Raw genomic sequence first — 57,671 nt, forward strand, 5'->3', positions numbered from 1 at the left:
GGGGCCTCGGGGGCGTTCGGCTAGCTGTGGGAATGGCCTATTTGCTCAATGTGTTCGGCTGAGATCGGAAATCAACCTTTGGGTCCCTCCGGGAGGGTCTCCGGGGCTGAGGGCGGGGGTTAAGTTTGTCGCGAGTTCCGCACGCAAAGGAAAGCACTTAATGTGCTTTCCGTCTTGCGCAGGACTGGAGAGCAGCAAACTTAACCCCCGCCCTCAGCCCCGGAGACCCTCCCTGCCGTCACATTATTCAACCAGTTTTGCGGGCGTGCGCCGCTGCGCGGCTAGCCCGCGTGCTCTTCGGCGGGGTTGGTCTGATGGATCTTGTTGAACTTCGGCCTTTGGCTTAAAGAAAAACGGGGGACGCATTGTGCATCCCCCGTTTTTGTTGCGGTTAGTCTAGGTCAATAAACTTGGTACTTATGATCTTGCCGTCTTTTACTAGCATTCTGGCCATGGTGGGGCCTCGGGTGCCTCTGGGGTAGCTGGCGCTGCCCGGGTTGAGGACTAAGCAACGGCCCACTTGGGCTTCTTTGGTTACGTGGGTGTGGCCGTTGATGGCTACGTCTACGGATCCCACCGGAAGGTCTTCGCGGTAGTGGGCTACGGCGAATTTAAGGCCTTCGTAGGTAAAGAGTGCAAGACGGTCTACATCGGGGCCGTAGTCGCGGTAGTAATCGTTGTTACCCAGTACGGCCCGCACGGGGGCGATGGTGCATAGGTGCTCGTAGTCCATCTCTGACGTGAGGTCGCCGGCGTGGATAATCAGGTCTGCGCCCTCAAGCTCATCCAAGAGCGCAGGCGATAAATAGCCGTGGGTGTCCGAGATGATGTCGATGCGCTTGGCGCTTGCACTGTTCATGGGATCCCTTCCGCAAAAAACGATTCGGCAGATACATACAAAAAGGCCCCACGGCTCCGCAGACGATGGGTCTACAGGGCTGCGGGGCCAGTGTGCTAGAGACTCAGGGCCTTCTTAAGCGGCACGACGCGGCGGCGCGAAACCGGCACGCGTTCGTCGACGCCCGTAATGCCCAGCTGGATGGCGCCCGAGGGCACCGTCTCGACGTCCGTAACGCACGCCAAGTTGACGATATAGCGGCGGTGAACACGGAAGAAGCCAAAGTCGCAGAGCTTGGCCTCAAACTGCGCCAGCGAGGTCGTCGACAAAAAGCGATCATCGACGGTATAGATGCAGGAGTAATCGTCCTTGGCCATGATAAAGCGAATGTCGTCCACGGGAATGAGCACCTTGCGGCCGCCCTTTTCCACCGGGATACGCTCGATGGTCACCTTGCTGTCCGTAACCGGCTTGGTGCGTTGCATGACCTTCTCGATCGCGCGATCCAAGCGAGCTTCCTCGACCGGCTTCATCAGATAATCGACGGCATCCACGTCGAATGCCTCGACCGCATGGTCACTATACGCAGTCACAAACACGATCGCCGGCGGATTTTTGAGCTTATGCAGCGCCTCGGCAAGTTGCAGGCCCGAGGCACCGGGCATCGAGATATCGAGAAACACGACATCCACGCGACTTTCCATAAGCATCTCGATGGCGGAGCGGACGCTCGACGCCTCCGTGATCGTGCCGATCTTGCCCGTTTGCTCGAGCAGGAAGCGAAGCTCCGAGCGAGCCGGCGCCTCATCATCCACAATCATCGCACGCAGCATAGGGATAAAACCTTTCGTCAACTAACTACGCCGGGCATCCGTCGCATGACGTTGAGCCCGTAGCCTTTTATTTTACTCTTGAATGTCAAAGATGCTCTCTGACAAATCAAGATGAAGGAGCACTTTGGTGCCCTTGCCCGGCGCCGATTCGACACGCGTATAGGAGTGCGGCCCATAAAAGCGATGGATGCGCTCCGAAATATTGTGCATGGCCACACCGGCGCCGCCACCCTGGGGAGAGCTGGCGTCGGGACGGGCAGAGCGCTCGTCAAACAGTCTGGCGGCGGTACCCTCATCCATGCCCACGCCATTATCGGCCACGGCAATCAAGATTGCATCCTCGCCGTCTTGGTGAACGGTCACGTCGATCCTCAGGGCGTCGTCATCGCCCATACCATGACGTACGGCGTTCTCGACAATCGGCTGGATCACGAACGCCGGCACCAGCGTATCTTCCACGTCCTCGGACACATCGAACGTCGCGAGCACGCGGTCCTCGCCAAAGCGGGCCTTCTCAAAGGTAAGGTAGCGCTTGGTCTGTGCAACCTCGCGCGAGGCCGGAATAAGCGATCCCGAGTTGTCGAGCGTGGCACGATAGAACGATGAGAACTCACGAAGCAGTTCGCGGGCCCGCAGCGGGTCGGTGCGCGTAAACGATGCAATGGTGTTCAGCGTGTTGAACAGGAAGTGCGGGTTAATCTGCGCCTGCAGCGCACGCACCTCGGCGCGCGCCGTGAGCTCCTTTTGTACCTCGAGCTCGTGGATGGCGAGCTGCGTGGACAAAATCTCGGCAAAGCCCGAGGCAAGCGCGTACTGGGTACGGTCGACGGCGCGCGGGGTCTTGTAGTAGAACTTGAGCGTGCCGACGGTACGATCGCCCACCTTGATGGGGGCGATAATGCCGGCGGGGACTTGGTTGTGCGAGCCATCCGAGCCCACGACATCCACCATACGGTTGAACGACTGCACGATGCCATGTTCGATAACGTAGCGTGTGGCAAGCGTGTGGATGGGAGAATCTGGCAGTAGTTTTTCCTCAAACTCGCCCGCGCAGGCCAACACGTTGCCCTCGTCGGTGATGGCCACCGTCATGGCGCGCGTCTCGGGCAAAATGCGCCGGCACACCAAACGCGCCGACTCCTGCGTCAGACCGCCCTTAATGTCCTCGAGCATGGCCGAGGCCACCGAGAGCGTCTCCTCGGTGTACTGGGAGCGCACCGAATCGGGATTGAGCGTCAAAAAGATAAAGATGCACAGAAAGATGCACAGCAGCGCGCAGGCAATCACCGTGGCGATCGGCTCGATACCGGTCACCAAGGCAAAAATAAAGTACACCAGCACGCAAATGGCGCAGGCAACGGCAATGATGCGAAAGATTGAAATTGAATTATCGCGCTGGGCGCGGCGGTCGATCATTCAGCCCCCTCCAGGATGCTAATCAGTTGTGCGTCGCGCCAAAGTTCGTCCATGATCTTGGGCCAGAAACTCTGAAAACGCAGGTAGCTTGCGGCGTTTTGGCGGGCATAGGTCTTGGCCTCGTCAATACCATGACGCCAGATGCGCAGATACCCCTCGTGCTCGCGGGTAAACATGCTGCGGACCATGGCAGTCTTGCGCACGCGGTCGTCGAGCTCGCGCGAGATCCACGGGCCCGGATAGGGCATGAGTGATGCGGCCGTAACCGGAATGAGCTCCTTTTGGTGCGCAGCGAACGTCAGCTTGGCCCGCTCGTAGTACCAACGGTACACGTCCTGCATAAAACGCGGCGAGCGCTTCTCGGACTCGGGCGGAAGGTGGCGCACGGTCCACTCGTTGTCGAACCACACGTCGTAGCCAAACATGCGCATGTTAAAGAGATAGTCCAGATCCTCGCCGCGGGTGATAAACGGGTCGAATGCCACGCGGGTAAACGCACGGGCATGCAGGGCCATCAGGCCGCCGCACACGTAATTGGAGCGCGAGATGCGGGTGCCCGAGAGCGCCTTTTTCATCCAGCGATTGAACTCGATACGCTTGGTCCACCAGCGATGGCAAATGCCCGCTTTGTCCGTGGGAGCCAGCGGCGACCCGTCGCGATCGTAAAAGTATCCGCTCTTGACTAAAATCGGCAGGCCCTGACGCGTCTGTTGGCCCAGTGCATAGGTCGCACGCTTCATAAAGTCGGCATCGATGACGGTCTCGTCGTCATCCAAAAACACAACCGCGTCGTGCCCCAACACGGCCGCGCAGGCAAGACCCATGTTGCGGATGGCGCCGTAGCCGCGCAGGCTCACGCACTCGCCCGAGCCTTTGGGCGCAATCTGCGCCACGCGGTCGGCAACACGCGAAGCCTGAGTATTGGTAACGATGGTGACCTTAAGTGTGGGATGCGCATTAACGATTTCGTGCACGCGATGGGATACGTCGGCCGTGGCAGAAACCGGACAGACCACCAAGAGAATGATGCGCGGAATGTCGCGTACCTGTTCGAGCGAAGTCAGGCAGCGATCGAGTTCCGGGTTGGCGGCATTGAGCGACGTCGAGTGATCGTAGGTGCCGGGAGCGTTTGCTTGGGTATCATCGCCTGCCCAATATGTTGGGATCACAACCGTGGCGTTCATACCTTTACCCTCCTTGCAACACAAAAACGGGGCGCCGCCAAACACAGGCGACGCCCCGCGACCTAGCTGGTTCCATCATACCCACTTGGGCTAAACATTGTTCGGAAGTCAGAATGATTTATGCGGCTACTTCCAAAAGAGTGCTGCGGATAGGCACAATTGCCGTACTGAGCCCAGTTGTCTTACGCCGCCGTCTGAGCCATGCGGGACAGACGGACCAGCAGCACAAAGCCAAGCACCAGCAGCACGCCGATGGAAAGGACGCCCAGCGACGGGTTGCCGGTCAGCGAGGTGACGACCGACACCAGGAAGGTGCCCATCACGCTTGCGTAGCGGCCAAAGATATCAAAGAAGCCGTAGTACTCGTTGGACTTTTCCTTGGGGATGATGCGGCCAAAATAGCTGCGGCTGAGCGCCTGCACGCCACCTTGGAACAAGCCGACCAAAATGGCGAGCACCCAAAACTCAAAGGCGGTCTTTAAGAAAAACGCGGCAAAGAGCACGATGCCCATGTAGGCGGCGACGGCCACCATGATCATGTTGAGCGTGCCCACGCGACCGGCGAGCTTGCCGTAGATGATGGCGGACGGGAAAGCGACGAACTGCGTAACGAGCAGTGCCAGTACCAGCTGGGTCGAGTCGATGCCCAGAGCCGATCCGTAGCTGGTTGCCATGGAGATGACCGTATGGACACCATCGATGTAGAAGAAGAACGCGATCATGTAGACCAGCACGGGCTTGTTGTGGGCGATCTCGCGCATGGTGTGTCCGACCTCGGAGAACACGCCGCCCACGATGTGGCCGATGGTGTCCTGGGGACCGCGCTCGCGACCGTACTTTTGCTTATAGGTGCGAATGAGCGGCAGGGTAAAGATGAGCCACCAGGCACCGGTGATGACAAACGACAGACGCGTTGCCAGCATGGTGGGGACGCCAAGAGCGGGGCCACCCATGATAAGCGCCAGGCAGATGATGAACGGCACGGTGGAACCGATGTAGCCCCAGGCATAGCCCGAGCTGGACACGGCGTCCATGCGCTCGTCGGTGGTAATGTCGGGCAGCATGGCGTCGTAGAACGTCATGGAAGAGTTAAGGCCGATGGTACACAGCACGTACACGGTCAAAAATGCCATGGCGGACATGGGGATAGCCTGCGCCAGGCAAAGAACCAGGCCCGTGAGGAAGAAGCCCAAGAAGAACTTGATCTTGTTGCCGGCGTAATCGGCAAGCGCGCCCAGAATGGGCATGAGCATGGCAATGACCAGCGAGGCGATCGTCTGCGCGTTGCCCCAGGCGACCACCAGGTCTGCCGAGGAAGCACCGGTATTGATGGCGTTAAAGTAGATGGGCACCACCGAGGTATTGAGCAGCACGAGGGCCGAGTTGCCCACATCGTACATAACCCAGTTACGCTCGAGCTTGGTGTATTTCATGGACAGGGCCCCTTCGTATTCGCCCGATATGCAGTTAGTTCATCGTACCCCAATTGTCCAGAAGCGCCGGTAAGGATTCGGCAAAGGGACAGGAGCGGTCATACGGACACGCAGGGCGAAACGCCATCCCATCAACGCAGTTGCGGTGAAATAGTTCCCGCTTAGCCCTCCGGGGGCTTCATTCAGGAACTATTCCACCGCAACTTATTGGAGAGTATGGGCGAGGCAGCTTGCTACTCCTCGCGGTCGAACTCTTCGTCGGCGCCGAGCACGCGACCGCTGTAATTGACGTGGTTGGTCACGGCTTCCATATCGCCGGTCTCGATAAAGCGGGCAACCGTGCACTCGTAATCGAGCAGCGCGCGGTCAAAGACCTCGGGGAAGCTCTCGGTCGAGACTTCATCGGTAAAGGGGTTCTTCCATGCCAAGTGGCCCAGGTTGCCGGTACGCTCGGGCAGCTCGGTCGTCACGCGGTGCGCAAGGCCGTCGAGCAGCGAATAATCGTGCACCAAGCCCTCGAGCAGGGCAATCGCGCGCGTCTTGGCCGAACCGGCCGGCTCGATAGTGCGGTAGAGCAGCTGCATGTCGGCTACGGCGCCGCCGTACTCCCCCGCCGGGACATCGATGCCGTACACGCGCCCGGCGACGTAGCTCATCAGCACGCCGGCAACGCGATTGATGCGGTCGGTAGTGACGATCTCGCCCGCCGGAGGATAATCCTCGACCGTGGCACCGTCACGTTTGAGCTGCAGCATCAGCACGTCCAGGTCGCTTTCGAGCACGGCGTGAACTTGACTGCCCGAAGCCTCGAGCTCGGGGTCGGAATCAACAATGCCAAACTGCTGCTCGTAGACAAAGGGGTGGGCATTGCGGTCGAGCACATAGTGAGACAGCAGGCCCAGCGCAAAGGCGCGACCCAGATTGGCATCGCGCGGCTGCAGGCGCGACACGCCGTCGCGCAGGCACGAAAACTGGCGCGACATGCGCGAGCGGTGCATGACCTGAGCAAGCGACATACAGTCGGAGATGCGCGGCGTGAGCATGTGGAAGAAAAACGGGTCGGGACCTTGGTTTCCCAGGATAAAGGCGATGCGCTCCTCGTCGGACGTAATAACGCCCTGCGGAAGACGGTCGATGCTTTCCTCGCCAAACAGATGATGCGTAATGAGCGCGGGCATAATAATCCTTTCGATTTCATTCGATGCAATCCATTATGCCCACCGCACAGTCATGCCAAACCTGTAACGGCAAACGATGGCACACCGACCCTTACGCAAGCCCCAAGTGCGATTTGACCTCGGCAGCGCGACGGCGGGACACGGGCACCATCGAGGTTACGCGATCGAGCCTGAGCTCCATAAGGCCCGTGGAGCCGATCTCGACATTGTGCACGTCTTCCAAATTGACCAGATAGCTGCGGTGGACGCGGATAAAGCCCTCGGAGGCCAAGCGGCGCTCGAGCGAGGAAATCGACTCATTGATCAGGTACGTCCCCTCGGCGCAGACGGCGTTGCAAAAATCGGCGCGCGCCTCAAAGTAGCAGACATCCGCCACGGGAATGAACACCTTTTTGCCCCCGCGATCCACCGTCAGGCGCAAAGGCTGGCGCGGAGCATGGACGACACGGCGAGCGCCCAGGGCAGTCTCGATCTTGTCGAGTGCCTTTGACAGGCGGGCATCCTCGACCGGTTTGACGATGTAATCGACAGCATCGAGGTTATAGGCATCGGCCGCATACTCGGCAAATGCCGTCACAAACACCACAACCGGCGGCGTCTTTAGGTTCTGCAGCGTCTCGGCAAGCTCAATTCCCGAGCGACCGGGCATGGTAATGTCTAAAAACAGCACGTCGGGCTTGTTCGACAGAATCGACTCCACGGCTTCGGTGACATTGCCCGCCTCGGCAATCTGACCCACACGCGTATCCTTTTCCAACAGATAGCGTAGCTCAGCCCTAATTGGAGGCTCGTCATCAACCACCAAGATGTTCCAGCCTTCGGACATATGCGCTTCCCCTCTTTTTCTCTCAATCCAACCGCGTGCTACACCGTTAGCGGCGCCGGCTCATGCGGCTCGCCGTTCAACTCAACGATGACCTGCGTTCCCACGCCCTCCTGGGACTTCACGCGCATGCCAGAATCTTCTCCGTAAAAGAAATGGATGCGTTGAAGCACGTTGAAGAGCGCCAGGCCGCAACCTCGCTTGACGGAGCCGTCGGCGGTAATGCTCTCGGGCCCCTCTCGGCGATGCTGCTCAAACAGATGCGCGCAGACTTCTTCGCTCATTCCGATGCCGTCATCTTCGACGATGATCTCCAAGCCGTCATCGGTCTCAAAAGCCCTAACACGAATAGAAAGCGGCTCGATCTCGCGCTGCGCATGCTTGATGCAGTTTTCGAGCAGCGGCTGCAAGATAAACGGCGGTACCAGGCTGTCGCGCACCTCAAAGTCGATGTCGACCGAAACGCGCAGACGGCCGTCGCCATACCGGGCCTGCATAAGATTGATATAACGAGCGCCCTGTTCCACCTCGTGCTCGAGCGTGGTGAGCGTATCGGAGTCAGAAAGCGTTTGACGATAGTAGTTGGAAAAGTCGATCAGCAGCGATCGCGCCTTGTCGGGCTCGGTTCGAACGAGCGACACGATCGTGCTAATGGTATTGAATAGAAAATGCGGGTCGACCTGCGACTGCAGGGCGCGGAGCTCAACGCGGGCCGTGAGCTCGTCCTGGCGCTCGAGCTCAAAGCTGGCGAGCTGCGTGGAAATTAGATCGGCAAAACCCGAGGCAAGGGCCGTCTGGCGCATATCAATGCTGCTCAGGCGGGGATAGTACAGCTCGAGTGTGCCCACGCAATGCCCGCGCACGGTAAGCGGCGCGACAATGCCGGCGCGCAGGCGGGGAAAATAACCGCCCGTCTCATTGGAGGTGTCGCGCGAAAACACGCTCTGCTCGCCCGTCTCAATCACACTGAGCGTGGTCTTGAGCACGACCGGGGTGCCGGCGGGGCACTTTGCCGAGTCCTCGCCCCAGCTTGCCAACACCTGTTTGCCATCGGTAAAGCAGATGGCAGAGGCGATGGTCTCGGACAGGATAATTTTAGAGGCGCCCAGGGCCGCTTCGGGCGTAAGGCCGCGCGACGTGTAGGCGAATATTTTTGATGCGATGGCGAGCGTACGGTCGGTTGCGCTCGATGTGAGGTCGTCGGGGACCACAAAGACATACGAGAAAAAGAAGCACAGCATGACCATGCCGGCAATAACGACAACGCCCGGAACGGGATTGGGGTTATCGGTTAAATCCCAGATAAGCAGCAGGATAAGCGCCGGAACGACAACGCCGAGCAGGATGGCCTGGACCACATGCTGGGCCGTACGAAAGACCTTGGTAGAGTTGTAGCTCTTGCCCAGAATCAGCCTGTTTAAATCCACCGTCATCCCCTTTTATCTATCGCACCCATAGCAATAAAGAGGGCCGCAAGCGACCCTCTCCATTGCATTATGCAATCAAATGCTGTGTTTTACATCCAGTCGTCGATGAACGGTAGTTTAGGCGCTGTATTTGTTGGCCTCGCCAAAGGTGCCAGCCTCGACGATCCAGCCGTCCTTCATGATGACGTCCATGTTGTCGGTGTTGAGCACGTGGATGTCGGCGGCGACGTCACCGTTGACGACCAGCAGGTCGGCGCACTTGCCGGCCTCGATGGAACCGGTCTCGTCCTCGATGTGGCACATCTTGGCACCGTTGAGGGTGGCGCAGGTGATGGTCTCGACCGGGGTGAAGCCGATCTTGTCGACGAACTCGTACATCTCCTCGATGGAGCAGGTGCCGTACGGGGTGACGAAGGAGAAGGAGTCAGAGCCGATCGTCATGACGACGCCGCGCTTCTTGGCCTCGCGCAGGCAGTCGTAGTTGCGCTGCAGCTCCTTCTCGACCAGGGTGCCCTCGTACTTGTCGTGCAGCTCGGGGACGTAGACGGGCGGATAGGTGGCGTACCAGGTGGGCAGGAAGGCGATCGTCGGGGTGAAGAAGGTGCCCTGCTCGGCCATGAGGTCCATGGTGCGCTCATCGATATCGAAACCGTGAATCAGCTGCTCGCAGCCAAAGCGAACGGAATCGTAGGCAGCGGCGTGGTTGTTGTAGCAGTGGCTCCACACGGGGATGCCGACCATCTTTGCCTCTTCGACTACGGCCTGGATCTCCTCGGAGCAATAGTGCTGGTCGCGACCGGAGTCCCAGCGCCAGATGCCGCCACCGGTAGCCCAGATCTTGATGGCATCGGGGTTCTCGCGCAGGCGACGACGGACGGCCTTGCGCAGATCCCAAGGACCGTCGACCTGGTCGCCCCAGGGATGGGATTCCTTGTTGAGCTCCTGGGTGCAGTGGTGGGAGTCACCGTGGCCGGCAACGCGGCAGAAGCCGAGGCCGGTGGCCAGAACGCGCGGGCCCTTAAAGACGCCCTTGTCGATGCAGTCACGGATCTGGATACCAAAGCGGCCGATTTCGCAGACGGTGGTGAGGCCGTGGGTGAGGCAGTCGTAGGCCTGCTTGACGGCGACGGCCTGCTTCTCGAGGAGCGGCTGCATGACCCAATCGGTGTCATCGTCGGTCAGATTGCCCGAGAAGTGCAGGTGGGTGTCGATCAGGCCGGGAAGGACGGTCTTGCCGGCGGCATCGATAACCTCAACGCCCTCGGGAAGGTCCTGCATAGTGCCGGCGTACTCGATCTTGCCGTTGTCGTCGACGAGAACGAGGGAGTTCTCGACCGGCTCGGCACCGGTACCGTCGATGAGCTTGCCGCCAACGATTGCATACTTAGTGGACATGGTTCCTCCTTATGGATCCATATAGTGGGCGAGGCCGTGTTGGGTTAAGGCCTCACAAAGCTACCCAAGTGGTGCCGGGTTCGGCGCGCGGGAGAGAGGGCCCCGCGCACCCGATCCGCCCCGGCTAGGCGTTACTTTTTGCGGGAATTGGTGAAAGCCATGAGGGCCAGGCCAATAGCCAACCAGCCGATTACGATGCTCCACTCCACCATGTTGAGGGAGGCGGGAGAGAACGGGATCACGAGCAGGCCGATGATGATGGCGCAGGCAGCGATAGCGAGGCCGATGCCAAACTTGCCGCCGGGTACCTCGTAGGGACGAGGCAGGTCGGGCTCGGTGAAGCGCATGCGCAGGCAGGCGAGGGCGACCATACCGCAGGAGAAGATGAAGGCGAGAGCCGACACGTTGGTCAGAGGGATGAGCATGTTCTTGCCCAGGAACGGACCGATGACGGTGATAACGCCCAGAACGACGCAGGCGAGCTTGGGAGCGCCGGACTTGGGGTCGACCTCGGCGAACTTCTCGGGCAGTTGGCCCTTGCGGCCCATGGCGAGCATGATGCGGCTCGTGGCGCCGTAGAAGGAGTTCATCGGGCCCATGGGTCCAAGCGTGGCGATGACGAGCATGGCCAGGTACAGAAGCATGTTGATGCCCTTGAGGCAGGCAAGCGCGGGAACCGGGCTCTTAACAAACTCATGCCAGTCGAGGATGGTGCCGAACGAGTAGATGCAGACCATGTAGAAGCCGCCGGCGGCCAGCAGGGCCAGGGAGATGATCTTGCCGAACTTGTTCCAGTTGAGGCCCTCGGCTGCTTCCTCAGCCTGCTGAGGAATGGTGTCGAAACCGGCGTAGAAGAACGGGGTCAGAACCAGGACCGACACGATGCCGGCGAACAGGCTGGCGCCCTCGGTAGCGGCCTTGCCGCCGCCAGCGCCGGTGACCTGGGAGAACACGGGCATGGCGTTGTCCGGCGAGCCGGTGAACAGCGAGACGCCCATGGCGAGCAGCATGCCGCAGAGCAGGGCCTTGGTCAGGAAGGCCTGGAGCTTGGCGGCCGAGCTGGCACCGCGGAAGTTGAGGAAGATGACGTAGGCTGCAAAGCCGAGCGCGATCAGCGTCGGGAACAGGTAAACGTCGGCGCCCAGGATGGTGTAGAGCTTGACGGCGCGCAGCCACTCAAGACCGGGCAGGCTGCCGAACATCTCGGACACGAGGGTCGAAATGGCGATGGCCTCCCACGGGCACAGGATACCGTTGCCCAGAGCCAAAAGCCATCCGGTGATGTAGCTCAGCGTACGGCCAAAGCTACGATCGACATACTCGACGATGCCGCCCGAAATGGGGATAGCAGCCGTGAGCTCACCGAAAACAGCTCCGACGGGCACGAGGAAGATTGCACCCAAGAGGAATGCGATCATAGCGGGAACGGGACCGCCGCCCACGACCATCCAGTCGCCGACCTGCAGAACCCAACCGGTACCGATAATGGCACCGAAACCGATGGTGAAGAAGTTCCAGAGCGAAAGCGTTTTCTTCATACCGCCGTTATCCTCGACTGCAACTTCTGCGTTCTTGTCCGCCATTGTTCCCCTCCTTTCCTTTTTGACGCCCCTTGACGTCACCCCTTGCGCGGTCTGTTTTGCCGCGCTCTTTTATTTCGTGGCTTTACAATACGGCCTTGGCGCAGCACGGCCGCCCATGGCTCGACCGAAGGCCGAACTCGCATATGAGCGGCGCCGTTTTTGGGACGAACGGCACGGTTTGCCGTTCATTGTTGCCGCCCGCCCGACGGGCGTACGCTCATCGGACGCATATAGAGATGTTTTTGAGGCCGTGTGTTTTGCGCCTTTCGTACCGTTTACCGAGCTTTTGACGCGCAGACCCATTTGTTGCATATCTTTTTTGTAGGATGGACAGGTTATACATGAGACAAGGCGGTACGAATGGCATACGGATACAACGACGGTGATCAACGGCGACAAAGCGTTCGCCTTGCTGGCCGTACCACGCCGACGCCCAGAAGTGCCACGAGCGGCAATCCGCAACGCCCTCAAGAGCAACCCAGGCCTTCATCTCGGCAGCAGGCAAGCAGAACGCGGCAGAGTGGCCGTCCGAGCACGGGCACAAGCGCGCAGCAAGATAGCCGCTTGGGCGCGCGCACTCGACAGCGTCAGGCCGAGGTTCCGCAACTACGCCGCAACGGCGCACGTCAGCCCAGCATCCATATCAACCGCTTCTTTTCGCATCCCCAAGGCGGACGCGACGGCAAGCCCTACCGCTCGACATCGCACGCGAATGCCCCCGCCCTGCCGGCTCGTCGACTTCGCCTCGCACTGTGCTCTATCCTTACCTGTCTGGTCTTTGTGCTTATGAGCTCCTGTATGTCCCACGGGTCGGCCGGTCTCGAGCCCACCGCGGAGGACAAGCTGCTCAAGGCCCCCGTCGCACCCGGTTATTCTTTCGCCTTTTCGACCCCACGCTCGCAATGGCAAGCCGGCACGATGCCCCATATCTATCAGATCGACCCTGCGTGGTCGGAGCTGTCTTACGCCGGCGGCACCATCCGCCAAAATGCCTGCGGGCCTACGTGCCTCACCATGGTCTACATCTTTAAGACGGGACGCACCGATATGACCCCCGTCGATATGTGCGCGCTTTCCGAGGCGGGCAATTACGCCCCCACCGGTGCAACCGAATGGTCGTTTATGACGAGCGGCGCATGGCAGTTGGGACTTAACGGAACGGAGCTCCATAACGATCGCGACTCTATGACTCAGGCGCTGCGTTCGGGAGCGCCCGTCATCGCCGCCGTTCGGCCGGGCACCTTTACCAACGTGGGCCACTACATTGTGCTTTACGGTATTGACGACACCGACCAGATTGAAGTCTTCGATCCCAACTCGGCCAGCCGCAGCGCCCGCCGCTGGGGCGTCGTAGAGGTCCTCAACGAAGTCGAAGCCATGTGGGCCTACTACTAGTCATTGGGCACTCATTGGGGACAGACTTAAATGAGTGGTCGTCGGGGACAGTCTTACGGACGCCGGCCGAGAGCAGACGAAAAGGGCCATCCCGAACTGCTTGGAACTGCCAGCACGGAAAGCGCATCCTGCTTTGGGGCCCAATAGCGGGGTGCGCTTTCCGTTAGCGACCCGTTTGGGAAACTAGGGACCGCTTTTCGACAATAATCCGGGATGCATTTTCCGATTGAGGGCCTCAAGGGAAACCGCACCCCATGTTGGACGCTCATTCTGGGATGTGCTTTCCGCAGTTGATCGATGCGGCCTTTAAGGACTGTCCCAAGCTGCCGGCAGGAAAGGAACGTCCCCAAGTGCCGGGTTTCCGCAGCCTGCAATGCTCCTCATGAACAGCCGCCTCAATAACAAAAGCCCCCGCGGCCGAAGCGGACCGCGGGGGCAACAGACCTGCAAGAGTTAACTCAAGTCCTCGCCATTTGATGCAATGACCTTTTGGTACCAGCAGAAGCTGTCCTTTCGGTAGCGATCGAACGTGCCTTTGCCCATATCATCGGCATCGACATAAACAAAGCCATAGCGCTTCTTCATCTGCCCCGTCGAGGCCGACACCAAATCGATACAGCCCCACGGCGTGTATCCCATCAGGTCAACACCGTCCTCGACAATTGCATCGCGCAGCGCAAGAATATGCCTTCGCAGGTAATCAATATGATACGCATCGTGGACTTTGCCGTCTTCCAGCGCATCGAGTCCGCCCACACCGTTCTCGGCGATAAAGAGCGGAAGATGGTAACGATCGTGGTAGCCGGCAAGCGTCACGCGCAAACCCAGCGCATCGATCTGCCACTTCCAGGCAGTCTCTTTATCCTTGAGGTACGGATTGCGCAACGTCGGGAACACGTTGCCCTCCGCCTTCTCGGCGATCACCTGATCATCGGCGCACACCAAGCGCGAGCAATAGTACGAGAACGAGATGAAGTCGACCGTATGCTCTGCCAGATACTCCGTATCGCCCGGCTCAAAGGGCACGTGAACACCCTCTTTCTCGAGTGCACGCAGCTTCCAAGCAGGATAGGCGCCCGCAGCCATCACGTCTGTGTAGAAGTAGCGGCCGCGGTCCTCCTCATACGCAAGCCATACGTCCTCGGGCGCACAACGGTACGGATAGGTCGCACCGGCAGCGACCATGCAACCCACCTTGTTTGCGGGATCGATCTTGTGCAGAATCTCGACAGCGCGAGCGCTCGCCATAAACATATGGTGCGAGAACGCCGCAGTCACGGCTGCACGGTCACGCTCATCCTCGAGCGTGACACCCGCGTTGAGATAGGACAGCGCCACGCTGTTGATCTCGTTGAACGTAAGCCAATAACGCACGAGGCCCTGGTACGCGCGTCCGACGGTCTCGACGTAGTGCGCATACCGCTCGATCATCTCTCGGCTTTGCCAGCCACCATAGCGCTCGACCAGAGCCAACGGATAGTCGTAGTGCGACAGCGTCACAAGCGGCTCGATTCCATGCTCGCGCAGCGCCTCGAATACCTGACGGTAAAACTCCAAGCCCTCGCCGTTGGGCTCGGCCTCCATCCCTGTGGGAAAAATACGGCTCCAGCAAATTGAAAGACGCAGGCACTTAAAGCCCATCTCGGCAAAGAGCTCGACATCCTCGTGCCAATGATGGAAGAAGTCGTTGCCCCAGCGGCATGGATACAGCCTGTCCGGATCGTCCACGGGCTTTTGCCTGCCAAACATTACATCCCAGCGGTCGGAACCCTGTGGGATCAGGTCGGAGTGCGACATGCCGCGGCCGCCCTCGTTCCAGCCCCCTTCGGCCTGGTTGGCGGCGAGGGCACCACCCCACAAAAAGCCCTCGGGCATACCGGCGGCAGACGTTCTGTCAAAGTAACTCATGCTACTCAGCATCCTCGGCAGAAGCTGCCGCGGCGTTCTCCTGCTCCTGAGCCAGGAGCTGGTTATCGTACACCTTAAAGAACGGGTACCAGACCACAGCCATGACCACGATCAAAACGATCGTAAACACCCAGATGCGCGGGTCGAGGCACTGGACAAAGCCCTGAACGAAGATGGGGAACGTGCCGCTCACCAAGATGTAGAAGTTAGAGACAAGACCCAGTGAGATTGCACCCCAATACAGCAGGGCCGAAATCATACCGCCCAGCACAAACGGAATCATGAGGATCGGGTTGAAGATGATGGGTGCGCCAAAGATCGCGGGCTCGGAGATACGGAAGAAGCTCGGCACGATCGATGCCTTGCCAAATGCCTTGAGCTGCTGCGACTTTGCCCTAAACGCGCAGAGCGCCACAAAAGAGAACGTATTGCCCGTGCCGCCGATGAGGTTGATGACCATCGACATGAGTACCGGGTGGAACTCAAGCGGCTGCCCAGCAGCGTAGAGTGAGGCGTTGGCAGCAAAGGCGGCAAGCGTGACCGGGGCGGTGATGGGCATCACGATCATGTTGCCGTGGACGCCAAAGCACCAAAACAGCAGCGTCATGAAGCAGATAAGCAGTGCGCCGGGCACAGAGTCAACTGCGACGGAAAGCGGGGCAGCGAGCAGCTTCTCGATAACCGAGGGGATGGACAGCGTGGGATCGATCATCTGGATCAGCAGGTTGCCACCAAAGAAGATGAGGATGTTGGCGAGCATAGGCACGATGGCGCCAAAGGTTTCGGACAAAAACGGCGGCACGCCATCGGGCATCTTGATGGTGATGCCCTTGGTCTGGCAGAAGCGCGTGACCTCGACGGAGACCAGGGCAACGATGATGGCGGTAAACAGGCCCTGCGCACCCAGATAGGTGCAGGGGACCGCCTGGAGCACGGACTCATCAGCAAGCTGGTAGTAGGACGACGGCGCCGCGGCGATCAGGAACATCACCAGCGAGGTCATACCGGCGTTAAGCTTGGGCATCTTGTAGGTGCCCGCCAGGTTATAGGCGATTGCGAACGTCACGATCACCGACAGTATGCCCATCGTCATGTTGAACGGGATGAGCAGCGTGAGCTTATTGGCCGTGGCAAAATCGAGCCAAGGGCCAAAGACGGACCAGAACCCGCCCTGCGCCACCAGGTCGGCCGTGACCGGCGGGTTGGCGATGATCATAAAGACGGCAGAGACCAAGATGAAGCTGATCGCGCTCATAAAGCCCTTTTGCATGGAGGCAAAGTGGCGCTCGGTGCCGCAGAAATTGGCAATAGGGGTCAGTTTTTCCTGAAGCAGGGTCATGAACTTTTCCATGGTCGCCTCCTAGCCCAACAGCGACTGGGCGAGCGCCAGCACGTTGGCGGCGTTGCCCATGCCGTAGTCCTGTGCGGGGATGACCGCGGTCGGCTTACCGCTCCCCTGCTTGACGGTGTTGAGCTGGTAGGACACCTGCGGCCCCAAGAGCAGCACGTCATAATCGGCGCAGGTCTCCTGATACTCGCCGATACCCACCGCATCGATATCGAGCACGATGCCGTTTTGCTCCGCGTATTTCTCGAGTTTCTTCATCAGAATGCTTGTAGACAGGCCAGCTGCGCAAACAAGAAGGATCTTCATAAGGGATTCCCTTCGCATTGATTGGTTGGATAGTCGCCGCACGCCGTTAGGCGTTCTTGGCTGCAGTGCGCTCATACAGGCAGATCAGCTCCTGCACGAGCTCCTGAGCAAGCATGGAGCACATGAGGTGGTCCTGAGCATGGACCAGCAACACATCCACCGACAGATGCTCGCCCGCCGCCTCGGTCGAAAGCAGCTGCGTTTGGATGTGGTGAGCCTTGATTCCCACATCCTTTGACTGCTTCATGAGTTTGGCGGCAGCGTCAAAATCCCCCGCCTTTGCCTTTTCAAGGGCTTCGAAGGCAAGGCTGCGCGCCTCTCCCGCTGCAGCGACCAGCTGAAACGAAACCATCTCGGTTCCCTGATCGTCCATAACGGTCTCCTCTCCCGTGATGTTTGGTTTGTACTTGAATATTCGAAACGCCTATCTCCCACCCGCAATCCTCGAGGTTTATTGCAGGCAGGCAGGGTTTTCGACAAAAGAAGCCTTAAGCCGTATGCGCTTGCACAAGCGCCATCAGTTCATGCCAGGACCGGCGCTCGCGTAAGCGCTCGACCCCCTGGCGGTCCATAAAGATCTCAGCGAGCAGCGAGCTCAAGATCCGCGTCTCATCGCCGCCCGACCGGGCAAACGACACCATAAAGACGATATCGACCTCATGGCCGTATTCGTCCCAAAGAATGGGATGTTCGAGCAGGCCCACGGTAACAAAGGCCTCGGCGCTCAAAGGATGCATCCCATGGGGCATGGCCACCCCATTGCCAAACGAGGTGGCACTCGCGCTCTCGCGCTCGGCAACCTCTTGGGCAAACTGGGCATCGACACGGCCGCTCTCGACGGCGCGCTCGGAGAGATATCGGAGAACGGCCTGCTTCGACGACGCCTCAACGCGGTTGAAGAACAGGGCACGGCTAAAGAAAGCGCTCAGGGAGTCCGATTGCGCAGCGTCATCACTCAGCACCTTGCGGATAGCGTTGACATCGCTCGTCTCCAAGAAGAAATCGGCCTCGCGGACGGGCACAGGCAACTTGACGTTGAGCGGCACCGTTGTGAACACGTAGTCGATGTGCGAAAAGTCGAGCGTTCCCACGCGGGCGACGTCGCATGTCTCAATCGACTCGATATACATACCAAACTGCTTGCGGTACTGGTGCTCGAGCATACGGGCGCTTCCCGCTCCCGAGGCGCACACGATCAGGATGCGTTTGCGACGCGGCTGGTCGGCTTGCTGCTCGAGGGCCAGGGCAAATGCCATGGCGATGTAGCCGAGCTCCTCATCAGAGGGCTGGCTGCCAAAATGACGCTCGAGTACCTGCGAGGTGCCGGCCGCCATCGAATAGGCCAACGGAAACCTCGTCTTGATATCGGGCAGCATGGGGTTATCCATATGCATGTGATATTCAAGGCGATAACCCAGAGGGCCAATATGCCGAGCAAGGTTCATGCGAAGTTCAAGATCGCTGCTAAAGTCAAACCTAAACTCATCGTTGACCGCACATACCATCTCGGAAGCGATCTCCCACATCTCGTCCGAGATAACGGCCGAGCCCTTCTCGGGCACGCCCGTGCCCCTGCCGAGCAAATGGATTGCGATAAAGGCAACCTCTTCTCGGGGCATGCTCACGCCCAGGGCATCCTTGATGTTTGCGGCAATCTGGAAAGCCGCGGCGTATTCGCGCGTTCCCTCCAGTTTTTGAACGTCCGATTCTGCAGCTGGGACATAGCAGCCCTGCTCGATGCGGCCAAGAGCAATGTAAAGATGCATGATGAGATTGCGGGATGCCAGCGAGCTCACCGTGACGGGCGAGGCCGTCAGAGCATCGTCCACACATGCGGCGATGGCCCGCAGGCGCTCGGCGAGCTTTGCATCGTCGGTGTCGGGCAACACGGGCCTCACCAGCGAGGCCAGGCACAGGCGCCGCTGCGACTCCCCGCCCGCAACGCGGATTCCGTAGCGTGGGCGCTTTTCGAGCGTTAAGTCAAATTGGGCGAGTTTCTGCTCTACCAGACGCATGTCATTGGACAGAGTTCGCGCCGAAACGTAGAGTAAATCCGCATACTCCTCAATCGTCACCCACTGGAACCGCATGAGGAGGTCGTTAAGAAGGAAGGACACACGGCCGTCGCGCGTATCAGGAATGCCCGGATGGGCCAGAGCCGCACCGTCTAGCAAGCGAGCAAGCTCATCTGCACGTGCAACATCGATACGATACTGCCCCTTGCTGCCAACGATGCGTGCAACCCCTGCAAGGTTGTCGTTTGCGCGATGGATATAGTTTCTCACGGCGCGCTCGCTTACCTCGAGACGCTTGGCAAGTACCGCGACAGCGACAGGCTGAGCGTCCTCGATCATATTTACAAGCTGCTTGACGCGAGCATCCATGTCCTCCTCCTTTCCCTGCGTCTAGTCTAACGCGGTAAAGAATGACACTCCACGTCGCGCTCGTTCCGCCAACTCGGAACAGGTTGCGGGGAGTCCAGCTGAGCTATGGAGAGCCTGGGGAGAGGGCCCGAAGGCAATGCGTCGGTGTGGGATGCGCCTTCCCAGCCATTGGGCAGTCATTGGGGACAGACTTAAATGAGTAGTCGTTGGGAACGTTCTTGTTTGGCTAGTCGTTTAAGAACGTCCCCAATGACTATTAAGGACTGTCCCAAGCTGCCGGCAGGAAAGGACCGTCCCCAAGTGCCGGGTTTGTCCCCAATGACTAGGTGAATAGCAAAAGCCCCGCAGTCGGAGCGGACCGCGGGGCTCATGAAGAGAGGCTAGTTTGTGGGCGCTTTGCCTGGCGCCCACGGGAGAGGCAACGGAGTAGGGGCTACTCGTGGATGCGGGTACCGGAGAGGCCGGCCATGGTCTCGGCGGCCTTGTCCAGGGCGCCGATGATGCAGGTGCGGCCCTTGCGGGAGCGGGCGAACTTGATGGCGGCGCGGACCTTGGGCTCCATGGAACCCTTGCCGAACTGACCCTCGTCGGCCAGGCGCTCGGCCTCGTCGGCGGTGAGGTCCTCGAGCTCCTCCTGGTTGGGCTTGCCAAAGTTGATGGCGACGTGCTCGACGGCGGTCAGCAGGAACAGGACGTCGGCGTCGCAGTCCTCGGCCAGCAGCTCGCCGCCCAGGTCCTTGTCGATGACGGCGGGAACGCCCTTGTAGCAGCCCTTGTTCTCGTAGTCGCGGACGACGGGGATGCCGCCGCCACCGCAGGCGATGACGATGAACTCGTTGTCGAGCAGGTTGAGGATGGAGTCGGCCTCGACGATCTTCTTGGGATCGGGGGAGGCGACGACGCGACGCCAGCCGCGGCCGGAATCCTCGACGAAGACCTTGGAGGGATCCTCGGCCATGAACTCCTTGGCCTGCTCCTCGGTGTAGAAGGGGCCGATCGGCTTGGTCGGGTTCTTGAACGCGGGATCGTCGGGATCGCACTCGATCTGGGTGACGACGGTGGCGGCGTGCCAACGCTTGTAGCGCTTGTGCATCTCGCGGCCGATGCCCTGCTGCAGGTGATAGCCGATGTAGCCCTGGGACATGGCGCCGCACTCGGGCAGCGGCATCTCGGGGGTGCCGATGGCGTCGTGGGCGGCGGCGAAGGCGTTCTGGATCATGCCGACCTGCGGGCCGTTGCCGTGGGTGATGATGATCTCGTTGCCCTGCTCGATGAGGCCGAGGAGAGCGTGGGCGGTGTTGCTCACGGCCTCGATCTGCTCGACGGGGTTGTTGCCGAGGGCGTTGCCGCCGAGGGCGACGACAATACGATCGGGCTTGCCAAGAGGCTTAGACATTGCTGGAATCCTTTCTGTAAAAGGCCTACAACCCATTAATAACCCGCGTCCGTGCGATACGCGAGTTTATTAGGGTTTATATTCTCTTTATCGCTCATTTTATTCATTTTGAAAATACCTAAGCGGCGAACGGTCGATTTTACCCGCTCAGCGTAAAGAAGCCCAGTTCAGGTATATCTACGCCATTTACGTGCAACTTTATTTAAATAGAGCAGGGATTAGACCAGATTATGCAAACTATATCTTTGCTAAACACAAAACGGACAGCGCAATATCTTACTCGCACTATACGCGATTCTATACATTAATTTGACGAGTATGCATCCCTGCAAAAACATGGGGCTTTTCATCCAACATAAGGGATAGCCGATCGCGCTTCACCCCGCGGCAAGCGACTGCGAGTTCGCAGTATGGAACTTTACCGTCGGCTTCTGCATGAACGCTGCCGACGCCCTTTCGCTCCTGCGCGCCCAAGCAGCCGAGAACGCTAACGGCGCCACTGCCAACCTGGCCACCCTCAACAACGGCGCCGCCAGCCTTTTCGCAAAGTACCGTGCTGGCTCGCTGGCTTTGAGGCCTAAGCGAGCTTTGCTATTTGCCAATTTTTGTATGATTTGGGTCAAATCTATTTGCCAATTTTTGTATGATTAGGGTCAAATCTATTTGCCAATTTTTGTCATTGAGGAGTTTTAATGCTACGCCGTAAGGTCACTGACAGGCTTTTGAGCTGGAAGAACAAATCCAATAAAGCGTTGCTTGTTACTGGCGCGCGTCAGATTGGCAAGAGCTATGCAATTCGCGCGTTTGGAAAGAGCAACTACGCTTCGTATTATGAGGTCAATCTGCTACTCGATGCCGAGGCAAGAGACGTACTTGTTGGCGCTAAGAACTCCATTGACTTCATCAACCGTGTGGCCCTTCTTGCGGATGCACCGCTTGTTGAAGGAGACACGCTTATCTTCGTCGATGAGATTCAGGAGTATCCGCAGATCGTTACACTTATGAAGGCGCTGGTCGAGGACGGACGCTTTAGCTATGTCTTCTCGGGGTCTATGCTTGGGACTGAGTTTAAGGGGATCTCTTCTTTTCCGGTGGGGTATGTCGAGCACATTGTTATGCGACCGATGGATTTTGAAGAGTTCTGTTGGGCAAACAGCATCAGCGAGAATGTGCTTGCAGACATTCGCAGCTGCCTTGTCGAGAGACGTCCCGTCGAAAACTATATTCATGAGGCGATGCTCAAAAACTTTAGAGCCTATATCGTTTGCGGCGGCATGCCAGAGGTCGTTCAGAACTATATCGATTCGGGCTATTCGCTCGTGAGAACGCGTGAGCTTCAAATTCAGCTAGTCGATCAGTACAAAAGCGATATCTCTAAATATGCATCGACTCGAGCGTTTAACGTTCGCTCCATTTTCGAGCAAATTCCCGTTCAGCTTGAGGCGGAGTCCCATCGCTTTATCGTCTCGTCTCTAGGCGAGGGAGCTCGTCTTCAAAAATACGAGCAGGATTTCCTATGGCTGGTGAACGCAGGCGTTGGATTGATGGTCCCCCAGGTGACGGAGGCCCGGAGTCCTCTTAAGAGGACAGAGAAGGCAGCCGCCTTCAAACTATACGAGTCCGATACAGGAATGCTCGCATCGCGATATCCCGGTAGCACGGCACGCGCTGTATATCTAGATATGAAAACCCCCAACCTCGGCGGTCTCTATGAAAACGTGGTCGCGCAGGAGCTTGTTGCCCTCGGAGCAGATACGTGGTACTACCAAACACGTGAGGTCGGTGAAGTCGACTTTGTAATCGAAGGCGCCCGAGGACATGTTGTCCCAATCGAAGTCAAATCGGGCAAGAAAGTTCGAGCACATGCGGCCCTCGATCGCCTGATGAGTGTGGGCGAGTACAAGATTCCCGAGGCCGTTGTGCTGAGCCACGAAAACCTTAGCGAAGAGGGCAAGATCCTGTACGTTCCAATCTATATGACATTCTGCCTCGATGAGTTTATGGAAAAGGACGACCCCAACAACGATTTCTCATTTGCACCCATATCTCTCTAGATCATCTGAACCAACAACCAAGCCCCCTCCATAACCAAAGTAACGCGTGGTTTCGCGGCAAAGCCGCGAAACAGCGAAAGGGACGGAATACCCGGCCAACTACGTCCTTCATCCGCCCACACAATCCGAGGACGTAGCCGTAGCAGGATCTGAGGGCTAACCTTCGCGGACACTCCGCAGGACGAAAGAACCCCCGCCGCACGCAATGCGCAGCGGGGGTTCTTTCATGTCCGAGGACGTCCGCGAAGGTCAGCCCTCAGATCCTGCGGTGAGAGACCTAGGCCTCGTTGTACACCGTCTTGAGCTTCAGCAGGTGCTGATAGCGGTCCATAGCGGCCTGCTCGTTCTCCTTGAAGAGCTCCTCGGCGCGCTCGGGGAAGGAACGCGTCAGCGAAGCGTAACGGGCCTCGTTCATCAGGAACTCCTGATAGCCGCCCGCGGGCTCCTTGGAATCGAGCGAGAACTTCTTGCCGGCAGCAGCCTCGGGGTTGAAGCGGAAGAGGTTCCAGTAACCGCACTCGACAGCCTTCTTCATCTCGGCCTGGCAGTTCTGCATGCCGCCCTTCTTGATGGAGTGCATCTCGCAGGGGCTGTAGCCGATGATGAGGGACGGGCCGTCGTAGGCCTCGGCCTCGTGAATGGCCTTGAGGGTCTGAGCCGGGTTGGCGCCCATGGCGACCTGCGCCACGTAGACGTAGCCGTAGCTCATGGCAATCTCGGCCAGGGACTTCTTCTTGGTCACCTTACCGGCAGCGGCGAACTGAGCGACCTGGCCCAGGTTCGAGGCCTTGGAGGCCTGACCACCGGTGTTGGAGTAAACCTCGGTGTCGAAGACGAAGACGTTGACGTTGTGGCCGGAAGCCAGGACGTGGTCCAGGCCACCGAAGCCGATGTCGTAGGCCCAGCCGTCGCCGCCGAAGATCCAGAAGGACTTCTTGGTGAGGTAAGCCTTGTCGGCGAGGATCGCCTTGGAAGCGTCGCAGCCGCACTTCTCGAGCTCGGCAACGTAGGCAGCGGCAGCGGTCTTGGAAGCCTCGGCGTCGTTGACGGAGTCGATCCAAGCCTGGCCGGCAGCCTTGAGCTCATCGGACGGGCCGTCGGCAGCGATGATGTCCTGGGTAGCGGCGATCAGCTTCTTCTGGACGGCCTCGTAACCGACGGCCATGCCCAGACCGTGCTCGGCATTGTCCTCGAACAGGGAGTTATTCCACGCCGGGCCGTGACCGTCCTTGTCCTTGCAGTAAGGAGCGGTGGCAGCGGGGTTGCCCCAAATGGAGGAGCAGCCGGTGGCGTTGGAGATGAACATGCGGTCGCCGGCAACCTGGGTCACCAGACGTGCATAGGCGGTCTCGGCGCAGCCGGCGCAGGAGCCGGAGAACTCCAGGTAGGGCTGCTTAAACTGGCTGCCCTTGACGTTGGCCGCGATGAGCTCCTTCTTCTCGGAGACGTTCTCGACCATATAGTCCCAAACGGGCTGCTGATCCATCTCCTGCTCGGTGGGAACCATCTCGAGGGCGCCCTTGGGGCAGACCTTGACGCAGTTGGTGCAGCCCATGCAGTCGAGCGGGGACACGGCCATGGTGAACTTCATGCCCTTGGCCTTGGGGCCCATGGCGTCGAGCGTGCGGGTAGCCTCGGGCGCGGCGGCAGCCTCGTCCTCGGTCATCGCGAACGGACGGATGGTGGCATGCGGGCACACATAGGCGCACTGGTTGCACTGGATGCACTTGGTCTCGTCCCAGTGAGGAACGACCACGGCGACGCCGCGCTTCTCGTATGCGGAGGCGCCCAGCTCAAACTGGCCGTCGGCACAACCGACGAAGGCGGAAACGGGCAGGCTGTCGCCATCCATGCGATCGATGGGCTCGAGCAGGTTCTTGACCTGCTGGGCGATGGCGGACTTGGTCTCCTCGGAGAGCTCGACGGGAGCGGCGTCCTCGGCGGTAGCCCAGTCGGCCGGAACCTCGAACTTACGGAAGGCGGTAGCGCCGGCATCGATGGCCTTGTGGTTGGCGTCGACGATGGCCTGGCCCTTCTTCATGTAGGACTTGGTGGCCGCGTCCTTCATGTACTGCAGGGCGTCCTCGGCGGGCAGAACCTTGGCCAGCGCGAAGAAGGCGGACTGAAGCACCGTGTTGGTGCGCTTGCCCATGCCGACCTTGGCGGCCAGGTCGATAGCGTCGATCAGGTAGACGTTGACGTTGTTGTTCGCGATATAGCGCTTGGCCACGGCGGGCATGTGCTCGGCGAACTCCTCGTCGCTCCACTGGCAGTTGACCAGGAAGGTGCCGCCCGGCTTGACGTCGCGGACCATCTTGAAGCCCTTGACGATGTAGCTGGGGTTGTGGCAGGCGACAAAGTCGGCCTTGGTCACGTAGTACGGCGAGCGGATCGGGGAATCACCAAAGCGCAGGTGCGAGACGGTGACTCCGCCGGTCTTCTTGGAGTCGTACTGGAAGTAGGCCTGGACGTACTTGTCGGTGTGGTCGCCGATGATCTTGATCGAGTTCTTGTTGGCGCCGACGGTACCGTCGCCACCCAGACCCCAGAACTTGCACTCGATGGTGCCGGGGGCTGCGGTGTTGGGCGCATCCTCGGCCTCGGGCAAGCTCAGGTTGGTCACGTCATCGACGATGCCGATGGTGAACTCGCGCTTGGGCTCGTCCTTCTTAAGCTCTTCGAAGACAGCGAACGCGGACGCGGGAGGCGTGTCCTTGCTGCCCAGGCCGTAACGGCCGCCGACGACCTTGATGCCCGTCTTGCCGGCCTCGTAGAGAGCGGAGACGACGTCCTGGTAGAGCGGCTCGCCGATGGAACCCGGCTCCTTGGTGCGGTCCATGACGGCAATCTTCTGGACGGTCTCGGGGAGAACGTCGACAAAGTGCTTGATGGAGAACGGACGGAACAGGCGAACCTTGACCAGGCCGACCTTCTCGCCGTGAGCGTTGAGGTAGTCGATGACTTCCTCGAGCACGTCGCAGAAGGAGCCCATGCACACGACGACGCGATCAGCATCGGGAGCGCCGTAGTAGTTGAACAGGCCGTAATCGGTGCCGAGCTTCTCGTTGATCTTCTTCATGTAGCCCTCGACGACGGCGGGAAGCTCGTCGTAGACCTTGTTGCAGGCCTCGCGGTTCTGGAAGAAGATGTCGCCGTTCTCGTGGCTACCGCGGGTATGCGGATGCTCAGGGTTGAGCGCGTGATCGCGGAAAGCCTGGACAGCGTCCATGTCGCACATCTCGGCCAGATCCTTGTAGTCCCACATGGCGACCTTCTGGATCTCGTGGCTGGTGCGGAAGCCATCGAAGAAGTTAAGGAACGGGGTCTTGCCCTCGATGGCGGCAAGGTGAGCCACCGGCGAGAGGTCCATGACCTCCTGGACGTTGCCCTCGGCAAGCATGGCGAAGCCGGTCTGGCGACAGGCCATGACGTCGGAGTGATCGCCAAAGATGTTCAGGGCGTGCGAAGCGACGCAACGCGCGGAGACGTGGAAGACGCCCGGGAGCTGCTCGCCCGCGATCTTGTACATGTTCGGGATCATCAGGAGCAGACCCTGAGAAGCCGTGTAGGTGGTGGTCAGAGCACCGGCGCCCAGCGAACCGTGAACGGTACCGGCTGCGCCTGCCTCGGACTCCATCTCGACGACCTTGACCGGGGTGCCGAAGATGTTCTTGCGACCCTGGGCCGCCCACTGGTCGACATGGTCGGCCATCGGGCTGGACGGCGTAATGGGATAAATTCCCGCTACCTCGGTGTACGCATACGAAACATATGCGGCCGCCTCGTTGCCGTCCATAGACTTAAACTTACGCGCCATATACCCCTCTCCTCTCATATAGGTATACAGGCCCCGGCGATCGCCGGGATGTTGGCGTGATGGGATTTACGCTGTTGCTTCCAATCATCTGGCAGGCAGGCTCAGCAGCAGGTACGTGGCGTGGAGAGAAGACATGCCGAGGCGAGGGCCAGCTGATGCGCCCCACAGACCCGACCGCCCGTCTTGCACATGACCGAGCGCCGCAAAGGCCGCATGCCGGATGCTCCCGGGCACGCCCCGGCGATGGGAAGCGCCCGCAACGGAAATCCGCATGCGGGTTTATTGTACCCCGCCGTCAAGTGTAATTTCGGCAAATATAGGTGGCCGGTAAAGGTTTACCTCGGGTGACTGTTGTGCGCCCGGCACCGACGGGCACAGTCCCCTGGAACCCCACAGCAGTTGCGGTGAAATAGGGAGTGTTTTTGCTGTTAACGGCCTTAATCAGTCCCTATTTCACCGCAACTCATTGGGGGGGATGAGCTAGAGGGCGCCGAGCAGGATGGCGTAGGTGGTGGATTCGCCGAGTTTGAGCTCGTCGCCGGGGTTGAGCTGGGCGGAGCGGCCGGGCTCTACTTGAATACACACACTCGTGGCCCCGTTTACCACCACGGTGCCGTTAGTGGACGACAGGTCCTCGACAAACCATGCGCCAGACTCGTCGCACCAGATATGGGCATGGCGGGCCGAGACGTCGTCGGTGATGCCGCCCTCCCCCGTTGCCAGCGCGCCGATCTCAACGCCTTCCTCACTCGGCTGAATCCAGCGCGGGACGCTCACCACGTAGCCGTTTTGCACGCACAGCAGTCCCAGCGGATGCGCCGGCGCGACCTCGTGCTCGCCCGCGACCGAAGATGTGCTCAGCGAGCGCGGCGTCGACGTGTCGCCGCCACGGGTCGCATGAGCGCGGCGGCTCGCCCGACTTGGAACTAAGGCGGGCGTGAGAGCAAACGGCATAGGGAACGAATCTTGCGGATGCACTCCTCGACGTCAGGCAGGTAAGCCCCACGAAGTCACCGGGGAGGCCCAAGCGGCCCGGCACCACTTCCAGATTCTGACCAGGGCGAGTCGTTCGCCGGTGGCTGAAGGCTCGCTCCCACCCAAAAGGGGAGATTCGCGTTGTTCCCCAATCGCTCTCGCATCTTTCATTTTGCTCGAGGTGGGCTATAAAAACTTTCCTGGTGAAAGGCGGCGATTGGTTTCCTTTCTTTCTAGAGGAGCGCGCCTGTAATCTGTTTTCATCCTAAATCAAGTTAAGATCGGACCTTCCAGAGGCAAGTCGACTCAAACTGCGAGGCTCCATGTTGGAATAAAGAGCGCTGTCGAAGTGCCAACAACACAAAGCTTGCCAGTCTCAAATAGAACCTTTTGGGAGTCCGATTGGGCCGCACACCGAATCCCCGCTGGTGGTTTTTTATAGCTGCGCAACAATAAACAAGGTTAGTGCCAGTCCAGCATGAAATTGAGGAACGTATGCATTTTTTCTCAGTAAGTGATCGTCGTTACTGCTTCGATGAGGTCACTCGCAATTGCTTTCAGGTTGACCAAGCATCAGAAGATGCACTTCGCATATTTGAAGCATCGGGAAGAACGGTCAACTCGAAGTTGCTAACAAAGTCACTTGCTGCGAAAGGCTACGACCAAACGACCATAGCAGAACTTGAAGACGACATTGATGAGTATCAACGATTGTCTGAGCGGACTTTCTTAACAAAAGACACGCCTCGAAAACTTAGATCCATCGAACTCCACGTTTCACATGCATGCAACCTTGGTTGTAGTTACTGTTTTGCCGGTAAAGGAGATTATGGAACGTCTCCTCTGCTGATGACAGACGAGATAGCCTTCAAGGCGGTCGACTACCTCGTCGCAAGTTCATCGGAAAACGAAACGCTTGCGATCGTCTTTTTTGGTGGGGAACCCATGATTAACGAGCCGCTGATATGGAAAACGGTCGACTATTCAAAAAGAATATACCCCAATAGAAACTTTACCTATTCTATTACGACCAACGGAACGCTTTTGAATGACACTGCTGTGAATTCTTTCAAGGAGCACGGGTTTTCTGTTCTGATTAGTCTCGATGGTACAGGATGCAAGCACGATGCATCGCGCCCGTATAAGACGGGAGGCGGCTCTTTCTCCGATATCGACAAAAACGTTCGTCGTTTTTCCGAGTCGTTCCCCTTCGGCGCAAGAGCGACCTTAACAAATAATAACTGTAACCTTGTTGAAGACTATCTTCAGTTTAAAGAGATGGGCTTCAGAAGGATTTACTTCTCGCCCGTGAGCTCATTCGATGAGAATATCAAACTCGACGAACACTCATTAAACAAAATCAGGGCGGGCCTAATAGATTTGGCGGATCAATATCTCAAACAGATTGATCAAGGGGAAAAGCCCTTGTTTAGAACATTGAAAACTGCAGTTGATTTGATTATGAGCAACAGGATCGCCTTTGTCGGATGCGGGGCTGGCAGGCGTTTTATTTCCGTGACTCCCGAAGGGGACGTATACCCCTGTCACAGGTTTGTCGGGATGATGCGATTCAAAATGGGCAACATCGTCACCGGAATTGACGAAACTAGGTATATTGAAAACTGGAGTCAGGGTGTCGAAAAAAGAATTGACTGTACGGACTGTTGGGCTCGGTCTTTCTGTGGTGGGGGCTGTAGCTGGGAGGCTGCAGACGAGCACGGCTACTTGCCCAAGAGTCTACACCCTGCATCATGTGAATATAGAAAAATGTGCTACGAGATGGCTTTTGACCTTATTTCCCGCCACTCATCTTCGCAGGAGAAAAATCAACGAGAAGCTACTGTATCGGAATAAGCGGTTCAGCGCATTGCTGTCACCATTGTTGAGGTGTTCGTTCTTCTGATTACCGTCTGCGAAGCTTATTGCTACATTCGCCGAAACCATTCTAGAAATATGGTGAACTAGACATCTTGGTTTGTTATACACAATATTGAGGTTTTTCTGCACTCAAAGGGAGGTAGTCGTGAAGCATATTCATCCGATTAATCCAGGAAGTGGCGGCGAGGCAGGCGTGAAGCCGATGTCTTTTGACTGCCTCTTGGGCATTACTGACATCTGTACTGTTTATGATAAAGCAGATGGCTGTGGTGCATACGATTACTGCGACTATGACATGGATGGCGGCAGCATCTGCGTTGTAGATCACTGTGGCATTGATCAAACGTAGTCTCTAATTGGATTAAGGTGAGGAGCTGTTATGAAGCATATCCATCCTGTTGGTTCAAATGAACATCCTCCCGTTGAGCCTTGTTGTCTTGGAGTTGATATATGCAATTTTTACGACATCGCCGAGTGCCCTGTTGCGGATTGGTGCTATGTCGATAAAGAATCAAGCTGTGTTTTGCCAGCAGATTGGTGCGATCCAGTTGACGAGTAGTTTTGTGGCTAGGAACTATTTGGTCCAATTCAGAATAAGATGGGAACAAATACCAAAATCTCGTGTCTGGGAGGAGTTATGCCATTATTGCAAGGTCTCGTTGGATTAGCCTTTATACTTGCGTTATATCTGGCACCTTTTTTAATTCTATTCTTCATTATCCGACTCTTTCTTCGGAGGAAATAGGAGTGTCACGCAAACATTAGCGTAGCTTTCTTCCAATATGAGCCGAGCATTGGCAAGTGGAATAAGAAGCCCGACCGTTCGCCACATGAAAGTGATCGGACGGGCTTCTCTATTTAACCCGGGCCGCCACCCATAGCGGCTTTCCAAGCGTATTCTCAGTGCAAAGCAATCGTCAGTTTAATCCTATGCGCTGATACCGCATTTCATTTGTTCGGCTCGAATTCTACGGCCTGGCAACCCTCGCACTCTCCGGCAAATGGATTGAACGCGAAGGCAGAGATGATGTGTGCGTGGACATCGAGGCTGCTGTAGGCAACATACTGGGACATGGACCCCCGCTGCGCGTGGTATGCGGCCCGGCATATTCATTGCCGTCCAACCCCGTGTAGTTGCAGCAAAGGGTGGAACCTCAATGCTCAGCCCATGTTGTCCGTGGGACACGAGAATCGTAAGTACACTTTGGTGCGATTCTCACGCTGATACTGAGCCACCTGGAATAAGATACGTCGCGACAACACTTCGCTTCACCTCTGTCTCGACAAGATGACGTAGACTAAAGTCTCCTTTAGTAAGAGAACGAGAACCATATCTGAAAGCGTTGCGATGGCGTGAAGGCACCGAGTCCGAACCGCCTGAATGCTACGTGCATCTGCATCGCCTTTTTGTTATCTCTGCCAGTTGGGTAGCACTACACTTGTCATCATTTACCCTGGTACATGCTGCCTAAATCCACTACCCCTTCTACCGCGCCGACCATCTCGTCATCGTGAGAGACAACGATGATCAGCTGGCTTTGCTTGTTGCGCTTAACATAGGCCGCAAGCTCGGCGCGGCTTACAGCGTCTAACCCAGTCGTGGGCTCGTCGAGTACCAAAACTGACGACTTGCGTGAAATCGCCGACCATAAGTACACTCGGCGCAGCTCACCGCCCGAAAGCGCGGAGCAACGTTTCCCGAGCAACTCCTTCACGCTGTTTTCCAGCGAAAGTAGGCCATCTACACCCCGGTGATAGGAAGAAAAGGGCGTGTCGAAATACTCTAACAGCTCTTTCACCGTTTCGTCCGGCGCGAAGCACGACTGTGGGCAGCACGATATCTCTCTCGCACGTATGTAATCCAAGTCGCATTCTTCGATTGGCACGCCGTTGTATTTTACTTTGCCTTTCGATGAGTATAGCCCGAGCATCAAGTAAAGAAGTGACGTCTTGCCTCTTCCGTTTTCCCCAACTATGCAATATGTACCAGGACCGGAAAACTTGAAAGAAAACCCGCCGAGGACCTCTCGGACAGATCCGTCTGGAAGGGCAACCGAGAATTCCAAATCAGATACCGAAATGTCATTTATTTCATCGAGTTTAGCTAAATCGGTCCGATTCCACCCCGATCTCTCCTTTTCTCTCGTCGCGATAGCCGTCCTATCCCATGATGCTTTGGCATCTTGATAGGATTTGAACAATGACATCATACTTTTCAAAGTCTTAAAGAGAACCGCGAAGTATGTACCGATGATAGTGTACTCGCCTATTGACATAGTTCCGTTAATGATTCGTACTCCGGAAACAACAAGTATCACCGCTTGAAACAACGCTGCGAAAAGACCATCGAGCGATGTCAGAGAATATGATAGCTTTCCGGAGCGCAAAACTTTGGGAAAATAGCTCTTAAACCCAGCGTCGAGCGCTTGTTCGCTCTTGCCGTACGAAGATGTCAGTTGAATGTTGAGAATCTGATTAAGCTGCGATGCAATTGCGGCGTAAAAGGCGCTGTCCGCCTCTTTCTTCTCATACGTGACCCTATACAAAAGTTTCCTCAACCCAGTAATTACACAGAAATACACGATGAGGAGAATGATGGAAAACACCGCGAGAGTTGAATCAATTGACCATATGATAAGCAATACGATGGGAATGGCTACAATGGACAGCGGCGCACTGATAAAATTCGCCAAAACGAAGGATGAGACCACGCTGGAGTCGGAAATAATCCGTTGCGTTGTATAGGCTGGATCGATGGTCCGACTCACCAAGTAATCGTCTCTTTCAAAACGCAAGACGGCCTCCCTGAGAAGATCAAAGGAAAGTCTCGTGGTTATGCGAATGGAAAGTGTTCCTGCAAAATAAGTAAAGAGGGTGGAGAAAACTCCTATTGACGCAACCAGGAGCGCGAAGAGTACGGCGTCTCTTTCGCTGCGGTTACCGAGAAGAAAATCTAAGAATTTCCCGTTCACGTATGGCATGGCATAGGAGAGAGCGGTTCCAATCACCGTGATAGCAATGAAGACGAAAGCCCCTTTTGCTCTGATGAACCTCGAGAGAACGCATCGAATCAAGGAAGGCCCCAATCTACCCGCCACAAAACATCAATCACTGATACCTTACACCTCAACACAACAGGAGCGAAGATTTGCCAATGAGACTGCTTTAAGATTGCCTTGGGCCAATACGATCTCAAGCTCTTCCTACAAGAGAGTCGGAATCGGACATCTCCTCCGACGAACCTGGCAATCGGGCGGTTGAAATATCTTTTTCAACCGCCCGATTGCCACAATAGATTTGAGCATCCGCCCACAAACGTCCGCGTTTTATACCCATCAAATCCTTTGCCTTTTGTCGTCTAGACTAGAAAAATCGCTCGAAATAACGCAACCGGCCTGCTCGCTTGAAGAAACCTAAGCCCGTAACGTAGATGTGCAAACTTCCGAAACGCCTTGCGCGGCATAGTGCGTATAAACTTCGTCAACCGCCTCAGAAATATCTGAGTATCGCGCCGGGTCAAAAGCATACGATGTCGCAGCTATATCCTGCACCCATTCGGAACGCGGATTAATTGAATAGCCACACAGCATCATCATACATGCATCTAGACCTGATTTCCCAAGTATCCGACGTATTGATGAGAGCATCGCGGGTCGCCCCTGCACCATCGTCGTCACCCCTATTAGCAGTATTTACCGTTTTTCTCTAAATGCGTATCGCCACCCTTAAGAATACGAAGTGTTTTATCCAGACCAGATTGTCCTCCATCTCAAACGAAGGGATAAGGAATCTCATCCGGAATCGGCAGTAACGGAGGATTCACAACGACAAGCGAAAAACATGAGTCATCTCTCAGAGGGGAGTAAAGGCTCCCCTCAAGCACCCTAGTTTCGTCATCCAAAGAGTTGATGGCAGTGTTTTTCTTACAAAGGTCGACAACAAAAGGGTTGATTTCTACAGATGTTACATCCATGCCACAGTTGGTAAGTATCAGGCCCTGTATTCTGGGGCCAGAACACAAATCGAGAGCCTTCCGTGCGCTCTGCGGTGTAAGGCGCCAATCTCAGCAAATCTGTCCCACAATACTGCGCTGAAGAACAAGACGGAACCCCTGAGCCAAACTCCCCTATACCTTATTAAGGCTAAGACAGGCAAGTTCACGCACCCGGCATATTCCAGAATAACATCCTATTGTTTTAGATGCTCTACAAGCATGAACAGCCGCGAATCGGAAAGATCTTCTAGTTTCGCCCCGACTGACCGCCAAGGGCCAAAATGGCCTCTCCATCCCCAGGCGACTGGCTCTGGCGCGCCGAGGAGTGTCCCCAAGTGCCGGCAGAAAAGAAACGTCCCCATCTGCCGGCTAGAGAGCACCGAAGAGGATGGCGTAGGTAGTGGATTCGCCGAGCTTGAGCTCGTCGCCGGGATTGAGTTGGGCGGAACGGCCGGGCTCGACCTGAATGCAGACGCGCGTGGCCCCGTTTACCACCACGGTTCCGTTGGTGGACGACAAGTCCTCGACGTGCCAGATATTTTGAGCATCGCACCAGATATGGGCATGGCGGGCCGAGACATCGTCGCCGACGTCGGTAATATCGCCCTCACCAGTGGCCAGCGCGCCAATCTCAACACCCTGCTCACTCGGCTGAATCCAGCGCGGGGCGCTCACGACAAAACTGTTTTGTACGCGCAGCAAGCCCAAGGGGTGCGCCGGGGCGGGTTCGCGTTCGCCCGCGGTCATCGACATGCCAAGCGAACGCGGCGTGGAGGTGCCTCCGCCACAGGTCGCGTGCGCGTAGTCGATGGCATAGTTCACCGAGGACCGCACATCCGCCGAACAACCGACGGCGACAAACAGCACCAGCACGGCCTCGGCGCGCTCGGCGGGCATGAGTTCCGCCGCCTGGGACAGGCGATCGAGCGCGTTGCGATAGAGATTCGTGCCCTGGTGGCACTCTTCGAGCGCGCGTACCATCGGTTCACCTGCAGGACCGCACACCATATTGATCACAGCCGTGGAGTCCATGGGATTGCGCTGGCGCAGGGCCAGTTGCGACATAATACGCGCAGCCGAGGTACCGTATTCGGCAAAGTAGCGCTGCTGAAGCGTGCCGACCGGCGCGCGAACGATAAAGCGGGAAACCCAAGAGCGATCGGCGGCTCGGCTCTGCGGGCTGCGGCCGTCGGCGAGCGGACGGGACGAAAGCACCAAGCCGCACAGCTCGATATGGCTCAGATGCGCCGCGCGCTTAAAGATGTCAAACATGGCCCCGCATGGGGTGAGCTCAACTTGAGATGCCATGACCTAGGCCTCCTTGGTCGTAGAAATAGAATCGGACGATACTTCGACAGGTCCGCCAAAAGTACGGGCAGCTGCGGCTCCACCGGCAAGCGGAGTCGCCATCTGGGCTTTTGTGCGTCGCGGTGCCGAAACGGGAAGTTCAAAGGCAAAGCCCATCGCAAGCAAAAACCACGTAAGCGTATAGGTTGCAACCAGAGCGGCAACAAGGCCGCCCATCACGGCGCGTTGGGAAAATACGCTACATGCAGCCACAACCAGCACCGGAACCTCGCAGGCAGAAAGCGCAAGCACACCCTGCAGGAACCCCGAGCGCCGATTGCGCGCAAGTGCCCCCGCGGCAACGCCGGCTATGCCTGGCAGCGCCAAAGCCAGTGCGGCAATAATACCCGGTAGCGACCCAGACCACACGAGCGATCCCAAAATCGCCGTCACGCGAGCGCCCGACGCCAGCAGCGCGGCCGAAACCACGACCACAGCCCAAACCACGCTGCAAACGACCGCCGCACCGATCATCAGCGCGCGACGAACCGCGCGGCCAGACGCATCCATGGGGCACGGCGTGAGCGGCTCGCCGCGGAGCGAACGACCGACATTTTGCGCATAGTGGTCACAAAACGCCGAGAGCGCCGCCTCGACCGCCGCCGGCTCGGGACGATCTTTTTGATGGCTGGACAGACAGGCCATCACCACGTCGAACAGCTGGGCATCGACAAACGCCAGCGCATCGCGTAGCTCTTCGGAATCCGGCTCAAGCCCTAGCTGCTGGGCCTGCTCGGCCGCGGCGAGCGCCACATCGGGCTCACGACGAAGCAGCTGAGTCAAATCACAACCGGGCGCATGGGCACCAATAGGATAGTCGGGCCGCGTGTCCATCTTGAGACGGTAGGGGCTCGCGATGTCGCGCGTCTTTTTGCGCGAACCCGAGGCACCCGAAGTACTCGGCGCGGCTTCGTATGGCGCGACGCCGGCAATGAGCTCGTAAACCGTGCTTGCCGCGGCGTATACGTCAATCGCCGGCGACATACGCAAAGCGCGCAGGTCGGGAATATCGTCGGTGAGCATCTCGGGCGGGGCATAGGCAACCGTCGCGCGACGCAGCGTGGCATAGCGCTCCGTAAACGACGCCTTGCCGCCGGTACCGGCCACGGCCGACGCAGGCTCGAGCGCCAGCGACGAGCCAAAGTCGATCAGGCACAGGTCAAAGGTGCCCTCGGCAAGCTGCCGGTCAAGCGGTAGACGCGCCGTACGCACCATAATATTAGCGGGCGAGATATCGCGATGGACAAAGCCCTCACCCACCAGGCTCATACGGCAGAGCAGATCGAACAGGTCGCGACCCAGACGCGCCGCCACAAGCGGCGACAGGCGTCCGGCATCGTCCACGGCGAGTCGCGAACGCAAGCGGGCAAGTGTCTCGCCCTCGACCCATTCCATGACAATTGCAGGCACACCGTCGACCTCGCCCCAGCCATAGAGGCGGGGAAAGCCCTTAAGGCCCGAAAGGGCGCGATGGCATTCATATTCCTCGCGAAACGCCACCTTGAACTTGGCGACCAGCGCCTCATGGGCGGCGGCATCGTCAAACTCATCGCGCGTCGGCAAGATGAGCTGCTTGAGTGCCACGGCCTCGCCTTGGGCGTTGACGGCACGCGTCACGCGGCCGATACCGCCACGGCGCATGGTGGCATCGTCGGCAAACAGCATCGTAAAACGACGCAGATAGGCAGGCAGTTCGTCCTGACCGAGCGCAATGGCCGGCTCAAACCCGTCGACACGCGCCAGGCGCAGGCCGACCATGGAATCGCGACCGAGCGTTTGTGGTGTGGTGGATGCAAGATCGGTCATCATAGGGCAAGCGCCGCCACGTTATTGTTGAAGTTACCGAGCGCGACGTCATCATCGCCGTAATGGCCGACCCATTGACATAGGTTGGTGTAACAGCCCCACAGATTGGCATACTGCTGATACCACTTTGACCGGGGCGAGAATGTCTGACGACCGAACTCGGCTCGAATGACAAACATCTCCCCGACCAGGCTGTCGCACGGCCTGGGATCTCCCGTAGAGTTATAGGTCGAGACCACGTCATTGGCACGAGAAACGTAGCCGTCGAGCATGTTGTACTTGGTCACAAGCCAACTGTGAATGCTCTCTTCCTCAGCAGCGGAAAGGCCACCGGAGTTTGCATCGTTGTCAGTGTTGCCGCCCGTCGAGCCGCCATTTCCAGACCCTCCGGTAGAGGAGCCCGACCCAGAGCCGCCGCTCGAACTCGACGAATTCGAGCCGGAGCCAGAAGTATCCGAGCTACCGGGCTTTCCGGACTGCCGGGCGTCCTGCTCCTTCTGCTGCTCGACCTTATTCACCGTTGCCGCCACGCTATTGTTGGACAACCGATCGATGATCTTGGTGTTGGTGAGCACGATGGTTTTGCCATTGGCAAGCGTGACTTCGTTGTCCGGGGCCTCGGCGCCGTCCGCATCGTCGGTGCCAAAAACAATATGCGCGACCACACTTGCCCAAGCATATCCAGTCGTGGTGCCCAGATCACTTTTGACCTCATGCCCCACGCGCGGTTCGCGTGCGGCATGCGCCTGCATCATGGACGGCACGGTCATGCCATAGGCAGAAACGCCAGCTATGACCAGCACCAGCGAGCACGATAGCAGTGCGTACGCCCGCGGCGCCAAGCCCAGTCGGCGTCGTATGCGCACCGCGGCGCCGCGCTTTGTCTGAGTGCCACCGGGCCGCATGCGTTCTCCTCCAACAAAAACACGCCGCTCGGGAGCGGCGCATTCATTCGAATCCATATTTGAGTGTATCAGCGAACCAAAAAGGTTGCGCAACGAATGGACAAATTAAGGATGCGAGCGGAAGCATCCATGCGATAAGCGGATACGAAGCATCTTTGTTGCACAACAAACTCACAGTCGCACGGGGAAATTATGACTACCCCGTGCGTCGCGAGGAAAACATACGGCAGGAGCAGGCTCGCCACCTAAATCGCGCGGCGGGCCTCGATGGCGCGGCCAAGCGTAAGCTCGTCGGCATACTCCAAGTCGCCGCCCACGGGAAGGCCGCTTGCCAGACGCGACACCTCGACGCCCAACGGCTTGATGGTACGGGCCAGATAGCTCGCCGTGGTCTCGCCCTCAATATTGGGGTTGGTGGCGATGATGACCTCGTGGATGTCCTCGTGGCCCAAGCGTGCCAGCAGCTCTCGAATGTGCAGCTGCTCGGGGCCAATCTTGTCCATGGGACTGATCACGCCGCCCAATACGTGGTAGAGGCCGTGGTAGCTGCCCGTGCGCTCGATCGCCTGGACATCGCGCGGCTCGCCCACCACGCAAATGCGAGTGGTATCGCGCATCGGGTCCTGGCAGATGGAGCACTCGTCGGCCGTGGCGTAGTTAAAGCAGCGGCTGCAAAAGTGGACCTCCTGCTTGACCTCCAGGATGGCCTCGGCCAGGCGGCGCGCCTCCTCGGCGTCGGCCTCCAACAGGTAATAGGCGATGCGCTGGGCCGACTTGGGACCAATGCCCGGCAGACGGCCCAGCTCATCGAGCAGTTTTTGCAGACTGTGGTTGGCACTCATATATATGCGTGTCTTAGAACGGCATGCCCGGGATGTTGAGGCCGCCGGTGATGGCGCCCATCTGCTTGTTGGCGAGCTCGTTGACGCCGCGGACGGCCTCGTTGACGGCAGCCATGATCATATCCTGCAGCATATCGACGTCCTCGGGATCGAGCGCATCGGGATCGATGGTGAGGTTGACGAGCTCCATCTCGCCGTTAACGGTCACCTTGACCATGCCGCCGCCGGCAGAGGCGTCGACGGTCTGGGACTTGAGGTTCTCCTGCGCGGCGGCAAGCTGCTCCTGCATCTTGCGAGCCTGCTTCATCATCTGCTGCATGTTCATACCGGCCATGATGGCTCCTTTACGTGCGGCCGCACGCCGAGCTGCAAGGGCAGCCGGAGCACGGCGGGACTTTCAAACTCAAAAATCGTACCACGGCGCGCGGCGAGAGAGCGGGGCGGACGTGTTACCTCAGTCGATATACATGTCCTCCAATACAAACCGCACTCAAAGATTATGCAAGGTCGAATTATGCAAGGTTGCATAATATCGCACACTCAATCTAGTAGAGCCGAATCCGGCATTTCATGTGCGCCACTAAATAGCTAAATGCCGAACCGCTGCTCGAGGCGGCGCACATGGCGGCAGGGTATAATTTGATTGCCATAGATAGTAATTTGGAGGTGCCCCATGAATGCCCCCAACGCGCTCCAAAACATCCGCTCAAAACACCCCGTTGCATATGTGGTTCTCTATCTCTTTGTCGGCTGGGCATTGCTGGTTGTCATCACCCATGCCATAGCTTTTGGAGCAGAACTGCTGATAGCCAGCTCGGACCAGCCCGTCGTCAAATGGGAGACGACCGATGAGTGCACCGACGGAACCCGAACCGTCTACTACAACAGCCCGTCCCTCTATCAAGAGTTCAAGGTCAAGATAAAGGACTTCAAGATTGTCGATGCCGAGCTAGGCGTTTATTTGGCAATCGGAGCAACCATTAACGCCGAGCAAGTCGAGTACACGGACAGCCATGCGACGTATCGTATCGACCTCAGCATCCTAGGCCGACCGTCACGCACCTGTCTGCTCAAATGCGACATACGCGGCACCACACTACACATGTCCGAAATACAGATGCGCCCGGACAAGGGGTCCTCTTCTTGAGCAGTATACCCGCCTGCGCAGCTACTCCACCGGCTTGAAGATGGTGGCCTGGCCAAAGACGCTGCGGATGAGGGCCTTGGCCTCGTCCTCGGTCTGCGGGATGCTCGGGGCTGCGCCCTGATGGCCGAAGGGGCTGCCAGCACCGGGATTGGATTCCCAGGGAGCGGCGGGGACGTCGTCGTTTGCAGAGGCTGCGGGTGCCACAGCAGCGGCCTTGGTCGCGGACGCCGCACCCGGCACGTCGAACGGGGGCAGATCGTCCCCGCCGGCATCGGCAGCAAAACCACCGACCATAGCATCGTCGTAGGGCACCTGCTCGGATTCCCATGGCGCAGCCTGCGCAGGCGGCTGAGCCATGGGGACGGACGCGCGCTCGGGCGCTCGGGGCGCGGGCTCGGTCGGGAGCTTGCCCGTGGCAGGAGCACCGGCAGGGTTGTCGGAGCGCAGCCAAGGGGCCTTGGCCAGGTCGGATGACTTGGGCGCAGGCGCGGCAGCGGACTTGGGCGCGGGGATCGGAGCAGCCGGTTTGGGCGCAGCGGGTTCAGGCGCCGACGGGGTCGGTGCCGCTACCGGCGCCGCTTTTGGCTGCGTCGCGCTGGCGCTCGAGGATGCAGGGGGCACCGAGGACACGGGTTGCGGGTCCGCAGATACCGCAGCCCGTGCAGATGGAGAATGCTCCTCATGTTGAGGAGCCGGCGTGCCACCCCCATCCAGGACATAGTCGACGGTACGACGACCGAAGACCGCGCAGACCGTCGGCAGGACCACCGACTGCGTATCGGCGCGACCGAGCATCTTGATGGCAAAAGTCGAACCCGCGGGGAACGAGACCGTGAGCTTGGAGCCGTCGTCGGCCGTGGCGCGGGCGTTGAGCAAAAGCCCTGCGTAGGAGGCCTGACGAGCCTTGACGCGCTCGACGACCTCGGCCCATTTGCGCTGGAGCTCGCCGGCGTCCTCAACCGCGGGGGTCTCGGCAGCACCGGCGGCGGCAACCTGGGCGGCGTTGTTGGGCTTGGACACCGACACGGTCGATGCAGCAGGCGCGGAAGCCGGAGCCGCAACGGGCTGAGGTGCAGGCGTTACAGGTCTGGGCGCCGGCGCAGGAGCCGCGGACTTGGTCGCAGGCTGGGCAGCCGGAACAGCAGCGCCGCGGTCCCAAGGCATACCGCCCTGGCGCGCGGACGTAGCAGCGGGGGCAGCGGATGCCGCCGGAGCGGCAGCACGAGCGCCCGAAATGAGCGTCGGCTGTTGGGCAGCAGCGGGTACGGATGCTGCAGGCGCGGCGGCCTGAGCAGCAGCCACGCTCGCCGGCACGGCGCCGTTGGCAATCATGGCCTCCAGGCGTGCCACGCGCTCGGCCAATGCCTCAATCGTTAAATCGGCCTCGGGACGCGCCAGACGCGTGCAGGCAATCTCGAGCACCAGGCGCACGTCGCTCGCGCCCCTCATCTCCAGTGCGGCATCGTCGAGCACCGTCAGCACGCGGGCCAGGCGGTCGGCAGGATGCTCGCCAAAGGCAGCGGCCTCGGCAGCAAGCGCCTCGGCCTGCTCGGAGCCGCCCTCAAACAGCTCGGCACGGGCACCGGCAACGCAGGCAACGTACACGTCGCGCACATGCGCCACCAGGTCGCGCGTCAGCTCCAGCAGGTCATTGCCCTCCTCGACCTGCGCACGGATCAGTCCATAGAGCTCGGCAACATCGCGATCGGCAATGGCGCGGGAAAACTCGCCCAGAATCTGGTCCGAAACCTCGCCCAAAAGCGAGCGGGCGTCGTCCGCATGCACAGAACCGTTGCCAAAGACGCTCAGCTGCTCCAGCGTGGAAAGCGCGTCGCGCATACCGCCCTTGGCATGGCGCGCCACAATGGCGAGTGCCTCGTCGTCGTAATCGAAGCCCTCCTGCTCGCACACGTAAGACAGGCGATGCTCGATATCCTCGTTGCCGATGCGGTGGAAATCGAAGCGCTGGCAGCGTGAGAGAATGGTCTCCAGAATCTTTTGCGGGTCGGTGGTGCACAGCACAAAGATCACGTGTGCCGGCGGCTCCTCAAGCGTCTTGAGCAGCGCGTTGAACGCCGCCGTCGTGAGCATGTGGACCTCGTCGATGATATAAATCTTGTACTTGCCGCGCACTGGGGCAAAGTTGACGGAGTTGATGATCTCCTCGCGCACGTTGTCCACGCCGGTACGGCTTGCGGCATCGAGCTCGTAGACATCGGGGTGGTTACCCTCGGCAATGAGCTCGCACTCCTCGCAAGTACCGTCGGGCATGCAGCCGCTTGCACCCTCGGCGCGCGCCGCCTCGGCATTGCGGCACAGCAGCGCCTTGGCCAGAATGCGCGCCATGGTGGTCTTGCCCGTGCCGCGCGGTCCGCAGAACAGGTAGGCGTGGGACAGGCGCCCCTCGGTGATGGCGTGCTCGAGCGTCGAGACGATATGCTGCTGGCCCACCACGGAGTCAAAGGTGAGCGGGCGATACTTTCGGTACAACGATTCCATGGGTGCTCCCCCGGGTATACTGAGTCTTGTTGCCGCGGCGGCCATGCGGTCGCACGGCATACTGCATTCCATAATAACCCGTACGGCGAGCCCGCCGCGATAGGAGTCCAAAGAGCATGGCAGACGCAGAGAGCAACCTCGTTCCCTCCGAAGCAGCCGACCAGGTCGAGGTCGCGCTCGAGGAGCAGGCCGCAGCCGATGACGGCATCCTGTACCTCAACGAGTACCAGTACGAAAACGACCTGGTCACCGACTTCGCCCGCCTGGTCGCCTCGCCCAGGCGTCGCGGCTCGCTGTATGTCGCCGCGGCAGTTGCCGCGCTCATCGGCATCGGCATGCTGGTGGCCGGCGGCAGCTGGATCAAGTTCGGCGTCGTGTTGATCGTGTTCGGCGCCTTTTTGGCCTGGTGGAGCAAGAACCTGCACCACACGCTCGCCCGCGACTTTATCGACGCCGTCGAGGCCGACGAGTCCATGGGTGGCCGCTATCGCCGCGTCGCCGCCAACGAGGACGGCCTGATGGTTTGGGGCAAGAGCGGCAAGTCGCAGTTCTTCCCGTTTGACAAGCTCGACCACGTACTCGACGGCGAGCGCATCTTTGTGGCCATGTTCGCCGACCAGGGCGTGACGATCCCCAAGGACACCTTCGTCCGTGGCGATGCCGAGCAGTTCGGTCCCTTCCTCAAGGCCCGCATCAACAAAAAACTCCGCATCGAGACCAAGAAGAAGAAAATGAAGGCCGAGAAGGCCGCCGCCGAGGCCAAGCAGGGCGACAAGCCCCAGGAGACCAAGGGCAAGCGGCGCAAGCAGAAGAAGAACAAGAAGAAGCGCTAAGGCCAAGCCAGGCAGGCAGCCTCGCATCCCGCTATCCTCCCCATGCACCCGAGCGTGCTACACTAGCAGCATCTATGCCACCGCGAACGGCTCGGCCCCGCGCCCGCCGCTCGCAAACGAACTTTAAACGCACGAGGGTTGGCCATGCCGCTTTTCTCGCAACATACCGCCCGGTTCTCGCCGGACGTTCCTTTGGAGGGCACCAGCTCTCGCGAGCTGCTCAAGCGGTACCAGCCGCTCGAGACACTTGCGACCGGCGGTTTTGGCTCCATCGAGATCTGCCGCGACACGCACCTGCGCCGCCGCGTCGCCATTAAGCGCATCCCCCTTATTAACGGTGTCGGCATGCCCGCCAGCGACATCATGGATGTCCTGCGCGAGGCGCACACTGCCGCCATGCTTCAACATCCCAACATCGTGCAGGTCATCGACTTTACGCACGACACAGCCTATGCCTACCTAGTTATGGAATATGTCGATGGCATGTCGCTGGCCGAGTTTTTGCACCGCGTGGACGGTCACTCACTTACCTTTGACGAGGCCGCGGCCATTGCCGATGCCCTAGGCCAGGCGCTCACCTTCGCCCATAGTAATGGCGTACTCCACCTGGACATTAAGCCCGCCAACGTGCTCATCGACCACTCGGGCAATGTAAAGCTCACCGACTTTGGCATGGCGCGACTGTCGTCCGCCGGTGGCTTTGGCGGCTCGCGCGGCGGCACCATCGGCTACATGCCGCCCGAGCAGCTCGATATCGAGACCGGCACGGTCGATGAGCGCGCCGATGTCTTTGCCCTCGCCTGTGTAATCTATGAGGGCCTGTGCGGCAGCGCTCCCTTTATGGCGGCCACGCCCGCCGACTCGCTCGACCGCATCATCGGCGGCGCCACCTATCCCAGCGAGCTGATACCACACTTTCCCCCGGGAGCCGAGGCCGCGCTCATGAGCGCGCTCTCCCCCATGCCGCAGGACCGCCCCAGCAGCGTCGAGACATTTTGCGACCAGCTCCTTGCCGGTCTGGGCAGCGTGCGCGAAGGCCGTCGCAGCCTGGAGCAAATGGTTGGCGAACTTTCGGATGACGAGCAGGAGCTCGACGATATCGAGCCGTCGCACTACGAGGACGACGCCATCGAGGTCGACCCCGCACTCGGCTGGGCGGGCACGCGCTGGAGCCATGCGCGCGACTACACCATGCGCACTATCTCGGCGCTAACGTGCGGCACCTTTAGCTTTTTGCTGATGCAAACGGCCGGGGTCGCGGCGCTTCCCGGCCTGGTCATTGCGGCCATCGCGATCGGAGTGGCGGCTGGCCTGGCCCCCCAGATTGGCTCGGCCATCTCGGCTGTGGGCTTTTTGGTGCTCATGGCCAACGCCACCATGCAGGCACAGGGCATCCTGTCGATGCTGCCCGTCGCGGTGATCTTTGCCGCCGCCATGTCCGGTTGGTGGATCGCCTGGGGTCGCACCGAGGCTGCCGCGAGCGCCACGCTCACCTGTGCACTCGCGCTTGGCTGTCTGACCGGCAATACCTTCCTGGCAGCTGGGGTCGCCGCCGGCGTCGCGTCATTTTGGCTCGGCCCGGCAAGCGCCGCCGCGGCAACGGGCATGGGCGCGCTTTTTGCCCGTCTGGCCACGGTCGCGCTTTCAGCCGGAGGCGTACTGGGGCTCGGTAACGTTGCCGCAGCGCTGGGAGACCCGCTCCTTTGGGCTGCCTTTGTGCTGGTCGCGGCAACTGCCGCGGCGTCATCTGCGCTGCTCAATGCCCATGCCAAGCGTGCCAATCAGGGCTCAAACCTTGACGCAATCGCCGCAATCGCTGTCACCGGCATCGGCTGCGCAGCGGCGTCCTGTCTTGCACACCATATGGAAATTGCCAGCCTTGCAGCCGCGGTCGTCGCCAAGGCGGCGGTTGCGGGAACCCTATCCTCTATAATCGTTGGGATATGCCTATATTTGCTCGGATACCAAAGAACCTATACGGAGAGTGATCTTTCGTGAACTTCCTGAACATCTTCGAGGACCACGTGGCCGGCATCTTCGGTGCCACCCGTGCCCCGTTCTCCTTTAAGAAGCTTGCCAAGCAGGCCGCTCGCGACATGGAGGATCAGACTCTGGTGATCAACGGCGTCAACACGGCGCCGGCACTCTATACCATCCTTATCGCCGCCGACGACGATCCCATGCTCGCCCCGTTCTACCCCGAGCTTTCGCGCGAGGTCCGCGAGTTCGTGAAGGCGCAGGCCGAAAAGCGCCGCTATGTCTTTGTCGGCGAGCCCCTCGTGCGCTTTATGATCGATCCGCAGCTGCGCGCCGGCAAGTTCTCGGTCTTTGCCGAGAACGTCGATGCCCCCACGCTCGGCCGCCTGTACGAAGAAGAGCGCGCCTATCAAAACGGCCTGGGCCAGAACAACTCCGCGGCAAGCCGTGCCGCCAGCGCCCCGCGCGCCGGCCAGCAGCAGTTTGCTGCCCCGCAGCAGCAGCGCCCCGCCGCCATGCCCCAGCAGCAGCCGGCGCCTCGCGCCGCCGCTCCCGACCCGCTTGCCGTGGCAGACCCCTTCGCGCCTAGCGTCCCCGACCCCGCCGCCGCACCCATCCCGGTGCCGCAGACCGTCTCGCGCGACGCGCTTGCCGGCATGGGCGGAGCCGCCGCGACCGGTGCCGCCGTGGGCCTAGGCGCCGCAGCCGGCATCGCCTCCAACATGGCGAGCACTCGCGCCCCGCAGCGCCCGCTCGCCCAGCTCGTCGACGTCGTGAGCGGCGAGAGCCATAGCATCACCTCCGCACAGGTGACCATCGGTCGCGAGCGCTCAGTTTCCGACATTGCCCTGCGCGACCCCAATGTGTCGCGCCGCCACGCCCAGCTCACCTTTACGGGCTCGGATTGGTCGATCGAGGACCTCAATTCCACCAACGGCACGCTCGTCAACAACCGCCGCATTACGCGCTGCCCGCTGCGCAACGGCGATCTGCTGACGTTTGGCCTGAGTACCTTTGAATTTAGGGGATAGTCGCTTATGAACATCGATATCGTCCTTTTTGCAGGCCGCATCGTCCTGGTCGCCCTGCTCTATATCTTCTTGTTCGCCGTCATGAAGACCGGCGTGGGACTTGTGCGCGGGCAGCGCCGCGACTCGGCTATCTGGACGATCGATGTGGACAAGGGTCCGCGCGGTATCCGCGGCATCCACGTAGACATGCTCGGCCCCGTCATCGTCGGTCGCTCGCCATCTTCGGACATCTGCATCAACGAACCGTTCGTCTCGGCCTCGCATGCGCGCTTTTCGCTGCAGGGCCCGGCACTCATCATCGAGGACCTCAACTCGCTTAACGGCACGCTCGTCAACGGCCGCCAGCTCGTGGAGCCCGCAACGCTGCGTGAGGGCGACGAAGTCCAGATTGGCGACGTGGTCATGAAGGTGAACCGTCGATGATCGACGAGGAGAACAAGTCCGCAACCATGACCGAGGCACCGGCTGCCGCCGTAGCTGCACCGGCCCACGCCGCTCCGGCGGACTCCACACCCGTGGAGCCCGAGGACACCGTGTTCTCCCTGCCTCTTTCGCATGTAACGCATGATATTTCGGATCTCGCCGATAACGAGGGCGAAGAGGATGCCGTAGCGGCGCCCATCGGCGCACATGCTGCGGAGCAGCCCACAGCGCCCGAAGCAACCCCGGCGCCGGCTCACTTTGCAGAGCCCGTCGCCGCGGCAATCAACGAGAGCGCTGCGGTGTTTGCAGCACCCGAGCCCGCCGCGCCGGCGTTTCCCATAGCCCCGGCATCCGAGGTTGCGCCCGCGTCTACGCCGGCGCCCGAGGCGGGGACATCCCCCGAGGACGGCCCTGCACCCAAGACCCCGCAGCCTGCGCCCGCAAGCGAGTCCGATGCCGTGGCCGAGCCCGCCGCCCAGTCGCAAAACACGCCCGCGCCGTCGCACTTTGCGACGCCCGAGTCTATAGACGTCAGCCCGCAAGACGACGAGCCGACCGCCCGCGTTTCCGAGGAGCCCGACTCCCCGGACACCGGCGATTCCGAATCAAACGCCGTGACCGACACCGTCTCTCCCGGTGACACAGCCGAGATCGACGTTGCCGCCGTTGAGGCCAAGCTCAAAGACCCCGGCTCGACCATGAGCTTTGAGCCCCTGACCGAGGAGCGCATCGAGACCGACTCGACCTATGATGCCGGCACCACCACGCAACTCATGTGGGGCGCCCGCTCCGACGTTGGCTGTGTGCGCCCGCACAATGAGGATTCCTACCTGGTGCAGTCGCCGCTCTTTTGCGTATGCGACGGCATGGGTGGTCACGCTGCCGGCGAGGTAGCCTCTTCCATCGCCGTCGAGACTATTGCCAAGACGGCCCCGCAGTCCGCCGACGCAGCACGCCTGGCCGCAGCCGTCGAGGCAGCCAACGCCGCCGTAATCGAGGCGGCCCTGAACGGCCTGGGCAAGCCCGGCATGGGCTGCACAGCCACCTGCGCCTACATCGAAAACGACACGCTCGCCATCGCCCACGTGGGCGACTCTCGCGCCTATCTGCTCCACGAGGGCACGCTCATCCGCGTGACCCGCGACCACTCCTACGTGGAGGAGCTCGTGGACGCTGGCGAGATCACGGCAGACGAGGCTCGCGTCCACCCCAACCGTTCGGTCATCACCCGCGCACTGGGCTCGGACCCCGCCATGTATGCCGACCACTTCACTCTGCATATCGAGGAAGGCGACCGCCTGATCCTGTGCTCCGACGGCCTTTCGAGCATGATTCCCGATAGCGATATCGAGAACATCGCCACGCAGTCCTCAACCGCGCAAATCTGCGTCGACAACCTAGTGGACGCGGCGCTTGCTGCCGGCGGCCACGACAACGTGACCGTAGTAGTCGTTGACCTGGTTGACGATGGCGTCATGCGCGAGGCGCAGCGCGTGCGTCGCCGCAACGTTACTATCGCCGCCATTCTGGCCCTCGTCTTTGTGCTGGCAGCTGGCATCTGGGCCTACACGGGTGTCACCGGCTCGTACTACCTGGGTACCTACCAGGGCAATGTCGCCGTCTGGCGCGGCCTGCCCGGCAAGCCACTCGGACTCAAGCTCCACTGGCTCGAAAGCGAAACCAGCATCAAGCTGTCCGACCTGCCCGAAGACACGCAAAACCGCCTCAAGGCGGGCATTCCGCAAACAAGTGTCGACGATGCGCAGGACACGATATCCAAGTACCGCCACCAGATCGACGAGGAGCAGACCCGCCAGGTGATCGACGCGCAAACGATTCGCGACAACACCAATCAGGGATCGACCTCCGAATCAGATTCCGAGAAAACCGCCGAACAGTCCGCCGAGGCCGAGGCCTCCGATAAGAATTAGAAAGGGAGTGCCGCTTATGAGTCGCCGCAACACCGAGCTGCTCTTGCTCATCGCCTCGGCGTTCCCCGTCATCCTGCTGTATGCGATGTACGTCCTCACCGCGGGCGCTGCCATCTCCTTTGAGACGCTCGCCGTACCGATCGGCCTCTTTGCCGCCTTTGCCGCGGCCCACATCGCCGTGCGCATCTTGGCGCCCGGTGCCGACCCCGCCATCCTGCCCATCGTATTTATACTTTCGGGCATCGGCATCACGTTCGTGACGCGTCTCGCCCCCGCTCTCGCCATCTCACAGCTCATCATCCTGTTTGTCTCGGTGGCGCTCATGGTGGGAACGCTTGCACTAGTCAAAAACCTCGACGTGGTCATGCGCTACAAGTACACCTTTGGCATCATCGGCATCATTCTGCTGATGCTGCCTATCTTTATCGGCACCACGATCTCGGGCTCCAAGCTGTGGATTCGCATCGCGGGCTTTACCATCCAGCCCGGCGAGTTCGCCAAGGTCTTTATCGTCCTGTTCCTGGCCGGCTACCTGGCCGAGAACCGCGAGCTGCTCTCCATCTCCAACCGCAAGATTCTGGGCTTTAAGATCCCTCGCCTGCGACTGCTGCTGCCGCTGTTTGCCGTGTGGGGTGTGTGCCTGCTCGTCGTCGTCTTCGAACGCGACCTGGGTTCGGCCGTGCTGTTCTACACCATCTTCTTGCTGATGCTCTACGTTGCCACGGGGCGCTTTTCGTATGTCGTTATCGGCCTTGCGCTCTTAGCTGTTGGAGCCGTGGGCGCCTACAAGTTCCTGTCTCACGTTCAGGTGCGTTTCCAGGTTTGGCTCGATCCGTTTAAGGACGCCCAGGGCCAGGGCTACCAGATCGTCCAGTCGCTCTTCTCGCTTGCCGATGGCGGTCTGGTCGGTGTTGGCATCGGCAACGGCATGGCCAACAACATCCCTGTCGTCGAGTCCGACTTTATCTTCTCGGCTATCGGCGAGGAGATGGGCCTTTTGGGCGGCGGCGCCGTGCTCATCCTGTTTATGCTCTTTGCCGTTCGCGGCCTCACCACGGCTGCCCGCGCTAAATCCGACCTCGCCGCCTTTAGTGCCACAGGCCTTACGGCCGCCATCAGCTTCCAGGCCTTCTTGATCGTTGGCGGCGTAACCCGCCTGATCCCGCTGACCGGCGTCACCCTGCCCTTTATGAGCCAGGGCGGCTCCTCTCTGCTGGCGAGCTTTATCATCGTCGCGCTCCTGCTGCGCGCCGGTGACGAGGCGACCGGACGCGAGGCCGAGCTTACCGGCACCGGCACCATGGCCGCCATCACCGATGATCAGGTCGCATCTGCCGCCGCCCCGACGGGCACGCGCTTTGCCACCTCGTCTTCCTACGGCAGCGGCAGCCATTCCGTCGGCTCACGCATGCGCCGTCGCCTGCTCGACACGCCTGAATCCGGTGTGCTCGGCCGCGTTGCGCTCGCCAACCGTCTAACCCGTGCGGTGCTCGCCTTTACGGCGCTGTTCGCCATCCTTATCGGCAACCTCACCTATGTCCAGGTCATCAAGGCCAAGGACTATCAGGACATGCCGACCAACAACCACACCATCGCCCGCTCCAAGTACATCCAGCGCGGTTCCATCATCACGTCCGACGGCGTGACGCTGGCCGAGTCGCTGCAGCAGGAGGACGGCACCTACGTACGCTCCTACCCCAACGGTAACCTGGCAGCGCACGTGGTTGGCTATGTGAGCCAGCAGTATGGCACCACCGCCATCGAGAGCGTCATGAACGACACGCTCACCGGCTCTAAGGATTACTCCAGCTGGAACAACGCCATCGCGTCGCTCGCGGGCCAGACCCAGCCGGGCAACACCGCCAAGCTCACCATCGACTCGCGCATCCAGACGGCTGCCGAGCAGGCGCTCAAGGGCTTTAAGGGCGCTGTAGTGGTCATCGACCCGCGTACCGGCGCGGTGCTCGCATGTGCCAGCTCGCCCACCTACGACAACACCAACATCGATGCCCTGCTGCAGACGGGCGGCGGCGAGGACGGCTCCATGTACAATCGCGCCATGGACGCGCTGTACACGCCGGGCTCAACGTTTAAGGTCGTTACGCTTTCCGCGGCACTCGAGACCGGTACCGCCAGCCTTACCAGCACCTACCAAGCGCCCGGCTCCATGGACATCGGCAACGCACCGGTCACCAACTCTGCCAACGAGAGCTACGGCACCATCAGCCTGCAGCAGGCCTTTGCCGTGTCCTCCAACGTCGTCTTTGGCCAGGTGGCAAACGAAGTTGGCGCAAACACGCTCGTGCAGTTTGCCAACGCCTTTGGCTACGGCCAAAAGCTCGGCCAGGACCTGACCTCCGCGGCCTCCATCATGGCCGACCCGTCGCTCATGACCGAGTGGGAGACCGCCTGGGCCGGCGCCGGCCAGCCTGTCGGCATGGACCACACGCCCGGCCCGCAGACCACCGTCATGCAAAACGCCGTGATTGCCGCCGCCATCGCTAACAGCGGCGTGGTCATGGACCCGTACTTTGTAGCCCAGGTACTCGCCCCGGACGGAACCGTGGTCAAGACCACGCAGTCCCGCTCGCTTGGTCAGGCCGTCAGCTCCGCCACGGCCGACCAGGTCAAGCAGGCCATGCTTGCCGTCGTCCAGTCCGGCACCGGCACCGATGCCCAAATCCCCGGCGTCAAGGTCGCCGGCAAGACCGGCTCGGCCGAGACTGGCGGCACCAACGTCAACTCGATGTTCGTTGGCTTTGCACCTTACGATTCACCCACGGTCGCCATCTCGGTGGCCTTAGAGGATTACGACAAGCATGACGTCGAGGCCGCCAAGATCGCCGGCATCGTCCTGACCGCGGCGCTTGCCGCACAGGGAGCGTGATGCCCATGATCGAATCGGACACCCGAGGCGCGCCGCGGCCGAAGAGTTAGCGGCAACGCGCCACACGGCCCCAGCGGCCACATCATAGGTACTACACACATCGTTGAGCGAATAGTTATGTTAGGAGCAGGAATGGAACAGAGGGTCCTCGGGGGAAGATACCTCCTCAAGGATAAGGTGGGAACAGGCGGCATGGCGACCGTCTACCGTGCACAGGACCAGGTTCTCGACCGCACGGTAGCCGTCAAGATCATGCTGCCGCAGTATGCTGGCGACGCGACCTTCGCCGCACGCTTTAAGCAGGAGGCCCAGGCAGCAGCCGGTCTCTCCTCCCCCTATATCGTGGGCGTCTACGATTGGGGCAAGGACGGCGACACCTATTACATCATCATGGAGTACCTGCGCGGCACCGACCTTAAGAGCGGCATCAAGAGCCACGGCGCCCTCGACCCCAAGAAGGTCGCCCAGATCGGCTCGCAGATCAGCTCCGCGCTTTCGGTCGCCCACAAGCACGAGATCATCCACCGCGACATTAAGCCGCAGAACATCATGGTGCTGCCCGACGGCAACATCAAGGTGATGGACTTTGGCATTGCGCGCGCCAAGAACAGCCACCTCACGCAAGACAACAACGTGCTGGGAACCGCCCACTACGTCAGCCCCGAGCAGACCCGTGGTCAGGACCTCGGCCCCACCTCGGATATCTACTCGCTGGGCGTCGTGATGTATGAATGCGCCACCGGCCGCGTTCCCTTTGACGGTGACGACGCTATCTCGGTCGCACTCAAGCAGGTCAACGAGTTGCCTATTCCGCCGAGCCAGATCAACTCCGGTGTCGACGCCGACCTTGAGCGCATCATCCTCAAGTGCATGGAGAAGGACCCCGCAAACCGCTTCCAGACCGCCGACGAGCTGCGTCAGGTGCTCAACAGCTACCTGTCGGGCCGTGCCGTCAACGTCTCGGAGCCCACGCGCATCATCGGTGCCCCCGGTGAGCTGGGCGCCACCAAGACTCGCGAGCTTTCCGATCAGACGCGCGCCATGGTGCGTCCCGTCTCGGGCGTGAGCGGCCAAAATACCGCCCGCAGCTCGGTTTCGGGCTCCACCGGCTCCTACGAGGTCGAGGAGCCCAAATCCAACAAGAACAAGATCATCGCCGCCGTGGTGGCAGCCGTTGCCGTCATCGGCATCGTGGTGGCCTTTGCCACAGGACTCTTTGGCGGCGAGCAGGTCACCGTGCCCGATGTGCTGGGCAAGGACCAGCAGACTGCCGTCGAGCTGATCAAGGAAGCCGGCCTCGAGGTCGGCACCATCGACCAAAGCTACAACGACGATGTCGACGAGGGCAAGGTCGCCGAGCAGACGCCCAACGGCAACACCAAGAAGGCCAAGGGCACTAAGGTGAACCTGGTAATCTCCAAGGGCCCCAAGCCCTCCGAGAAGGTTGAGGTTCCCATGCTTGTCGGCCTGACCAAGGACCAGGCAGAAGCCGCGCTGGCAAGCGTTGGCCTGAAGGGCAACGCCTCCGAGGAGGCCAACGAGGCCGATGAGGGCCAGGTCTTTGAGCAGGGCACCGAAGCCGGTAAGGAAGTCGCGAAGGGCACGACCATCTCGTACAAGGTCTCGAGCGGCCCGGATACCACGTCCGTCCCCGACCTGACCGACATGACCGAGGCGCAGGCGCGCAACGCCCTCGATATGGCAGGCTTTGGCGTCGACGTGAGCTACCAGGAGAACGACTCTGTTACCGAGGGCACCGTGATCAGCTGGAACCCCAGCGGTAAGCAGAAGCCCGGCGCCACGATTACCGTCGTCATTGCCAAGAAGTCCGGCAAGGCCACCGTCCCGGGCAACCTGTACGGCAAGAGCATCTCCGCCGCCGTTACCGCGCTCAACAACGCCGGTTTCTATAACATCGGCTTCTGTGACCAGAACGGCAACCCCGTAAGCGGTAACGAGGATGCCACCGTTACGGGCGTCTCCCCCACCGGCAAGCAGTCCACCGACAGCACGATCACGCTAACAGTCGCACTTTCTGGCTCGGGTTCGGGCTCTGGCTCGGGCACGGGTGACGATTCCGGTACGACCAACTAGTCGCCACCCCACCGCTCATCACGGCTCTCGCCGCAAACATATTCGCTCACAGGCGCCCGCTTGCTTCCCCAGCAAGCGGGCGCTTCGTTTTTGACATGGCATTGAACCAGAAGAACCCGGCACCGTAGCGGTACCGGGTTCGATATTCCTCTGGTGCCCCCGGGCGGATTCGAAAACTCCCCCGCGGGGAAATGAGTGACGCGGGTGTCGACGGTCCGAATCCGCCGACAGCTCCCACAAACCAGAAACGGCGCCGCTCTCGCGACGCCGTCATAATCTTATGGTGCCCCCGGGCGGATTCGAACCGTCGACACCCGCTTTAGGAGGTCTTGTATTTCTATTTGACCTGGTTTTTTATAATTTCTTCTGGATTCGTATAACAGCATGTAAAAAGGCTATTTTTAAGAAGCTCGACTTATAAGATTCAAAAACTTTCTACCCTAATTCTACCCAATCACTCTTGATTGGGTAGAATTTTGAGGGTAGGCTAGGGGCAAGCCTTTAAGGGCTTGCCCCTAGCCTACCCTCAAGGAATTCCATCATGAGCACCAGACCACGAGTCATCGGAAACGGCAGCGTATACCAGGTTAAAGAGGGCGTATTCCAATACCGCTTCAACCTCGGCAAGGATCCAAAGACCGGCAAGTATGCCTATTCACCCAAGAGGACACTACACTGCGAAGGCGTGAACAAGCGAACACGGAACGCGATGCTACGCAAGGCTTTGGAGGAATACAAGGAAGAGTTGAACTCCGGGCTCGTCCGGGATAACGGAAATCGAACCGTCGCGGAATATGCCAAGGACTTTCACAGTTTAAGGATAGGTAGCCTTTCGCCGCTCGCCTACGCCCGTGAGGGCAACTACATTTGCCACATTCAGAAGATGTTCGCCCACGTCCGGCTTGCCGATCTACACCCAGACGATATACGGCACATTTACGCAGACGCTCGCAAAAAGGGAATGTCGGAAGCCGAGCTGCACGGAACGCACGTCAAACTCCGACAGATTCTTCAGGATGCCGTGGACAACGAGCTCATCCTTCGCAACCCGTGCACACCAGTCAAGCTTCCCAAACCAACTTACAGGGAAAGAACTCCGCTTACGGCAGACGAGGCTTCACGATTTCTGTCTTGCCTCATGGATGAACCACTGTCGGCCAAGGCAACGGGCACCATGCTCTTGCTCCAATGTGGTCTCCGACGCGGCGAAATGCTCGGCTTGACTTGGGGCGACATCGATCTTGGGCAGCGCACGTTAAGCGTGTCGAAGCAGTTCACCAATGACAAGACTCTCCGACCGCCAAAATCGAAGATGAGCCGACGCACCATAGCAATCAACGACTCCCTGGCCTGCTATCTCAGCAAATGGAAGCTGGAACAGCGGGCGCAGCTCAACCGATACACTCTCGATCAGGACGACAAGACGCCTATCGTTAACGGCATAAAGGTCGTCACGATCGAGGATGACATATACGCCACAGTCGTCAACGTAGACGGCCACAACTTCGACCGATGGTTCCGCGACTTCTGCGTCGATAACGGCTTTGGGAGCTACAACAATATCACCAGAAGATTCCAACGAAACGGCAAAGAGCACGTGAGGGGCACGGGATACAGTGGGCTCGTCCCCCACGCCCTGCGGCACACGCAAGCGACGCTCCTAATCGGAGAAGGCGCAGACGTGAAGACTGTCCAGGCAAGACTTGGACACGCATCTCCAAGTACGACGCTCTCCATCTACTCCCACGCCATCGAGGCAAACGATCGTAAGGCAGCAGATGCCTTCGGCGAGCTCATTTCCCAAGAGAGCAATTCATAAAGGAAGGGCCGAGATATACCCGGCCCTTCCCTTGCTTTGAACATAGATGGACTAATGGCGATAGACCATCGCTCCATATGGAGCTTTATCCTCCCAGGAAAACGATGAGGCGTCGCGAATGGGGAAGACGCCGATTATAGGTGCCTTCGTCCATTCGTCGGTATTCAGAATCGCGCCGTCCTTGTCATAGATCGGCTCGACCTGAGAACTCTGGACATCACGAATCCCCGGCCATTTATCAGCTATTGCGCCAAGCACCTCATCCGTAGGACAGGCTTCCTTTGAGGAAAGATAAACATAGTGCGGAATTGCATCGCTTGCGTTCCGCACTTCAAGGACGAAAGCATAGTCGCATGATGAGGCGTTTGGCTCATTGACCACAGGCCAATCGTCAGGGACAACGAGATACGAGCCACCTCGCAGGTCCACGCGTTTCATTGACGGCCCCTTATCAACAAGGCTGTCTTGCGGAACAAATCGCAGCATATGGTTACGAAGAGCCTTGTAATAAGAGAGCTTGTCATTTAAATCGTCGGCAGCGAGCGACAGGGACTCAGCATCGCCATATCCACTAAGCTCATCCTGAATAGACTTGACCCGCTGCGCACAAAAAGCACTCAGCTCTGCAGCCGCACCCTTGTTGACGCGGAGACAGAGACTCGCGAGAAGGTCGACCACTTCCCCCGGAGTCTTAAACTCTTGCGGATGTTGTTCCTTGAACATGCTGATGTTGTCATCGGTCTGTTCAAGGACGGTCGTCCCAAACTTTCGTTTTTTCGGTTTCCTGGAACGTTCCATTTCATCCTCCAATCGATTTTCATTGCAAGTATAACCCTGTTTTTCGAGGTAAAAGCGCTTATCCGAAACTTTTCAGAATCTTTTCTGAATCTTCAGCGCCTCGATTGCCAGAAGCAGTATCATCGAATTGCACAGATAAGCGAATGCCGGAATGGAGGTGCCCGAAGGAGGCCATAGAAACAAAAAGCCGCCCACCCCTCCCCTCTAGTCGCCAAACTGAGGTGGGGAGGAGTGAGCAGACCAAAGGAGATTCTACCATGGTAGATTCCGCTGTTCCCAAAGCGGGTATCGTGCCCGCTCCTCCTCGCGTCGTTCTGGGACGCGAGCATCTGCTCGGCGTCACCGAGATTCGTGAGTTGACCGGGCTTGGGGAGGTTGCCGCCGCATCGCTCATGAAAGAGAGCGGTCGCTGCCTCAAGCTTCATAGCCGCCTCTTCGTCATCGAGTCCAGCTTTTTTGAGTACCTTCACGAGTTGGAGGTGTCGGATCCGTGCAGCCTGTAGCCAATAGCTCATTCAACGTCGAAGCCGATCAGCTCAAGACCTATATCGAGGAAATGAACGGGCGTAAGCCCATGGCTCATATACGCAGCCTCCCATCTCTCGACAAGCTCATCGGAGGCGTCGTACCCGGAATCCTGACCATAGTCGGAGCGGCACCCGCTGCCGGCAAGACGACGCTCCTCAAGACCATCTCCGACGACCTCGCATCCCAAGGCGTGCCCACCGTCTTCTATTCCGCGGAACTCCCCGCGTATCGCATCGCCCAGAAGGGCATCACGCGCCTCGGCAATGGAGACTTCAGCCTTTCCGAGGCGACCGGGACCATCCCCGAGAAGAGGGAGGCATTTGAGCACGCCTGCGCCATCTACGCCGAGACCGTAGCACCTAACTCGTGCATCATGGACAGCCAAACGTCCATGGAAGATCTCGGGCGTTGCATCGGTGATTGCATTCACGAACGTGGGCAGCGCCCTGCCGTTTTTGTGGATTACCTTCAACTCATTGCAGCAACCAATTTCAATGTTCGCGCGGAAGAACGCGTTGTCATCACCGCTTGCGTCCAAGCCCTGGGCAACATCGCCCGGACGTATGACGTCCCCGTTTTCCTGATAAGCAGCGTCGCGCGCGATAAGTACAACGATGCGAACACCGAGCTCAACGTCTTCGCTGGCTCGCAGGGTATCGACTACGGCTCCGACAACGCTCTCTTCCTGCAGGTCGACGGCAGGGACAAGAAGGAGCGGAGGTACAACTCAGAGCTAGATGTTCGTCCCCTGCTCGTTCGCGTCCTTAAGGCACGCTATGGCACGCTTGGGAGCGCCAAGCTCACCTTCGACGCGCCCCATGCCACCTTCTATGACCAGGAGGGCTAGGCCATGCGCGGCAACAGCAAGACTGCGCATATCAACGTCCGAATGACCGAGGAGGAGCGTGCCGTCATCATGGCGCGCTCCTCTTCTTTTGACATGGCCCCATCGACGTTCATGCGCGAAGCTGCCCTCCGCATCGGGCAGAAGCCCGTCAAGGTCGCCGACGAGGCGACCTTGCGGCAAATCCTCCACCAGATGAAGAAACAGGGCGGAAACCTCAACCAGGCCGTCCATGCCGCAAACGCCTATGGCGTGGATGCGCAGACGGCCCGACAGCTCGCGGAGGCCGTCCGACTGGTGTCGAGCACGGCCTCGCAGCTTTCAAACCTCATCTCCAAGAATCGAGAACTATCATGAAAACCAAGATGCTCACAGCGCTCCTATCATCCCTTTTC

Annotated in this window: 45 protein-coding genes and 1 pseudogene (1 of these 46 running past the window's edge); 19 read left to right on the plus strand and 27 right to left on the minus strand. The window is 59.4% G+C overall.

Going from position 1 to position 57,671, the window contains the following annotated elements; all coding sequences use genetic code 11:
* Positions 1–391: 391 nt before the first annotated feature.
* The 10 genes from ABG996_RS03745 to ABG996_RS03790 form a co-directional block, all read right to left on the minus strand.
* Complete coding sequence (locus ABG996_RS03745; protein ID WP_117821523.1) at positions 392–859, minus strand: YfcE family phosphodiesterase; 468 nt, start codon at positions 857–859, stop codon at positions 392–394.
* A 95-nt stretch (positions 860–954) separates the two neighbouring features.
* A complete protein-coding gene (locus ABG996_RS03750) occupies positions 955–1,671 on the minus strand; it encodes a LytR/AlgR family response regulator transcription factor (protein WP_022094115.1) in 717 nt (238 codons plus the stop codon).
* 72 nt (positions 1,672–1,743) lie between these two features.
* Positions 1,744–3,087 carry a histidine kinase gene (locus ABG996_RS03755; RefSeq protein ID WP_347478461.1) on the minus strand — a complete coding sequence of 448 codons (1,344 nt, stop codon included), beginning with the start codon at positions 3,085–3,087 and terminating at the stop codon, positions 1,744–1,746.
* Complete coding sequence (locus tag ABG996_RS03760) at positions 3,084–4,271, minus strand: glycosyltransferase (protein WP_346978898.1); 1,188 nt, start codon at positions 4,269–4,271, stop codon at positions 3,084–3,086. The genes ABG996_RS03755 and ABG996_RS03760 overlap by 4 nt, the downstream gene beginning before the upstream one ends.
* Positions 4,272–4,453: 182 nt before the next feature.
* A complete protein-coding gene (locus ABG996_RS03765) occupies positions 4,454–5,704 on the minus strand; it encodes an MFS transporter (RefSeq protein WP_346978897.1) in 1,251 nt (416 codons plus the stop codon).
* A 233-nt stretch (positions 5,705–5,937) separates the two neighbouring features.
* On the minus strand, positions 5,938–6,882 hold the full coding sequence (locus ABG996_RS03770; RefSeq protein ID WP_346978896.1) for a zinc dependent phospholipase C family protein: 945 nt from the start codon (positions 6,880–6,882) through the stop codon (positions 5,938–5,940).
* A 91-nt stretch (positions 6,883–6,973) separates the two neighbouring features.
* On the minus strand, positions 6,974–7,708 hold the full coding sequence (locus ABG996_RS03775) for a LytR/AlgR family response regulator transcription factor (protein ID WP_346978895.1): 735 nt from the start codon (positions 7,706–7,708) through the stop codon (positions 6,974–6,976).
* 38 nt (positions 7,709–7,746) lie between these two features.
* Positions 7,747–9,132: a histidine kinase gene (locus ABG996_RS03780; RefSeq protein WP_347478460.1), complete on the minus strand. Its 1,386-nt coding sequence runs from the start codon at positions 9,130–9,132 to the stop codon at positions 7,747–7,749.
* Positions 9,133–9,249: 117 nt separating this feature from the next.
* A complete protein-coding gene (locus tag ABG996_RS03785; RefSeq protein ID WP_055310078.1) occupies positions 9,250–10,527 on the minus strand; it encodes a metal-dependent hydrolase family protein in 1,278 nt (425 codons plus the stop codon).
* A 131-nt stretch (positions 10,528–10,658) separates the two neighbouring features.
* Positions 10,659–12,110 (minus strand): APC family permease, encoded by a 1,452-nt coding sequence (locus ABG996_RS03790; RefSeq protein WP_055310077.1) that lies wholly within the window; start codon positions 12,108–12,110, stop codon positions 10,659–10,661.
* 564 nt (positions 12,111–12,674) lie between these two features.
* Between ABG996_RS03790 and ABG996_RS03795 the strand changes: the two genes are divergently transcribed.
* Positions 12,675–13,505 carry a C39 family peptidase gene (locus tag ABG996_RS03795; protein ID WP_346978893.1) on the plus strand — a complete coding sequence of 277 codons (831 nt, stop codon included), beginning with the start codon at positions 12,675–12,677 and terminating at the stop codon, positions 13,503–13,505.
* Positions 13,506–13,958: 453 nt separating this feature from the next.
* Here ABG996_RS03795 and ABG996_RS03800 read toward each other — a convergent pair whose 3' ends face one another.
* The 6 genes from ABG996_RS03800 to arcC form a co-directional block, all read right to left on the minus strand.
* Positions 13,959–15,413 (minus strand): family 1 glycosylhydrolase, encoded by a 1,455-nt coding sequence (locus ABG996_RS03800; RefSeq protein WP_267489792.1) that lies wholly within the window; start codon positions 15,411–15,413, stop codon positions 13,959–13,961.
* Position 15,414: 1 nt separating this feature from the next.
* A complete protein-coding gene (locus ABG996_RS03805; RefSeq protein ID WP_346978892.1) occupies positions 15,415–16,764 on the minus strand; it encodes a PTS sugar transporter subunit IIC in 1,350 nt (449 codons plus the stop codon).
* Positions 16,765–16,773: 9 nt separating this feature from the next.
* Positions 16,774–17,067 (minus strand): PTS sugar transporter subunit IIB, encoded by a 294-nt coding sequence (locus tag ABG996_RS03810; protein WP_346978891.1) that lies wholly within the window; start codon positions 17,065–17,067, stop codon positions 16,774–16,776.
* 46 nt (positions 17,068–17,113) lie between these two features.
* On the minus strand, positions 17,114–17,440 hold the full coding sequence (locus tag ABG996_RS03815; RefSeq protein ID WP_346978890.1) for a PTS lactose/cellobiose transporter subunit IIA: 327 nt from the start codon (positions 17,438–17,440) through the stop codon (positions 17,114–17,116).
* 115 nt (positions 17,441–17,555) lie between these two features.
* The gene (locus tag ABG996_RS03820) at positions 17,556–19,451 is read right to left on the minus strand and encodes a BglG family transcription antiterminator (protein ID WP_347478457.1); all 1,896 of its coding nucleotides are present in this window, start codon (positions 19,449–19,451) and stop codon (positions 17,556–17,558) included.
* A gap of 433 nt (positions 19,452–19,884) precedes the next feature.
* On the minus strand, positions 19,885–20,847 hold the full coding sequence (gene arcC / locus ABG996_RS03825; RefSeq protein WP_006235166.1) for a carbamate kinase: 963 nt from the start codon (positions 20,845–20,847) through the stop codon (positions 19,885–19,887).
* 435 nt (positions 20,848–21,282) lie between these two features.
* Between arcC and ABG996_RS03830 the strand changes: the two genes are divergently transcribed.
* Together ABG996_RS03830 and ABG996_RS03835 are read left to right on the plus strand one after the other, a co-directional pair.
* Positions 21,283–21,498 carry a hypothetical protein gene (locus ABG996_RS03830; RefSeq protein WP_161160075.1) on the plus strand — a complete coding sequence of 72 codons (216 nt, stop codon included), beginning with the start codon at positions 21,283–21,285 and terminating at the stop codon, positions 21,496–21,498.
* A gap of 41 nt (positions 21,499–21,539) precedes the next feature.
* A complete protein-coding gene (locus ABG996_RS03835) occupies positions 21,540–22,901 on the plus strand; it encodes an ATP-binding protein (protein ID WP_161160074.1) in 1,362 nt (453 codons plus the stop codon).
* Between the two features lie 277 nt (positions 22,902–23,178).
* Here the strand turns inward: ABG996_RS03835 and nifJ are convergent, their stop codons facing one another.
* Positions 23,179–26,718, minus strand: coding sequence for a pyruvate:ferredoxin (flavodoxin) oxidoreductase (gene nifJ / locus ABG996_RS03840; RefSeq protein WP_347478456.1), 3,540 nt, complete (start codon positions 26,716–26,718; stop codon positions 23,179–23,181).
* A gap of 480 nt (positions 26,719–27,198) precedes the next feature.
* A complete protein-coding gene (locus ABG996_RS03845) occupies positions 27,199–27,672 on the minus strand; it encodes an FHA domain-containing protein (RefSeq protein ID WP_055285289.1) in 474 nt (157 codons plus the stop codon).
* A 516-nt stretch (positions 27,673–28,188) separates the two neighbouring features.
* Here ABG996_RS03845 and ABG996_RS03850 point away from each other — a divergent pair.
* The 3 genes from ABG996_RS03850 (at position 28,189) to ABG996_RS03860 (ending at position 30,130) form a co-directional block, all read left to right on the plus strand.
* On the plus strand, positions 28,189–29,547 hold the full coding sequence (locus ABG996_RS03850) for a radical SAM/SPASM domain-containing protein (protein ID WP_082421808.1): 1,359 nt from the start codon (positions 28,189–28,191) through the stop codon (positions 29,545–29,547).
* A 169-nt stretch (positions 29,548–29,716) separates the two neighbouring features.
* Positions 29,717–29,920, plus strand: coding sequence for a hypothetical protein (locus ABG996_RS03855; protein WP_195535273.1), 204 nt, complete (start codon positions 29,717–29,719; stop codon positions 29,918–29,920).
* Between the two features lie 30 nt (positions 29,921–29,950).
* Complete coding sequence (locus ABG996_RS03860) at positions 29,951–30,130, plus strand: hypothetical protein (protein ID WP_147324165.1); 180 nt, start codon at positions 29,951–29,953, stop codon at positions 30,128–30,130.
* Between the two features lie 886 nt (positions 30,131–31,016).
* Here ABG996_RS03860 and ABG996_RS03865 read toward each other — a convergent pair.
* The 7 genes and pseudogenes from ABG996_RS03865 to ABG996_RS03890 all read right to left on the minus strand — a co-directional run bounded on the left by ABG996_RS03865 (position 31,017) and on the right by ABG996_RS03890 (position 38,799).
* On the minus strand, positions 31,017–32,645 hold the full coding sequence (locus ABG996_RS03865) for an ATP-binding cassette domain-containing protein (RefSeq protein ID WP_117564924.1): 1,629 nt from the start codon (positions 32,643–32,645) through the stop codon (positions 31,017–31,019).
* A 695-nt stretch (positions 32,646–33,340) separates the two neighbouring features.
* Positions 33,341–33,610, minus strand: a pseudogene (locus tag ABG996_RS10825) (methyltransferase); the annotation flags it as partial.
* A gap of 324 nt (positions 33,611–33,934) precedes the next feature.
* Positions 33,935–34,873, minus strand: a complete 939-nt coding sequence (locus ABG996_RS03870) for an FHA domain-containing protein (RefSeq protein ID WP_347500969.1) — start codon at positions 34,871–34,873, stop codon at positions 33,935–33,937.
* A 3-nt stretch (positions 34,874–34,876) separates the two neighbouring features.
* A complete protein-coding gene (locus ABG996_RS03875) occupies positions 34,877–36,721 on the minus strand; it encodes a serine/threonine protein kinase (RefSeq protein ID WP_347478454.1) in 1,845 nt (614 codons plus the stop codon).
* Positions 36,718–37,623, minus strand: coding sequence for a hypothetical protein (locus ABG996_RS03880; RefSeq protein WP_347478453.1), 906 nt, complete (start codon positions 37,621–37,623; stop codon positions 36,718–36,720). The genes ABG996_RS03875 and ABG996_RS03880 overlap by 4 nt, the downstream gene beginning before the upstream one ends.
* A 245-nt stretch (positions 37,624–37,868) precedes the next feature.
* Positions 37,869–38,465: a recombination mediator RecR gene (gene recR, locus ABG996_RS03885; RefSeq protein WP_006235173.1), complete on the minus strand. Its 597-nt coding sequence runs from the start codon at positions 38,463–38,465 to the stop codon at positions 37,869–37,871.
* A 13-nt stretch (positions 38,466–38,478) separates the two neighbouring features.
* Positions 38,479–38,799 carry a YbaB/EbfC family nucleoid-associated protein gene (locus tag ABG996_RS03890; RefSeq protein WP_006235174.1) on the minus strand — a complete coding sequence of 107 codons (321 nt, stop codon included), beginning with the start codon at positions 38,797–38,799 and terminating at the stop codon, positions 38,479–38,481.
* A 339-nt stretch (positions 38,800–39,138) separates the two neighbouring features.
* Here ABG996_RS03890 and ABG996_RS03895 point away from each other — a divergent pair, with 339 nt between their 5' ends.
* A complete protein-coding gene (locus ABG996_RS03895; protein ID WP_006235175.1) occupies positions 39,139–39,612 on the plus strand; it encodes a hypothetical protein in 474 nt (157 codons plus the stop codon).
* Between the two features lie 21 nt (positions 39,613–39,633).
* On the opposite strand, the gene dnaX is transcribed toward ABG996_RS03895, so the two are convergent.
* Complete coding sequence (dnaX, locus tag ABG996_RS03900; protein WP_117746471.1) at positions 39,634–42,111, minus strand: DNA polymerase III subunit gamma/tau; 2,478 nt, start codon at positions 42,109–42,111, stop codon at positions 39,634–39,636.
* Between the two features lie 116 nt (positions 42,112–42,227).
* Between dnaX and ABG996_RS03905 the strand changes: the two genes are divergently transcribed.
* The 8 genes from ABG996_RS03905 (at position 42,228) to ABG996_RS03940 (ending at position 55,106) form a co-directional block, all read left to right on the plus strand.
* Complete coding sequence (locus ABG996_RS03905) at positions 42,228–42,944, plus strand: hypothetical protein (protein ID WP_022094225.1); 717 nt, start codon at positions 42,228–42,230, stop codon at positions 42,942–42,944.
* A gap of 144 nt (positions 42,945–43,088) precedes the next feature.
* A complete protein-coding gene (locus ABG996_RS03910; RefSeq protein WP_347478452.1) occupies positions 43,089–44,942 on the plus strand; it encodes a serine/threonine-protein kinase in 1,854 nt (617 codons plus the stop codon).
* On the plus strand, positions 44,939–45,952 hold the full coding sequence (locus ABG996_RS03915; RefSeq protein WP_347478451.1) for an FhaA domain-containing protein: 1,014 nt from the start codon (positions 44,939–44,941) through the stop codon (positions 45,950–45,952). Before ABG996_RS03910 ends, ABG996_RS03915 begins: the two co-directional genes overlap by 4 nt.
* Before the next feature lie 6 nt (positions 45,953–45,958).
* Entirely contained in the window at positions 45,959–46,375 is a 417-nt protein-coding gene (locus ABG996_RS03920; RefSeq protein ID WP_006235180.1) for an FHA domain-containing protein, read from the plus strand.
* A complete protein-coding gene (locus ABG996_RS03925; protein ID WP_347478450.1) occupies positions 46,372–48,306 on the plus strand; it encodes a Stp1/IreP family PP2C-type Ser/Thr phosphatase in 1,935 nt (644 codons plus the stop codon). The genes ABG996_RS03920 and ABG996_RS03925 overlap by 4 nt, the downstream gene beginning before the upstream one ends.
* Positions 48,307–48,322: 16 nt before the next feature.
* Positions 48,323–51,193 (plus strand): FtsW/RodA/SpoVE family cell cycle protein, encoded by a 2,871-nt coding sequence (locus tag ABG996_RS03930; protein WP_347478449.1) that lies wholly within the window; start codon positions 48,323–48,325, stop codon positions 51,191–51,193.
* 132 nt (positions 51,194–51,325) lie between these two features.
* Positions 51,326–53,287, plus strand: coding sequence for a Stk1 family PASTA domain-containing Ser/Thr kinase (pknB, locus tag ABG996_RS03935; RefSeq protein ID WP_347478448.1), 1,962 nt, complete (start codon positions 51,326–51,328; stop codon positions 53,285–53,287).
* 541 nt (positions 53,288–53,828) lie between these two features.
* Positions 53,829–55,106 (plus strand): tyrosine-type recombinase/integrase, encoded by a 1,278-nt coding sequence (locus tag ABG996_RS03940; RefSeq protein ID WP_347478447.1) that lies wholly within the window; start codon positions 53,829–53,831, stop codon positions 55,104–55,106.
* 51 nt (positions 55,107–55,157) lie between these two features.
* Here the strand turns inward: ABG996_RS03940 and ABG996_RS03945 are convergent, their stop codons facing one another.
* On the minus strand, positions 55,158–55,904 hold the full coding sequence (locus ABG996_RS03945; RefSeq protein WP_347478446.1) for a hypothetical protein: 747 nt from the start codon (positions 55,902–55,904) through the stop codon (positions 55,158–55,160).
* A gap of 257 nt (positions 55,905–56,161) precedes the next feature.
* Here ABG996_RS03945 and ABG996_RS03950 point away from each other — a divergent pair, with 257 nt between their 5' ends.
* The 4 genes in view from ABG996_RS03950 to ABG996_RS03965 are tightly spaced (at most 3 nt apart) and all read left to right on the plus strand, a layout consistent with a single transcriptional unit that may run on beyond the window.
* Positions 56,162–56,407: a hypothetical protein gene (locus ABG996_RS03950; RefSeq protein ID WP_347478445.1), complete on the plus strand. Its 246-nt coding sequence runs from the start codon at positions 56,162–56,164 to the stop codon at positions 56,405–56,407.
* Positions 56,395–57,279: a DnaB-like helicase C-terminal domain-containing protein gene (locus ABG996_RS03955; RefSeq protein ID WP_347478444.1), complete on the plus strand. Its 885-nt coding sequence runs from the start codon at positions 56,395–56,397 to the stop codon at positions 57,277–57,279. The genes ABG996_RS03950 and ABG996_RS03955 overlap by 13 nt, the downstream gene beginning before the upstream one ends.
* Before the next feature lie 3 nt (positions 57,280–57,282).
* Complete coding sequence (locus tag ABG996_RS03960; protein WP_347478443.1) at positions 57,283–57,633, plus strand: plasmid mobilization protein; 351 nt, start codon at positions 57,283–57,285, stop codon at positions 57,631–57,633.
* On the plus strand, positions 57,630–57,671 hold the start of the coding sequence (locus ABG996_RS03965; RefSeq protein WP_347478442.1) for a type IV secretory system conjugative DNA transfer family protein. Its footprint extends 1,875 nt past the window's final position; only the first 42 of its 1,917 coding nucleotides appear in the window; it begins with the start codon at positions 57,630–57,632; its stop codon lies off the right edge, out of view. The genes ABG996_RS03960 and ABG996_RS03965 overlap by 4 nt, the downstream gene beginning before the upstream one ends.

Origin of the sequence: Collinsella aerofaciens (assembly GCF_039836695.1) — a bacterium.
In the GTDB taxonomy this organism is placed as follows: domain Bacteria; phylum Actinomycetota; class Coriobacteriia; order Coriobacteriales; family Coriobacteriaceae; genus Collinsella; species Collinsella aerofaciens_BD.

Excerpts from the sequence above, each read along its gene's own strand:
- ABG996_RS03875 (WP_347478454.1), bottom strand. The coding sequence starts at position 36,721 with ATGATGACCGATCTTGCATCCACCACACCACAAACGCTCGGTCGCGAT.
- recR (WP_006235173.1), bottom strand. The coding sequence starts at position 38,465 with ATGAGTGCCAACCACAGTCTGCAAAAACTGCTCGATGAGCTGGGCCGT.
- dnaX (WP_117746471.1), bottom strand. The coding sequence starts at position 42,111 with ATGGAATCGTTGTACCGAAAGTATCGCCCGCTCACCTTTGACTCCGTG.
- ABG996_RS03960 (WP_347478443.1), top strand. The coding sequence starts at position 57,283 with ATGCGCGGCAACAGCAAGACTGCGCATATCAACGTCCGAATGACCGAG.
- pknB (WP_347478448.1), top strand. The coding sequence starts at position 51,326 with ATGGAACAGAGGGTCCTCGGGGGAAGATACCTCCTCAAGGATAAGGTG.
- ABG996_RS03835 (WP_161160074.1), top strand. The coding sequence starts at position 21,540 with ATGCTACGCCGTAAGGTCACTGACAGGCTTTTGAGCTGGAAGAACAAA.
- ABG996_RS03820 (WP_347478457.1), bottom strand. The coding sequence starts at position 19,451 with ATGGATGCTCGCGTCAAGCAGCTTGTAAATATGATCGAGGACGCTCAG.
- ABG996_RS03765 (WP_346978897.1), bottom strand. The coding sequence starts at position 5,704 with ATGAAATACACCAAGCTCGAGCGTAACTGGGTTATGTACGATGTGGGC.
- ABG996_RS03925 (WP_347478450.1), top strand. The coding sequence starts at position 46,372 with ATGATCGACGAGGAGAACAAGTCCGCAACCATGACCGAGGCACCGGCT.
- ABG996_RS03775 (WP_346978895.1), bottom strand. The coding sequence starts at position 7,708 with ATGTCCGAAGGCTGGAACATCTTGGTGGTTGATGACGAGCCTCCAATT.
- ABG996_RS03800 (WP_267489792.1), bottom strand. The coding sequence starts at position 15,413 with ATGAGTTACTTTGACAGAACGTCTGCCGCCGGTATGCCCGAGGGCTTT.
- ABG996_RS03845 (WP_055285289.1), bottom strand. The coding sequence starts at position 27,672 with ATGCCGTTTGCTCTCACGCCCGCCTTAGTTCCAAGTCGGGCGAGCCGC.
- ABG996_RS03785 (WP_055310078.1), bottom strand. The coding sequence starts at position 10,527 with ATGTCCACTAAGTATGCAATCGTTGGCGGCAAGCTCATCGACGGTACC.
- arcC (WP_006235166.1), bottom strand. The coding sequence starts at position 20,847 with ATGTCTAAGCCTCTTGGCAAGCCCGATCGTATTGTCGTCGCCCTCGGC.
- ABG996_RS03945 (WP_347478446.1), bottom strand. The coding sequence starts at position 55,904 with ATGGAACGTTCCAGGAAACCGAAAAAACGAAAGTTTGGGACGACCGTC.
- ABG996_RS03745 (WP_117821523.1), bottom strand. The coding sequence starts at position 859 with ATGAACAGTGCAAGCGCCAAGCGCATCGACATCATCTCGGACACCCAC.
- ABG996_RS03850 (WP_082421808.1), top strand. The coding sequence starts at position 28,189 with ATGCATTTTTTCTCAGTAAGTGATCGTCGTTACTGCTTCGATGAGGTC.
- ABG996_RS03790 (WP_055310077.1), bottom strand. The coding sequence starts at position 12,110 with ATGGCGGACAAGAACGCAGAAGTTGCAGTCGAGGATAACGGCGGTATG.
- ABG996_RS03830 (WP_161160075.1), top strand. The coding sequence starts at position 21,283 with ATGAACGCTGCCGACGCCCTTTCGCTCCTGCGCGCCCAAGCAGCCGAG.
- ABG996_RS03815 (WP_346978890.1), bottom strand. The coding sequence starts at position 17,440 with ATGGACGATCAGGGAACCGAGATGGTTTCGTTTCAGCTGGTCGCTGCA.
- ABG996_RS03880 (WP_347478453.1), bottom strand. The coding sequence starts at position 37,623 with ATGCGGCCCGGTGGCACTCAGACAAAGCGCGGCGCCGCGGTGCGCATA.
- ABG996_RS03895 (WP_006235175.1), top strand. The coding sequence starts at position 39,139 with ATGAATGCCCCCAACGCGCTCCAAAACATCCGCTCAAAACACCCCGTT.
- ABG996_RS03930 (WP_347478449.1), top strand. The coding sequence starts at position 48,323 with ATGAGTCGCCGCAACACCGAGCTGCTCTTGCTCATCGCCTCGGCGTTC.
- nifJ (WP_347478456.1), bottom strand. The coding sequence starts at position 26,718 with ATGGCGCGTAAGTTTAAGTCTATGGACGGCAACGAGGCGGCCGCATAT.
- ABG996_RS03905 (WP_022094225.1), top strand. The coding sequence starts at position 42,228 with ATGGCAGACGCAGAGAGCAACCTCGTTCCCTCCGAAGCAGCCGACCAG.
- ABG996_RS03750 (WP_022094115.1), bottom strand. The coding sequence starts at position 1,671 with ATGCTGCGTGCGATGATTGTGGATGATGAGGCGCCGGCTCGCTCGGAG.
- ABG996_RS03760 (WP_346978898.1), bottom strand. The coding sequence starts at position 4,271 with ATGAACGCCACGGTTGTGATCCCAACATATTGGGCAGGCGATGATACC.
- ABG996_RS03805 (WP_346978892.1), bottom strand. The coding sequence starts at position 16,764 with ATGGAAAAGTTCATGACCCTGCTTCAGGAAAAACTGACCCCTATTGCC.
- ABG996_RS03860 (WP_147324165.1), top strand. The coding sequence starts at position 29,951 with ATGAAGCATATCCATCCTGTTGGTTCAAATGAACATCCTCCCGTTGAG.
- ABG996_RS03870 (WP_347500969.1), bottom strand. The coding sequence starts at position 34,873 with ATGGCATCTCAAGTTGAGCTCACCCCATGCGGGGCCATGTTTGACATC.
- ABG996_RS03770 (WP_346978896.1), bottom strand. The coding sequence starts at position 6,882 with ATGCCCGCGCTCATTACGCATCATCTGTTTGGCGAGGAAAGCATCGAC.
- ABG996_RS03810 (WP_346978891.1), bottom strand. The coding sequence starts at position 17,067 with ATGAAGATCCTTCTTGTTTGCGCAGCTGGCCTGTCTACAAGCATTCTG.
- ABG996_RS03940 (WP_347478447.1), top strand. The coding sequence starts at position 53,829 with ATGAGCACCAGACCACGAGTCATCGGAAACGGCAGCGTATACCAGGTT.
- ABG996_RS03755 (WP_347478461.1), bottom strand. The coding sequence starts at position 3,087 with ATGATCGACCGCCGCGCCCAGCGCGATAATTCAATTTCAATCTTTCGC.
- ABG996_RS03920 (WP_006235180.1), top strand. The coding sequence starts at position 45,959 with ATGAACATCGATATCGTCCTTTTTGCAGGCCGCATCGTCCTGGTCGCC.
- ABG996_RS03890 (WP_006235174.1), bottom strand. The coding sequence starts at position 38,799 with ATGGCCGGTATGAACATGCAGCAGATGATGAAGCAGGCTCGCAAGATG.
- ABG996_RS03950 (WP_347478445.1), top strand. The coding sequence starts at position 56,162 with ATGGTAGATTCCGCTGTTCCCAAAGCGGGTATCGTGCCCGCTCCTCCT.
- ABG996_RS03910 (WP_347478452.1), top strand. The coding sequence starts at position 43,089 with ATGCCGCTTTTCTCGCAACATACCGCCCGGTTCTCGCCGGACGTTCCT.